The organism is Janthinobacterium psychrotolerans (assembly GCF_001677885.1).
Lineage (GTDB): Bacteria > Pseudomonadota > Gammaproteobacteria > Burkholderiales > Burkholderiaceae_D > Janthinobacterium > Janthinobacterium psychrotolerans.
The window spans coordinates 55,457-113,127 of sequence record NZ_LOCQ01000048.1 but is presented as its reverse complement, the minus strand read 5'-3'; the positions used below and the strand labels follow the sequence as shown (position 1 = coordinate 113,127).

45 protein-coding genes (2 of these 45 running past the window's edge) are annotated in these 57,671 nt (G+C 59.1%); 32 read left to right on the top strand and 13 right to left on the bottom strand.

The features are described from left to right. From astB to ASR47_RS07295, 4 genes are all read left to right on the top strand, one after another. Window positions 1–647: the 3' end of an N-succinylarginine dihydrolase gene (astB, locus tag ASR47_RS07310; RefSeq protein ID WP_065307096.1), read on the top strand. It extends 700 nt beyond the left edge of the window; 647 of the gene's 1,347 nt are visible here — the last part of the coding sequence; its start codon lies beyond the left edge, outside the window; its stop codon occupies window positions 645–647. 121 nt (window positions 648–768) lie between these two features. Further along, a complete protein-coding gene (locus tag ASR47_RS07305) occupies window positions 769–5,466 on the top strand; it encodes an NAD-glutamate dehydrogenase domain-containing protein (protein ID WP_065307095.1) in 4,698 nt (1,565 codons plus the stop codon). Next, window positions 5,466–6,479, top strand: a complete 1,014-nt coding sequence (locus ASR47_RS07300) for a succinylglutamate desuccinylase (protein WP_065307094.1) — start codon at window positions 5,466–5,468, stop codon at window positions 6,477–6,479. Before ASR47_RS07305 ends, ASR47_RS07300 begins: the two co-directional genes overlap by 1 nt. A gap of 150 nt (window positions 6,480–6,629) precedes the next feature. Then, the gene (locus ASR47_RS07295) at window positions 6,630–7,139 is read left to right on the top strand and encodes a DUF1993 domain-containing protein (protein ID WP_065307093.1); all 510 of its coding nucleotides are present in this window, start codon (window positions 6,630–6,632) and stop codon (window positions 7,137–7,139) included. Here the strand turns inward: ASR47_RS07295 and ASR47_RS07290 are convergent, their stop codons facing one another. Continuing rightward, window positions 7,140–7,697, bottom strand: coding sequence for a glycine zipper 2TM domain-containing protein (locus ASR47_RS07290; protein WP_065307092.1), 558 nt, complete (start codon window positions 7,695–7,697; stop codon window positions 7,140–7,142). Window positions 7,698–7,855: 158 nt separating this feature from the next. Between ASR47_RS07290 and ASR47_RS07285 the strand changes: the two genes are divergently transcribed. Continuing rightward, on the top strand, window positions 7,856–8,947 hold the full coding sequence (locus ASR47_RS07285) for an NADH:flavin oxidoreductase/NADH oxidase (protein ID WP_065307091.1): 1,092 nt from the start codon (window positions 7,856–7,858) through the stop codon (window positions 8,945–8,947). 19 nt (window positions 8,948–8,966) lie between these two features. Here ASR47_RS07285 and ASR47_RS07280 read toward each other — a convergent pair whose 3' ends face one another. The 3 genes from ASR47_RS07280 to ASR47_RS07270 form a co-directional block, all read right to left on the bottom strand. After that, window positions 8,967–10,283 (bottom strand): DUF3443 family protein, encoded by a 1,317-nt coding sequence (locus tag ASR47_RS07280; RefSeq protein ID WP_171898909.1) that lies wholly within the window; start codon window positions 10,281–10,283, stop codon window positions 8,967–8,969. A 223-nt stretch (window positions 10,284–10,506) separates the two neighbouring features. Next, complete coding sequence (locus tag ASR47_RS07275) at window positions 10,507–11,049, bottom strand: DUF2844 domain-containing protein (protein WP_082988790.1); 543 nt, start codon at window positions 11,047–11,049, stop codon at window positions 10,507–10,509. A 392-nt stretch (window positions 11,050–11,441) separates the two neighbouring features. Next, window positions 11,442–12,344, bottom strand: a complete 903-nt coding sequence (locus ASR47_RS07270; RefSeq protein ID WP_082988789.1) for a helix-turn-helix transcriptional regulator — start codon at window positions 12,342–12,344, stop codon at window positions 11,442–11,444. 329 nt (window positions 12,345–12,673) lie between these two features. Here ASR47_RS07270 and ASR47_RS07265 point away from each other — a divergent pair, with 329 nt between their 5' ends. The 5 genes from ASR47_RS07265 to ASR47_RS07245 all read left to right on the top strand — a co-directional run bounded on the left by ASR47_RS07265 (window position 12,674) and on the right by ASR47_RS07245 (window position 20,095). Beyond that, complete coding sequence (locus ASR47_RS07265; RefSeq protein ID WP_065307087.1) at window positions 12,674–14,266, top strand: ABC-F family ATP-binding cassette domain-containing protein; 1,593 nt, start codon at window positions 12,674–12,676, stop codon at window positions 14,264–14,266. Window positions 14,267–14,408: 142 nt separating this feature from the next. Further along, the gene (locus ASR47_RS07260) at window positions 14,409–14,870 is read left to right on the top strand and encodes a RidA family protein (protein ID WP_065307086.1); all 462 of its coding nucleotides are present in this window, start codon (window positions 14,409–14,411) and stop codon (window positions 14,868–14,870) included. A 62-nt stretch (window positions 14,871–14,932) separates the two neighbouring features. Next, a complete protein-coding gene (locus ASR47_RS07255; protein WP_065307085.1) occupies window positions 14,933–16,366 on the top strand; it encodes an amino acid permease in 1,434 nt (477 codons plus the stop codon). Between the two features lie 235 nt (window positions 16,367–16,601). After that, window positions 16,602–18,074 (top strand): amino acid permease, encoded by a 1,473-nt coding sequence (locus ASR47_RS07250; RefSeq protein ID WP_082988788.1) that lies wholly within the window; start codon window positions 16,602–16,604, stop codon window positions 18,072–18,074. Window positions 18,075–18,142: 68 nt separating this feature from the next. Continuing rightward, window positions 18,143–20,095, top strand: coding sequence for a S9 family peptidase (locus ASR47_RS07245; protein ID WP_065307083.1), 1,953 nt, complete (start codon window positions 18,143–18,145; stop codon window positions 20,093–20,095). A 130-nt stretch (window positions 20,096–20,225) separates the two neighbouring features. Here the strand turns inward: ASR47_RS07245 and ASR47_RS07240 are convergent, their stop codons facing one another. From ASR47_RS07240 to ASR47_RS07230, 3 genes are all read right to left on the bottom strand, one after another. After that, window positions 20,226–22,166: a phosphatase PAP2 family protein gene (locus ASR47_RS07240; protein ID WP_150127711.1), complete on the bottom strand. Its 1,941-nt coding sequence runs from the start codon at window positions 22,164–22,166 to the stop codon at window positions 20,226–20,228. 106 nt (window positions 22,167–22,272) lie between these two features. Beyond that, entirely contained in the window at window positions 22,273–24,429 is a 2,157-nt protein-coding gene (locus ASR47_RS07235; protein WP_065307081.1) for an FUSC family protein, read from the bottom strand. Window positions 24,430–24,520: 91 nt separating this feature from the next. Next, complete coding sequence (locus ASR47_RS07230; RefSeq protein WP_065307080.1) at window positions 24,521–26,209, bottom strand: M14 family zinc carboxypeptidase; 1,689 nt, start codon at window positions 26,207–26,209, stop codon at window positions 24,521–24,523. Between the two features lie 159 nt (window positions 26,210–26,368). Between ASR47_RS07230 and ASR47_RS07225 the strand changes: the two genes are divergently transcribed. Beyond that, window positions 26,369–26,836, top strand: coding sequence for a hypothetical protein (locus ASR47_RS07225; protein WP_065307079.1), 468 nt, complete (start codon window positions 26,369–26,371; stop codon window positions 26,834–26,836). Between the two features lie 84 nt (window positions 26,837–26,920). Here the strand turns inward: ASR47_RS07225 and ASR47_RS07220 are convergent, their stop codons facing one another. Both ASR47_RS07220 and ASR47_RS07215 read right to left on the bottom strand, forming a co-directional pair. Beyond that, entirely contained in the window at window positions 26,921–29,074 is a 2,154-nt protein-coding gene (locus ASR47_RS07220; RefSeq protein ID WP_065307078.1) for a S46 family peptidase, read from the bottom strand. 311 nt (window positions 29,075–29,385) lie between these two features. Continuing rightward, a complete protein-coding gene (locus ASR47_RS07215) occupies window positions 29,386–29,655 on the bottom strand; it encodes a GlsB/YeaQ/YmgE family stress response membrane protein (RefSeq protein ID WP_065307147.1) in 270 nt (89 codons plus the stop codon). 552 nt (window positions 29,656–30,207) lie between these two features. Here ASR47_RS07215 and ASR47_RS07210 point away from each other — a divergent pair. The 21 genes from ASR47_RS07210 to ASR47_RS07110 all read left to right on the top strand — a co-directional run bounded on the left by ASR47_RS07210 (window position 30,208) and on the right by ASR47_RS07110 (window position 55,154). Then, window positions 30,208–32,184, top strand: a complete 1,977-nt coding sequence (locus ASR47_RS07210) for a polysaccharide biosynthesis protein (RefSeq protein ID WP_065307077.1) — start codon at window positions 30,208–30,210, stop codon at window positions 32,182–32,184. Between the two features lie 268 nt (window positions 32,185–32,452). Beyond that, on the top strand, window positions 32,453–34,843 hold the full coding sequence (locus tag ASR47_RS07205) for a polysaccharide biosynthesis/export family protein (protein WP_245714284.1): 2,391 nt from the start codon (window positions 32,453–32,455) through the stop codon (window positions 34,841–34,843). A gap of 6 nt (window positions 34,844–34,849) precedes the next feature. Continuing rightward, a complete protein-coding gene (locus ASR47_RS07200) occupies window positions 34,850–36,076 on the top strand; it encodes a GumC family protein (protein ID WP_150127709.1) in 1,227 nt (408 codons plus the stop codon). A gap of 168 nt (window positions 36,077–36,244) precedes the next feature. Beyond that, window positions 36,245–37,540, top strand: coding sequence for a Vi polysaccharide biosynthesis UDP-N-acetylglucosamine C-6 dehydrogenase TviB (gene tviB / locus ASR47_RS07195; protein ID WP_065307076.1), 1,296 nt, complete (start codon window positions 36,245–36,247; stop codon window positions 37,538–37,540). A 13-nt stretch (window positions 37,541–37,553) separates the two neighbouring features. Further along, a complete protein-coding gene (locus ASR47_RS07190) occupies window positions 37,554–38,612 on the top strand; it encodes a Gfo/Idh/MocA family protein (protein WP_065307075.1) in 1,059 nt (352 codons plus the stop codon). Window positions 38,613–38,625: 13 nt separating this feature from the next. Further along, on the top strand, window positions 38,626–39,210 hold the full coding sequence (locus ASR47_RS07185; protein WP_065307074.1) for an acyltransferase: 585 nt from the start codon (window positions 38,626–38,628) through the stop codon (window positions 39,208–39,210). Then, window positions 39,210–40,307 carry a DegT/DnrJ/EryC1/StrS family aminotransferase gene (locus ASR47_RS07180; protein ID WP_065307143.1) on the top strand — a complete coding sequence of 366 codons (1,098 nt, stop codon included), beginning with the start codon at window positions 39,210–39,212 and terminating at the stop codon, window positions 40,305–40,307. The genes ASR47_RS07185 and ASR47_RS07180 overlap by 1 nt, the downstream gene beginning before the upstream one ends. Next, window positions 40,300–41,388: a non-hydrolyzing UDP-N-acetylglucosamine 2-epimerase gene (gene wecB, locus ASR47_RS07175; RefSeq protein ID WP_281218425.1), complete on the top strand. Its 1,089-nt coding sequence runs from the start codon at window positions 40,300–40,302 to the stop codon at window positions 41,386–41,388. Before ASR47_RS07180 ends, wecB (ASR47_RS07175) begins: the two co-directional genes overlap by 8 nt. A 54-nt stretch (window positions 41,389–41,442) precedes the next feature. Continuing rightward, complete coding sequence (locus ASR47_RS07170; RefSeq protein WP_065307072.1) at window positions 41,443–42,705, top strand: lipopolysaccharide biosynthesis protein; 1,263 nt, start codon at window positions 41,443–41,445, stop codon at window positions 42,703–42,705. After that, window positions 42,698–44,029 (top strand): hypothetical protein, encoded by a 1,332-nt coding sequence (locus ASR47_RS07165; protein WP_150127708.1) that lies wholly within the window; start codon window positions 42,698–42,700, stop codon window positions 44,027–44,029. Before ASR47_RS07170 ends, ASR47_RS07165 begins: the two co-directional genes overlap by 8 nt. Before the next feature lie 12 nt (window positions 44,030–44,041). After that, window positions 44,042–45,253: a glycosyltransferase family 4 protein gene (locus ASR47_RS07160; protein ID WP_065307070.1), complete on the top strand. Its 1,212-nt coding sequence runs from the start codon at window positions 44,042–44,044 to the stop codon at window positions 45,251–45,253. Between the two features lie 12 nt (window positions 45,254–45,265). Continuing rightward, entirely contained in the window at window positions 45,266–46,441 is a 1,176-nt protein-coding gene (locus ASR47_RS07155; RefSeq protein WP_217270541.1) for a glycosyltransferase, read from the top strand. Between the two features lie 106 nt (window positions 46,442–46,547). After that, on the top strand, window positions 46,548–47,693 hold the full coding sequence (locus ASR47_RS07150; protein ID WP_065307068.1) for an N-acetyl sugar amidotransferase: 1,146 nt from the start codon (window positions 46,548–46,550) through the stop codon (window positions 47,691–47,693). Beyond that, window positions 47,690–48,304: an imidazole glycerol phosphate synthase subunit HisH gene (gene hisH / locus ASR47_RS07145; RefSeq protein ID WP_065307067.1), complete on the top strand. Its 615-nt coding sequence runs from the start codon at window positions 47,690–47,692 to the stop codon at window positions 48,302–48,304. Before ASR47_RS07150 ends, hisH begins: the two co-directional genes overlap by 4 nt. 1 nt (window position 48,305) lies before the next feature. Continuing rightward, window positions 48,306–49,109, top strand: coding sequence for an AglZ/HisF2 family acetamidino modification protein (locus ASR47_RS07140; protein WP_065307066.1), 804 nt, complete (start codon window positions 48,306–48,308; stop codon window positions 49,107–49,109). Between the two features lie 8 nt (window positions 49,110–49,117). Further along, complete coding sequence (locus ASR47_RS07135; RefSeq protein WP_065307065.1) at window positions 49,118–50,152, top strand: polysaccharide biosynthesis protein; 1,035 nt, start codon at window positions 49,118–49,120, stop codon at window positions 50,150–50,152. Window positions 50,153–50,155: 3 nt separating this feature from the next. After that, the gene (wbjC, locus tag ASR47_RS07130; protein ID WP_065307064.1) at window positions 50,156–51,265 is read left to right on the top strand and encodes a UDP-2-acetamido-2,6-beta-L-arabino-hexul-4-ose reductase; all 1,110 of its coding nucleotides are present in this window, start codon (window positions 50,156–50,158) and stop codon (window positions 51,263–51,265) included. Beyond that, on the top strand, window positions 51,262–52,392 hold the full coding sequence (gene wecB, locus ASR47_RS07125; protein ID WP_065307063.1) for a non-hydrolyzing UDP-N-acetylglucosamine 2-epimerase: 1,131 nt from the start codon (window positions 51,262–51,264) through the stop codon (window positions 52,390–52,392). The genes wbjC and wecB (ASR47_RS07125) overlap by 4 nt, the downstream gene beginning before the upstream one ends. 10 nt (window positions 52,393–52,402) lie before the next feature. After that, window positions 52,403–53,653: a glycosyltransferase family 4 protein gene (locus ASR47_RS07120; protein WP_065307062.1), complete on the top strand. Its 1,251-nt coding sequence runs from the start codon at window positions 52,403–52,405 to the stop codon at window positions 53,651–53,653. After that, on the top strand, window positions 53,650–54,597 hold the full coding sequence (locus tag ASR47_RS07115) for a UDP-glucose 4-epimerase family protein (protein ID WP_065307061.1): 948 nt from the start codon (window positions 53,650–53,652) through the stop codon (window positions 54,595–54,597). Before ASR47_RS07120 ends, ASR47_RS07115 begins: the two co-directional genes overlap by 4 nt. After that, entirely contained in the window at window positions 54,594–55,154 is a 561-nt protein-coding gene (locus tag ASR47_RS07110; RefSeq protein WP_065307060.1) for a sugar transferase, read from the top strand. The genes ASR47_RS07115 and ASR47_RS07110 overlap by 4 nt, the downstream gene beginning before the upstream one ends. Window positions 55,155–55,229: 75 nt before the next feature. Here the strand turns inward: ASR47_RS07110 and ASR47_RS07105 are convergent, their stop codons facing one another. The 4 genes from ASR47_RS07105 to purB form a co-directional block, all read right to left on the bottom strand. Beyond that, window positions 55,230–55,805, bottom strand: a complete 576-nt coding sequence (locus ASR47_RS07105) for a YceI family protein (RefSeq protein ID WP_065307059.1) — start codon at window positions 55,803–55,805, stop codon at window positions 55,230–55,232. Window positions 55,806–55,938: 133 nt separating this feature from the next. Further along, complete coding sequence (locus ASR47_RS07100) at window positions 55,939–56,493, bottom strand: YceI family protein (RefSeq protein ID WP_065307058.1); 555 nt, start codon at window positions 56,491–56,493, stop codon at window positions 55,939–55,941. A gap of 39 nt (window positions 56,494–56,532) precedes the next feature. Next, window positions 56,533–57,057, bottom strand: coding sequence for a cytochrome b (locus ASR47_RS07095; protein WP_065307057.1), 525 nt, complete (start codon window positions 57,055–57,057; stop codon window positions 56,533–56,535). A 193-nt stretch (window positions 57,058–57,250) separates the two neighbouring features. Next, window positions 57,251–57,671, bottom strand: partial view of an adenylosuccinate lyase gene (gene purB, locus ASR47_RS07090; protein ID WP_065307056.1) — the 3' portion only. It continues 959 nt past the right edge of the window; only the last 421 of its 1,380 coding nucleotides appear in the window; the start codon falls outside the window, past its right edge; its stop codon occupies window positions 57,251–57,253.

The following is a 57,671-nucleotide window of genomic DNA, read 5'->3' as shown; positions in this document are numbered from 1 at the left end:
GCTGCGTCTACGTGCAGCAGAACCCCGAGGTGATCGACCAGGGCGTGTTCCACAACGATGTGATCGCGGTCGGCAATGGCAATGTGCTGTTCCATCACGAGCAGGCGTTTGCCGATGAAGAGGCCAGCCTGTCGCAGCTGCGCCGCGCGGTGGCGCACGCCGGTGCGGATCTGGTCGCGCTGCGCGTCGACACCGGCCAGGTGCCGATTGCGGACGCCGTGACCAGCTATCTGTTCAACAGCCAGCTGTTGACAAAAGAAGATGGCAAGATGGCGCTGGTGATACCCCAGGAGTGCCAGGAAAACAAGGCCGTCTCGCGCTACCTGGCAAACCTGGTGGCCAGCGACGCGCCGATCGACGAGCTGATTCATTTCGATCTGCGCCAGAGCATGCGCAATGGCGGCGGGCCGGCCTGCCTGCGTTTGCGCGTCGCCTTGACCGAAACCGAGGCGCGCGCCATGCACCAGGGTGTGCTGATGACCGAAGCGCTGTACCATAGGCTGGTGGCGTGGGTGGAAAAGCACTACCGCGACCACCTGGAGCCGTCCGACCTGGCAGACCCGCAGCTGGCGCTGGAAGTGCATGCTGCGCTTGAAGAACTGACGGTCATCCTCAACTTGCCGGGATTGTACGAGAGCCAGGCATAGCAGCAACCGCAATACCGGATAACAGAATTGGACGGGCCAACCCCATCCCTGACCAGCACGGCCGGCCAGCCATAAGCCCGCATGGCCGCGCTGCACACACACCACGACATGGAGATGCAAGATGAACCACACGCCACAAGATTTGCGCACGCAAACGCTGCAACTGGTGCAGGCCAGCGCGGCCAGCAAGAGCGTCACCGACCTGGTACAAGCCTGGCTCGATTCGCTCGACGCGGAAGACCTGGCCGATATCGCGCCCGATAGCCTCGCGCCGGTGCTGGTCGACGGCTTCACGCAAGCGGCCACCCGCGGCGGCGACGGCTGCCAGATCGCCACGCTGCGCTACGCCGATGGCCGTGGCGGCATGGCGAGCGCCTTGCTGATCCTGAACCAGGACATGCCTTACCTGGTCGACTCCATCGTGATGGCCATGCGCCGCCAGCACCTGGCCGTGCGCGGCGTGATGAATACCGTGCTGCCGGTGCGCCGCGCGGTTGACGGCAGCGTGGACGCGGTGCGCCAGCCGGGTGACCCGCTCGAATCCTTCGTGCTGGTGCTGCTGGACGAAGAACTGACCGCCGACGCGCAAGCCGCGCTGGTGGCCGCGATCGAACTGGTGGCGCGCGACGCCGCCGTGGTGCGCCGCGACAGCGCCGCCATGGGCGAGCGGCTGTCGGCGGTGGCCGCCGCCAGCCAGGGCGAAGAAGGCCCGGAAGTGGCCGCCTTTCTGGAGTGGGCGCGCAGCGGCGGTTTCGAAGTCTTCGGTTATGCCTATTACCGCGTCAAATCCGGCGTGCGCGAACTGGAACGCGACCTGCCCAGCCGCATCGGCGTGCTGCAGGATACCGCCCACCCGGTCTATGGCAGCTGCCTGGCCAATATTCCCGGCGACTTCGACACCCTGTCCAAGCGCGAATCGAGCCTGTCCATCGTCAAGGCCGACGTGGCCGGCACCTTGCACCGCGACCAGCAGCTCGATTTCATCGGCGTGCGCGACACCGACGCCCAAGGCGCCATCCTCGGCGAGCACTGCTTCGTCGGCCTGTTTACGCGCGCCGGCAACTCCACCCCGCTGGCGGCACTGCCGTTTGCGCGCGGCCGCGTGGCCAAGGTGCTGAGCCTGGCCGGCGTGCGCCAGCAAGGCTTCCGCGCCGAGAAATTCCGTGAAATCCTCGAGTCCCTGCCGCGTACCGAAGCACTGGAAGCGGACCTGGACTGGCTGGCGCAGGTGTGTGGCGCCGTCGTCTCGCTGTACAAGCAGCCGCGCACCAAGGTCTTTGCGCGCCGCGACGTGTATGCGCGCCACCTGAACGTGCTGGTGTACCTGCCCCGCGAGCGCTACAGCGCCAGCGTCGCCAGCGCCCTGGCCAAAGCGCTGAAAACCAGTTCCGGCGCCACCCATGTCAGCATGCAGACCCTGGTGGCCGACGGCCCGCTGGCGCGCGTCTACCTGATCGCCCATGCGGCGCGCTATCCGCTGGACCTGGAAACCGATATCGAGCAGCCGCTGCTGGGCGTGCTCGATGGCTGGCACAACGGCTTTGCTGCCGTGGCCGACGCCGTGCCGGACGTGGCCTTGCGCGCAAGCCTGCGTAAACTCTGCGCCACCCTGCCGCTCGATTACGTGGCCGCCACCGCGCCGGCCGTCGCCTACCGCGACCTCGACACCATCTTGCGCAATACCGATGCGGCCAATGTGGCCGTGCGCATCGAGTCCGGTCCCGTCACCACCATCCGCCTGTATTCGGCCAACCGCGTGCCGTCGCTGTCGACCATTTTGCCGGCGCTGCATAACGCCGGCGTGGCGATCGACCGCGAGCAGGCCTATTCGATCTTCTCGCCCGAAGGCACGCGCTATTTCGTCACCAGCCTGACGGTGGACGCGACCAGCGCCGCCAAGCTGGCGCAGCCGGCAGTAGCCAAGGTGGCCGAGGAATTGTTTGCCGCCCTGTTCAACGACACGGTCGAAGACGGCCGCCTGAATGGCCTGGTGATCGAAGGCGGCCTGTCGACGCGCGAAGTGCAGCTGGTGCGCGCCTACACCAGCTACTGGCGCCAGACCGGCAGCCGCTTCTCGGTACGCTATATCGCCGAGAGCCTGCGCCGCCAGCCGGGCCTGGTCAAGGCCCTGGTCGACGCCTTCTTGCAGCGCTTCGATCCGTCGCTGTCCGCCGAGCGGCACGCCGCCGCGCTGGAAACGATTGCCGGCATCAAGGCCGGCCTGGCGTCGGTCAATCACGCCGACACCGAGGAAATCCTGGCCGCGCTGGCCGACCTGATGACGGCCACCCTGCGCACCAGCTACTTCCAGAACAATCAGGCCGGCGACAAGATCATCTTCAAGTTCGACACCAGCAGCCTGGCGCTGGTGCCGGAACCGCGTCCGTACCGCGAAATCTTTGTCTTCTCGCGCCGTTTCGAAGGCGTGCACCTGCGCGGCGGCCCGGTCGCCCGTGGCGGCCTGCGCTGGTCCGACCGCATGGAAGACTACCGCACCGAAGTGCTGGGCCTGGTGAAAGCGCAGATGGTGAAGAACGCCGTCATCGTGCCGGCCGGCGCCAAGGGCGGTTTTGTCTGCAAGCAGATGCCGAAGGACGCCGTGCGTGAAACCATCGCCGCCGAAGGCGAAGCCGTGTATCGCCTGTTCATTGCCAGCCTGCTGGAAGTGACGGACAATCGCTCGCTGGGCAATATCGTGCCGCCACAGGACACCGTATGCTTTGACGAGGCCGATCCCTACCTGGTGGTGGCCGCCGACAAGGGCACGGCGACGTTCTCGGACATCGCCAACGGCATCGCCGTGCAGCGCGGTTTCTGGCTCGGCGACGCCTTCGCCTCGGGTGGCTCGAACGGCTACGACCATAAAAAACTGGGCATCACCGCCAAGGGCGCGTTCGAAGCCGTGAAGCGCCATTTCTATGAAATGGACCACGACATGAACACCACCCCGATCACCATGGTCGGCGTGGGCGACATGTCGGGCGACGTGTTCGGCAACGGCGTGCTGCTGTCGCGCCAGCTCAAACTGGTGGCCGCGTTCGACCATCGCCATATCTTCCTCGACCCGGCGCCGGATGTCGCCGTCTCGTTCGACGAGCGCGCGCGCATGTTCGCGCTGCCACGCTCGTCGTGGGAAGATTACAACAAGGAGCTGATCTCGGAAGGCGGCGGCGTCTATCCACGCAGCGCGCGCAGCATTGCGCTGTCGCCGCAGATCCGCGCCGTGCTCGATATCGCGGAAACGTCGTTGCCGCCGGAAGAACTGATGCACCGCATCTTGAAAGCCCCGGTGGACCTGTTCTACAACGGCGGCATCGGCACCTATATCAAGGCGTCAAACGAAACCCACGCCCAGGTCAAGGACCGCGCCAATGACAATATTCGCGTCAACGGCAATGCGCTGCGCGTCAAAGTGGTGGCCGAGGGCGGCAACCTTGGCGCCACGCAAGCCGGCCGCATCGAATTCGCGCTGGCCGATGGCCGCATCTTTACCGATGCGATCGATAATTCGGCCGGCGTCGATTGCTCCGACCATGAAGTGAACGTCAAGATCTGGCTCGACGTGGAAGTGAACGCCGGCAAGCTGTCCGAAGCGGACCGCAACCGCGAGCTGTATGCGATGACGGACGATGTGGAGCGCCTGGTCCTGCGCGACAACACGCAGCAGACGCATTTGCTGGTGCGCGAACTGCAGGCGCAAAGCGAGGCTGCGGTGCAGGACGGCTATGCGGCGCTGATCGCCAGCCTGGAAGAAGAGGGCGCCCTGTCACGCGACCTGGAGCAGCTGCCGACGGTGGCCGAACTGGCGCGCCGCAAGCAGGACGGCCGTGGCCTGACGACGCCGGAACTGGCGGTGGTGATCGCCAACGTGAAGAACCGCTACAAGCGCATCCTGGCGACCTTGCCGCTGACGGACGAGAGCTGGGCCGAGCCGGTATTGAAACCGTACTTCCCGTCGCTGCTGGTGGCAACGCGCTCGGCGCTCGACCATCCGCTGGCCAACGCCATCCTGGCCACCGTGCTGGCCAATGAAGTGGTCAACCGCTGCGGCCCGCTGATGCTGCGCGAGCTGGCGGCCGAATACAACGTGGATGAGTCCAGCGTGATCCTGGCCTGGGGCCAGGCCTGGGTGGCCTTGAACCTGGCGCCGGTGTTCGATGCGCTCGATGCGGACGCCTTGACGATTCCGCGCGAGGTGTCGATCAAGGTCGATGCGCAAACGCGCGCGCTGCACCGGACCATGCTGGCCGGCGTGCTGTCGGTGCCGGGCGAGCAACTGCGCGGCGCCGGCCTGGCCGAGCTGACCGTTTTGTTCGGCGCGCAGTCGAAGCGCGAGCTGCTGCAAGCCGTCGGCATCAAGTCGGAAGCGGCGCTGGTGCCGGGCTTGACGCCGGCCTTTGTGCAGGCCTGGGATGCGGTCGATGCGCTCGACGTGGTGGCGGGTTTCCTGTTCCCGGCCCTGTCGGTGCCGCGTCCTGCGGCAATGGACCTGGCGGCCTTTTTGCAAGTGGGCCTGGCCCTGCGCAGCCAGGCCGGCATCGACACGCTCGAGCGTGGCCTGAAGCTGGCCGCACAAGGCAAGTCGCAGGAACAGTTGCGCAGCTATGCGCAGCAAGCCCTGCGCCGCACGCAACAGCGCTTGCTGACGCAAGTGCTGGCGCGCGCCGAGCAGGGTGAAGGCAATGCCGTCGATGCGGTGACGAGCGCGTTGGGCCTGTCGGCCTATGTGGCGGCGACCGAACTGGAACAGGCCATGCTCGATGTGTGGACCTTGTCCGAAACGGTGAACCGCGGCGTGCCGGCGGAAGTGGCGGCCTGATGACGGCAGCACAATCTGGCGGCTTGCCGCCGGCCGTGCAGGCGCTGGCGCAGGCGGACTTCGGCGCTGTTGCGCAGTTGTTCAGGGACGCCGGCTTTGCCGTGGCGCTGCCGGCGCCCGGCATGCTGCAGGTGAAGGCGAATGCGGCAGACGTCAATCGCCCCAGCGTGGTGCTGTCGGTCGGCGTGCATGGCGACGAGACGGGGCCGATCGAAGTGCTGGCGCACCTGCTCGACGCCTTGTCGCGCGATGTGTCGGCGCAACCGCATGCGCTGGCGGTCGACCTGCTGGTGTGCGTGGGCAATGTCGATGCGATTCGCGCCGGCAAGCGCTTTATCGACGCCGATTTGAACCGCATGTTCCGTCCCGTGCGCGGTTCTCTGGCGCAAGCGGCGGAAAGCGCGCGCGCCGACGAAATGATCGCGGCGACCACGGCGTTTTTCAGTCATGCGGGGCCGGTGCGCTGGCACCTGGACCTGCATACGGCGATCCGCCCGTCCGTCTACCCGACCTTTGCCATCGTGCCGGACCTGGTGGAGGAGGGCGCCAGGGCGGCGCTGGTCGACTGGCTGGGCCAGGCGGCGATCGGCGCCATCATCATGAACCCGCAATCGGCCGGCACCTACAGCTATTACTCGGCCGAGCATTGCGGCGCGGCCGCCAGCACGGTGGAATTGGGCCGCGTGGGCGTGCTGGGGCAAAATGATCTGTCGCTGTTCGATGAGGTGTCGCAGGCTTTGAACAGCCTGCTGCGCGGCGCGCCGCCGCGACCCGTCAAGGCGCCGCCGCATGTGTTCAAGGTGGCCCAGGAAATCATCAAGCACAGCGATGATTTCCGCATGGCGTTCGACCGCGGCACGCACAATTTCACGTCCTTGCCCCAGCATGCCGTGATCGCCAGCGATGGCGAGACGGTCTACACGGTGCAACATGCGCAAGAGCTGGTGGTGTTCCCGAATCCCGATGTGCGCGTGGGCTTGCGCGCCGGGCTGATGGTGGTGCGGGTGGCCTGATTTTCAGCGATGCACAAGGCAAGGCAATGGCGCCAGCGCAGGGTTTCCTGACGGGCGCCATTTTTTTGGCCGCTCATCGTGGCGCAGCGTACGCACGGCTTGTGCCGCCCTCGGCTACACTGGCTTATCGCCACTACTCAGGAGTGAACAATGTCCGTATCCATGTACCAGGCCACCATCCCCGTCTTCGTGCGCGGCTTGCGCGTCGTTGCAAACCTGCTGGAAAAAGCGCAGGCCCATGTCGAGCAGGGCGGCATCGTGCCGGAAATTTTACTGGGCGCACAGCTGGCGCCCGATATGCTGAACCTGACAGCGCAGGTGCAGCGCGTCAGCGATACGGCGAAAATGTCGGTCGAGCGCCTGAGCACCATACCGGCGCCGCGTTTCGAAGACAATGAGGCATCGTTCGAGCAGCTGCAGCAGCGCATTGCCGACACCATCGCCTATGTCGATGGCGTCAACGCCGGCCAGATGGCGGGCAGCGCCCAGCGCGAAGTGGTGCTGAACTGGACCGACGAGGGCAAGCGCTTCAACGGCGACGACTATTTGCTTGGCTTTGCCCTGCCGAACTTCTATTTCCATGTCGCCATGGTTCACGCCATCTTGCGCAACAACGGCGTGTCCATCGGCAAACTCGACTATCTCGGACCGTATGATTAATTAGCGTTGTGGCTGCTCTACCTGGTTCTGCACTGCATTGCCCAGGAAGCCGCCGCCGATCACGCCGGCCACCGTTGCCAGCGCCTTGCCGCGGCCGCCACCGACCTGGTTGCCGATCAGTCCACCGATCACGGCGCCGGTGCCGATGCCCACATAGTTCGGTTGTGCCGGTGCCGGTGCCGGCTGCTGCTGGCGTACCGGTTCGCGGTAGACGGTGTCGCGGTAAGCGTAGTCGTCATCGCGGCTGGCCGGGCGCGCTTGCGCCACGCGGTGCACCACGCGTTTGTGCACCACCGGTGCTGGCGCTGGTGCCGCTTGCGCCACTACCGGTGCGGCCACTGGCGCTGCAACCGGTGCGGCCACTGGTGCCAGCGCTTGCGGTGCTGCCAGGTTGGTGGCCGCCAGTTCCGCCGGCACGGCCGGCGCATTGTTGGCGCGGGAGTTCGGCAAGATACCGGCAATCGATGCCGCGCCGACCAGGCACAGTACCGTGGCGGAAATGGCGGCGCCGGCCATCAAAGGGTGGATGCGTGCGGTGGTGTTGGTAGCGTTGTTCATGCTGGTCTCCTGAAAAACATGTCTGGGTTGACGATGTAGCCAGATTACCGCTGAGCCACGCGCCAAGCTAGACGTTGCGCTGTATCAAACGTAAGCAGGTGTAATCCGGAAATTTTTCAGCCACAGTAAAATCAGTGTTCCTTCAGTCGGAGTCATCCATGAGCCAGTTATTCACGCCGTATCAGCTGGGGCCATTGTCCCTGGTCAACCGCATCGCCATCGCCCCCATGTGCCAGTATTCGGCCGAGAACGGCAATGCCACCGACTGGCACATGATCCACCTCGGCCATCTGGCGCTGTCGGGCGCCGGCGTCCTGATGACGGAAGCGACGGCGGTCTCGCCGGAAGGGCGCATTTCGGCCGAGGACCTGGGCCTGTGGTCAAGCGACAACCAGCAAGCGCTGGCCAAGGTGGTGCGGGCGATCCGCCAGCATTCGGCCATGCCGCTGATCGTGCAGCTGGGGCACGCCGGGCGCAAGGCGTCGAGCCGCGCGCCGTGGCAGGGCGGCAGCTGCGTGCACCTGTCGGACGGCGGCTGGCAGACGGTGGCGCCGTCGCCGATTGCCCATGCACCTGGCGAAACGGTGCCGATCGCGCTTGATGAAGCCGGTTTATTGCAGGTAAAAGCCGCGTTTGTCGCCGCCGCCAGGCGAGCCCATGCGCTCGGCATCGACGGCATCGAAGTCCATGGCGCGCATGGCTACCTGCTGCATCAGTTCCTGTCGCCGCTGGCCAACCAGCGCACGGACGCCTATGGCGGCAGCCTGGGAAACCGCATGCGTTTTCCGCTGGAAGTCCATGAAGCTGTGCGCGCGGCGGTGCCGGCCAGCATGGCGGTCGGCATGCGCATTTCCGCCACCGACTGGGTCGAGGGCGGCTGGGAGATCGAACAAAGCGTGCAGCTGGCCCACGAACTGAAGCGCCGCGGCGCCGACTTTATCCACGTGTCGAGCGGTGGCGTGTCGCCGCAGCAGCAAATTCCCCTCAGTCCCGGCTACCAGGTGGGCTTTGCCGAGCGCATCAAGGCGGAAACCGGCATGCCGACCATCAGCGTGGGGCTGATCACCGAGGCGCAACAGGCCGAAACCATTATCGCCAGCGGCCAGTCCGACATGGTGGCGCTGGCGCGCGCCATGCTGTTCGATCCGCGCTGGCCCTGGCATGCGGCGGCCCAGCTTGGCGCCCAGGTGCAGGCCCCGCCGCAGTACTGGCGCTCGCAGCCGCGCGAACTCAAGAACCTGTTTGGCTGATACCAAACTGCCTGGAAGATCAGGGGGTATGAGTCACGGCTGGACCAGGCACGTTCAGCCCTATGGCGGAGCGGCCATCGATCAGCGTGCCAACCGAGCGGCCAAAGAAGAAGCTCGCGCCAAGGAACAGGGTGTTCGGAGCAGTAGCGGGACCGGCCAGGCCTTCGATTGCGTGAGCCTGTGGAGTCGCGTTAAAAGCGGCAAGGGCATCAACGATCAGAAGGGGGATGGTTGACGCGGTTCCTCGTACGCCCGTGTTCGTCGCAGTGATTGACAGGTCCGATCCGGGGCAGAAGAAGCTGGCGATGCCGCCCTGGCAACTGCTGAGATTGACCGTGCCTGTCGATGGGGAAAAGATGATGGTGGAGCCACTGTCGATGAAGCTGTTGACCAGTTGCCGGCCATTGAATTCCGAGGCAAAGTAGCCCAGCGCAGTCGACGCCAGCACCGCGCTGCCGGCCGGCAAAGCGTTATTGGCACGGGTGCCCAGGCCAAAGATCAGCATGCCATCGGCGCGGTTGGCAGCGTGGTTCGGCAACTTGGGCAAGACGATGATGTTGCCGTTATTGTCGGCGCCAAAGCCAATCACGGGATTGCTGACCTGATCGGCCAATGCAACCGGGATCTGACGGCAGGGCGATTGCGCGCAGGAGTAATAGACCGGAGGGGCAAACACGGTGCAGGCGGAGCCGCAGTCTTGGGCAAACTGGCCAATACCCAGGATACCCTTTGCACCCATTTCGGCTGCAGTTTTGACGATAATGCCCTGAACCTGGCAACTCGCAGGCACATCAGCGACCTGGGGCGCGGGATCGCTGATGATCTGGATGCGTGTGTTGACCGCCAGCTTGCCCGCCTGACTGACCCCGCCCATGCCGATATTGGCTTTGCGCACGCTGCCCCAGGTGGTTCCTGATACGAAACTCAGGCATTCTGCCAACGGCTCGCCGCCGGATGTGGCGGCTGGCAAAGCCGCCAGCAGTTGCGCGGGCATTTGGTCTGCAAATACGCGCAATCCGGTCGAGCCGGTATCGACCAGGACGTGGTCGATGACGGCGCAGTTGACGGGATTGTCTGGAGCACAGACTTTGACGTCAGCGAAAATCATGTTCGGAATGGGCCTCTTGGCAAAAGGACCGGCATCGACGTAAATCGGCGCGACATTATCATCGCCGATGACGGCTGCCACCGGGTTCAGCGGTGAGCCTCCAGGCTGGTTGACAGGCGGTGCCACGATAATCGGCGGCTCAATTGGCACAAGGATTGGGGGCGTGGTGACCACGGGCGGCGTGAGCACCACTGGTGGCTCCACTGCGACAGGTGGGGCGACGACCACGGGCGGCTCCACAACTACAGGTGGCGTTACCGGTGGACTCACTGTGACAGGAGGCGTAGGCTGAGAATCGGAGTTGCTGCCACCTCCGCAAGCCACCAGGGCGAGGGTGGTCGACAGCGCAAGTGCGGCAGGCAGAATTGACGCGCGGAAGCGGTGCGAGAAAGAGGGCGGTTTCATGAAATCCTTGATGATGTGAAGTGGGAGAAGCGTCGCCGGCGTGTGCTCAGCGCAGCTTGGCCAGGTCAAAGCCGGTGGGCAGGCGCGAGCTCAGGAAGGAATAGCCGGAATAGGCACGCAAGTGTCCGCTTGATACGATGGTCCAGTCCCCCGACGCGGCATTGAGCAGGCGCGGAGAGCGAATGTGCGACGCTTGCTGGCGCTGTTGTGCGCGATCAAGCAATGGTTTGTAGACGCCCAGCAGGGCCGCCAGGTCAGGCATGGTAGGAGCTGCCCACGACACGGCGAATACGAAGCCACCCGCATCGGAGAACTCGGTGGCGATGCCGCCATCGGGCAGGATGATTTGATGGGCGGAATAAGACGAGCCCGTCGAGTCCGCAGCGTTGGAAAGGGTGGAGAAGGAGCGCGCATGCATGCTCCTGGCGTCCTCCACCGGACCTTGGGCAGTCGGGATAGTGCCGCCCAGCCCGGCTTGGGCGCCGCTGGAAAACAGGCATGCCCAAGCTGCGATGGCCATGATTGGAAGCCGCGATTGCGAGCGGATATTTGTGAGCCGCAGTGGGCCGTTGGCTGAGTGATCTGACATGCATGCACCTTTTCATTTGCTACTGATTTGAATTTTTTATTGGCCGAATGCGGCCATGTATCGTTGCAAATAAAGATATCCATAACAGTGGGGATAGTGCTGGAGAACTGAATTGACAACGGGACAAAAAATACAGCAGCCGTTCAGAAAAAGATTGAATCTATGCGACAATCTCCGATTGATGTGAAATAAAAGAATCGCCTGCCAATTGCTGGAAACACCTGAATGCCATCTCATGTCCTGATGAGCAGAAATGTGCGGCAATGCCAGCAAGCGACGAAATGATGGAAATTTTGAGGCAATGAAATGAAGCCACGCCTTGCTTTGGACGCCCTGAGTTAAACGGCGGATCGGGCTATCTATTTCATTGCAACCATCCGGCGCCGGACGGGCTATGGGACATGCGGAAGACGTATTAATTTGCGGATCAGGCTGGGTGGCATTCCAGATGCATGCTGGAAGGCCCGCGTCATGTGGGCAAGGTCCGAGAATCCCTCGGCAAAGGCAATCGTGGTGAGACTGTCAGGGGATGCCAGACGATGAGATGCGCGTACCAGCCTTGATGCTTGCCGGAGAGATTCGGCAGTAATGCCCGACTCGCGCAGCCTGCGCTCGAGCGTGCGTTGATGGCAGCCGAGGCTACGCGCGACATCTGCAATGGGAAGGTAACCCTCTTGCTCAAACAGAATTGCAACCTCTGCCGCAGTTGATGACTCAACGCCGAGTAGCCTGGCCATGGACGTGAGACTGCGTTTCTGCGGCCCGTGCGGTAGCAAGGCATTTTTCCTGGTGGTGGACAGCATCGTCTCGACAATGGCAAGCGTACCTTGGCGGCAAGGATCCGGGTCATCGAGCTCGGTGCGCCCTGCATGGGCGGCAGCTTCGTTTTCCAGTTGTACAGCGCTTTGATTGCCAGAACGACGCGCATATCCATGCGTCCCCAGCCTTGTTTGTACGCCAAGCCTGGCTGACTGGTTGTAAGCATTAAAGGCAGTCAACACATCAGTTTCTTGCTGAAACGATGACAGGAGCAGATACCCGGGGTTCATGTCGGTCGCAAGAAAGTCGTTGACCATGCGCTCAATGACTCCCGCACCGGTTTTTGCCAGCATTCTGGCCTTGCCAGCGGCATGATAACGCTGATAAGGCAGGTGGCCACCAATGATGTGCGAAATTGCAGAAGAAAAGCGGTTCATCGGAGTCCAGCCGGATTTTCCCTCCAGTGCATTGACAACAACGTGATATGCAAGAGAATGTGGCATGCGATAATTCTCAGTGTCGTAATTGATATTCATGGATCGCGCTTCCTGATAATCAATCCGTGCAAGACAGGAATTTTTTGGAAAATGAAACCCAATAGTTGAATTATAAATTTTGATGGCATTACATGCAAAACTATTCTTGAAATGTGTCTCGATGCAGTGACCGTATTGCAATGTATTAAACCGTGGAAGGCATCATCATTGCCAGATGTCCGATTTCTCATCTTCTGCTACACTCGCGCTTCTCCATCTTATTTCTTCAGGACGGTTCGACATGCGCCATTGATACTGCCGTGCTTGTGCACGGCCCAGCCCATCCCGCCACCGCGCGGGTTCGCCAGCCTTGTACAAGGAGTATCCGCATGCCTGCATTACTGCAACTCGATCGTCTGTCTTATGTGCTGCCCGATGGCACGCCGCTGTTTCACCAATTGCTGTTTCCCTTTACGCCGCACCGTATCGGCCTGGTCGGCGCCAATGGCGCGGGCAAAAGCGTGCTGGCGCGGCTGCTGGCCGGCGAGGTCAAGCCTCACAGTGGCGCCGTGCGCTGCGATGGCGGCGTGCGCCATGTGCCACAGGAACTCTCGCCCGTACACTTTCCTACCGTGGCGGCGCTGGCCGGTGTCGATGGCGTGCTGGCCGCGCTCGACCGCATCGCTGCCGGCTCCATCGATGAGGCCGACTATGCGCTGGTGGGCGAGCGCTGGGATGCCGGCGCGCGCCTGCAACAATCGCTGGACGAGATCGGCCTGGGCCAGCTGTTGCCCGATACGCCTACCGCCAGCCTGAGCGGTGGCGAGCGCCAGCGCATCGCCCTGGCCTGCGCCTGGCAGTCGCAGGCCGGCTGGCTGATTCTTGACGAGCCCAGCAATCACCTGGACGTCACACAGCGCGCCCGGCTGGAGCGGCAGATCGCGTGCTGGCCGCGCGGCCTGCTGCTGATCAGCCATGACCGCAGCCTGCTGGGCCATGTTGACGAGATCGTTGAACTGTCTGCCCAGGGCTTGCGCAGCTATGGCGGCAACTACGCGTTATACGCCGAGCAACGACGCCTGGAGCAAACGGGATTGCAGGCGGCGTTGCAGGCCGAAAAAGCCGGTGAAAAACGCGCCCGGCGCGAGGCGCAGGCACTGGCCGAGCGCCAGCAGCGCCATCTGGCGCGCGGCGAGCGCGACGGGCGCCATGCGAATCAAAGCAAGCTGCTGCTCGATGCGCGCAAGGAAAGCAGCCAGGACAGCCAGGGCAAGCTGCGCCTGCGCGCGCAGGCGGCCCAGGCCGAGCGCCAGCAGCGGGTGAGGGAAGCGGGCGAGCGCTGCGCGCCAGATGCCGAACGGCTGCTGCTGGCGCCGGACAGCAGCGTGCCCAATGGCAAGCTGATGCTGGAATTGCGTGGACTGGTCTTGCCGCATGGCCAGGCGCAGCCGCTTGACCTGGTCCTGTCCGGTCCGCGCCGGCTGGCGGTGACGGGCGACAATGGCAGCGGCAAGTCGACCTTGCTGCGCGTGATCGCCGGCCGGCTGGCGCCCGCCAGCGGCGAGGTGTTGCGCCATGGCCGCCTGGCCTGGCTGGACCAGCACGCGGGCCCGCTCGATGGCGAGCTGAGCGCGGTGCAGCGCTTGCAGGCGCGCAATCCCGGCATGGCTGAAGGCGAGCTGCGCACGCGGCTGGCGCTGCTGGGCATCGCCGGTGCGCGCGCCACCATGGCCAGCGGCCTGCTGAGCGGTGGCGAGCGCATGAAGGTGGCGCTGGCCGCCGAACTGTATGCCGCAACGCCGCCGCAGTTGCTGCTGCTCGATGAACCCGACAATCACCTGGACCTGGCCAGCTTGCAGGCGCTGGAGCGCATGCTGGCGCAATACCGGGGCGCCTTGCTGGTGGTGTCGCACGACCAGGCTTTCCTGCAACAGCTGGGGCTGGACGAGCCAGGCCTGTGTTTGCATGCCCGCTCGGTATAATCCACTGAATAACCCCACCTATTTGTGAACTTAAACTGGGCATTCCCCCCTATGATGGGGTTTAATCTGGAATTGTTGTCACAGTTATATTTTCTGTGCGCCGCTCTGCTCATCGTTCACTTTGTTTTATTGGAGAAATAGCATGTCGTTTTACGAAAAACTGAAATCCCTCAATATCGAATTGCCGACTGTGGCAGCGCCCGCCGCCGCCTATGTGATGCATGCGCGCACCGGCAACACCGTGTTCCTGTCCGGCCACCTGGCCAAGAAGGACGGCAAGGTCTGGGTCGGCCAGCTGGGCAAGGACACCACCACGGAAGAGGGCAAACAGGCCGCGCGCGGCATCGCCATCGAGCTGATGGCCACCCTGCAGGACGCCTGCGGCGGCGACCTGAACAAGGTCAAGCGCATCGTCAAAGTGATGAGCCTGGTCAACTCCACGCCGGACTTCACCGAGCAGCACCTGGTCACCAATGGCGCCTCGGAACTGTTTGTGGAAGTGTTTGGCGACAGCGGCAAGCATGCGCGTTCCGCGTTTGGCGTGGCGCAAATTCCGCTGGGCGCCTGCGTGGAGATCGAACTGATCGCCGAACTGGCTGAGTAAAAGTATGACACGCGCCGGTACGCAAGCCGGCCGGCGCATGATAAAAAAGACGGAGACAAGCAATGAAAACGAGTGATCAAGGCTTGCACCGTGGCCTCGGTGAGCGACAGATACGCCTGATGGCGCTGGGCGCCGCGATCGGCGTGGGGCTGTTCCTGGGCTCGGGCAATGCGATCAGGATGGCCGGTCCCGGCATCATGTTGTCGTACATTTTAGGTGGCGCGGTGATCTTCCTGATCATGCGCGCGCTCGGTGAAATGGCGGTGCACAATCCCGTCGCCGGCTCCTTCAGCCGCTATGCCCAGGATTACCTGGGCCCGTTGCAAGGCTACCTGACGGGCTGGAATTACTGGTTCCTGTGGCTGGTCACCTGCGTGGCGGAAATCACCGCCGTCGCCATCTATATGGGCATCTGGTTTCCCGACGTGCCGCGCTGGATCTGGGCGCTGGCCGCCCTGGCGTCCATGGGCGCCGTCAACCTGCTGGCCGTCAAGGCCTATGGCGAATTCGAATTCTGGTTTGCCCTGATCAAGGTCGTCACCATCATCCTGATGATCGTCGGCGGCGCCGGCATGATCATCTTTGGCCTGGGCAACGATGGCGTGGCGATCGGCATTTCCAATCTGTGGACGCATGGCGGCTTCTTCCCCAACGGCGCGCAAGGCGTGCTGATGTCGCTGCAGATGGTGATGTTTGCCTACCTGGGCGTGGAAATGATCGGCCTGACGGCAGGCGAAGCGGCGAACCCGAAAAAATCGATCCCCGACGCCATCAATTCCGTGTTCTGGCGCATCCTGATCTTTTATGTCGGCGCGCTGTTCGTGATCCTGTCGATCTACCCGTGGAACGAAATTGGCACCACCGGCAGCCCGTTCGTGATGACCTTCGAGCGCCTGGGCATCAAGACGGCCGCCGGCATCATCAACTTCGTGGTGCTGACGGCGGCCCTGTCGTCGTGTAACGGCGGCATCTTCAGCACCGGCCGCATGCTGTACAACCTGGCGCTGCAGGGCCAGGCGCCCAAGGCGTTTGCAGAAACCACGGCCAGCGGCGTGCCGCGCCGCGCCATCATGGTGTCGGTGTGCGCGCTGCTGATCGGCGTGCTGCTGAACTATCTGGTGCCGGAAAAAGTGTTTATCTGGGTTACCTCGATTTCCACGTTCGGCGCCGTCTGGACCTGGGGCATCATCCTGGTAACGCAGATGAAGTTCCGCCAGACCTTGACCCCATCGGAAGTCAGGCAACTGGCGTTCCGCATGCCGTTCGCGCCGTACGGCTCGTGGATTTCGCTGGCCTTCCTGGCGCTCGTGATCGGCCTGATGGCGTATTTCCCCGATACCCGCATCGCGCTGGTGATCGGCCCGGCCTGGCTGCTGCTGCTGAGCGTGCTGTACTACGTGCTGGGGCTGGCGCCGAAAGACGGCGGCGAAGAAGTGCCGCAAGGCTATGAGGCGGGCTGGCCGCCGTTTGACGCCAATCTGCCGCGCAAGAAATAACCCAGCGCATCTTGCAATATCCTGGCGCGCCCCTGCGATTGCAGCGGCGCGCTTTTTGCTGGTGCCGGCGTTGTTTCCTTGCATCAAAGATCTGTTCGGCTGGGCCGGTGAAAGCCCTATAATCGCTTAGTTTTGAAAATGGACTGTATCGTTTCCGGGTTTCGGCCAGGTAAAACCCATGCACCATTTTCATGCGTTTTCAGTTGTCATGACCCGCCTCCTAAAAGGATTGCTAGTGAGCCTAACCCTGGTCCAGAAACTTTGCCGCACCAAACCGATCGATACCACGAGCGGCCTTGGTGAAGGCCTCAGCAGCAGCGGCTTGAGCCGTTCCATCGGCCTGTTTTCCCTGACCATGATCGGCGTCGGCGCCACCATCGGCACGGGCATTTTCTTTACCATGGTCGAAGCCGTACCCAAGGCCGGCCCGTCCGTCATCCTGTCTTTCCTGATCGCCGCCGTCACGGCGGGCCTGACTGCCCTGTGCTACGCGGAGCTGTCGTTCCGCATTCCCGCCTCGGGTTCATCGTATTCGTTTGCCTACGCCACCGTCGGCGAATTCCTGGCCTTTATCATGGCCGCCTGTTTGCTGCTCGAATATGGGCTGGCCGGCAGCGCGGTGGCGATCGGCTGGTCGTCCTACCTGAACAACTTCCTGGAAAACGCGTTTGGCTGGCATATCCCGGAAATGCTGCGCACGCCGATGATCGTCTCCGGGCCGCACGGCATGGAGTTTCACGCCGGCCATATCAACCTGCCGCCCATCTTTTTGATCTGCATGTGCTGCTTCATGCTGCTGCGCGGCGCCAAGGAATCGGCCCTGATGAACGCCATCATGGTGCTGATCAAGCTGGCGATCCTGGTGTTCTTTATCGTGGTGGCGTTTTCCGGCTTTAACGCCGACAATTTTTTCCCCTTCTTTAATACCGATAACAGCAAAGGATTTGCCGGCATGACGGGCGTCACGGCCGCCGCCGGCACGGTGTTCTTCTCGTTTATCGGTCTCGATACGGTGGCCACCGCCGGCGACGAAGTGAAAAATCCTACCCGCAACGTGCCGCGCGGCATCCTCGGCGCGCTGTTGATCGTCACCGTGTTTTATCTGCTGGTGGCCGTGGCCGCGCTCGGCGCCCAGCAGGCGAAACTGTTCGAAGGCCAGGAAGCTGGCCTGGCGGTCATTTTGCAAAACGTCACCGGCCACGCCTGGCCGGCGCTGGTGCTGTCGGCCGGCGCCGTCATTTCCGTCTTCAGCGTGACCCTGGTCACGATCTACGGCCAGACGCGCATCCTGTTCGCCATCAGCCGCGACGGCCTGATCCCGAAATCGTTCCAGAAGATCCATCCGCGCACCCTGGTGCCGGTCAGCAATACCCTGATCGTCTGCCTGGTGGTGGCGCTGGTCGCCGGTTCCATCGACGCCACCTACTTGTGGGACATGGTCAGCATCGGCACCCTGACCGCCTTCATGGTGGTGTCGATCGCCGTGCCGGTACTGCGCCACAAGCAGGGCGCCAGCCGCATCGAAGGCTTCAGCGTGCCGTTCGGCCCGTATGTGATACCAGGCCTGAGCGTGTGCGCTTGCCTGTACATCATGCGCGACTTGCCGCACACCACCTTTGTCGTCTTCAGCGTCTGGATGGCGGTCACCATCGCCATCTATTTCCTGTACAGCATACGTCACTCGCACCTGGGCAAGAAGGGCGTTTGAACGCTGTCTGACAATCTGAACCGCCGCGCTTGCCGGCGGTTTTTTTATTTCAAACTGGAAGTTACCTGATGAAAATAACTGAAATCGCCAGCGCCGGCGTGCTGGCCACCGCCCTGTTTGCCGCTGCTGCCCACGCCGCCGCACCGCAGTCCTTGCGCGACTACCGCGCCGTGGCCTTGTCCGGCAACGGCCAGCGCATTGTCGCCATCGAGTCCAGCGACACCGGTGGCCAGCTACAACGGCCGCATGCGGCCATCGTGGTGCGCGACGCCGGCAGCGGCGTCATGGTGCAACAGTTCGACCCCTGCGCCGCGTGTTCCTACGACAAGCCCAGCTGGTCTCCCGACGGCAAACAGCTGGCCTTTATTGCCTATGACGCCAAGGCGGGCAAGGCCAGCCTGTTCCTGGCCACCATGGGCCAGGCCGCATCGAAGGAGTTGCTGAACTTCAAGGGCGTGGCCAGCACGGCGCGCTGGTCGCCCGACGGCAAGCAGCTCGCCTTGCTGGCCACGGTCGGCGCGCGCAAGCTGGCCGGCGCCGTGGAAGCGGGCGCGCGCCAGGTGGGCGAAGTGGGCAGCGAGGATGACGCCCAGCGCATCGGCGTGGTGGCGGCCGCGGGCGGCGAGCTGCGCCTGGTCTCGCCGGCCGACACCTATCTGTACGAATACAACTGGACCCCGGACGGCCGTGGCTTTGTCGCCACCAGCGCGCAGGGCAATGGCGACAGCAACTGGTGGGTGGCGAAATTGAGCCATGTCGACGCGGCCAGCGGCGCGCTGCGCGAGATCGCCGCGCCGGCCATGCAGCTGAACCTGCCATCGGTGTCGCCGGACGGCAGGACGGTGGTCTTCATTGGCGGCCTGATGAGCGATTTCGGCTCCATCGGCGGCGACATCTATACCGTGCCTTTGGCCGGCGGCACGCCGCGCAACCTCACGCCTGGCTATCGCGGCACCTTCAATGGCGTCGTCTGGCGCGGCAATGGCCTGCTGGCCACCGCCCTGATCGATTCGCAACTGGCGCTGGTGAAACTCGATCCGCAAACCGGGCCGGCCGCGCCGCAGTTGCTCGGTGAGATCAGCAGCGGTGGCTCGGACGGCCGCCTGTCGTTCAGCGCCGATGGCACGCAAGCGGCCGCCGCGCAGGAAGACTTTACGCATGCGTCGCAGCTGGTGGCCGGACCTTTGAACAGCTTGAAGAAAATCACGCGCGACAACGACGCCCTGGCGCCGCAGCTGAGTGTGCGGAACGTCGGCTGGAGCAATGAAGGCTACCAGGTGCAGGGCTGGCTGCTGGGGCCGTTGAAGGTCGAGGCAGGCAAGAAGCATCCGATGATCGTCGTCGTGCATGGCGGCCCCGGCGCGGCCGCCTCGCCGCGCTATGTCGGGCCGGGCGAGCTGGCCAGCGCGCAGGTGCGCGAGCTGACGGAAAAGGGCTATTTTGTCTTCCTGCCCAATCCGCGCGGCAGCTTCGGCCAGGGCCAGGCTTTTACACGCGCCAATATGCGCGACTTTGGCGGCGGCGACTGGCGCGACATTTTGGCCGGCGTCGATGCGGTGGAAAAAGTCGCGCCGATTGATGGCCAGCGCCTGGGCCTGACCGGCCACTCGTATGGCGGCTTCATGACCATGTGGGGCGTAACGCACAGCACGCGCTTCAAGGCGGCCGTGGCTGGCGCCGGCGTGTCGAACTGGATCAGTTATTACGGCCAGAACGGCATCAACCAGTGGATGATCCCCTTCTTCGGCGCCTCGGCCTATGACGATCCCGAGGTCTACCGCAAGGCTTCGCCGATCTCGACCATCAAGGCGGCCACCACCCCGACCCTGGTCTATGTCGGCGAGCGCGACGTGGAAACGCCGGCTGCCCAGTCGCTGGAATTCTGGAACGGCCTGCGCGCCATGGGCGTGCCATCGAGCCTGTTCATCTATGACGGCGAGGGCCATTCCTTGCGCAAGCCCGAGCACCAGCGCGACCTGCGCCAGCGCACCCTGGCATGGTTTGAGCGCTACCTCAAGTAGGTCGGATTAGGCGGGGCCGCCGAGGCCGCAGGCCGTAATCCGACAACATGGTTGGCGTCTGTGGTAGGTGTCGGATTACGCGAGGTGAAGCCTCGCTAATCCGACCTGCGCCCTATACAAGCTCCGGTTTTTACACGTCCAGCTTCAGCTGCAAGCCGGTTGCCGTGTAGGTCGGCGTCACTTTAAAACCGTCGACGGTGATGCTGTCGAACTTGCCCTTCAGGCTGGCCGCACCGATGACATTCAGGGTGTCGCCGGCGGCCGGCTTGTAGCCGTTCTGGAACGTCACTTTCAGGGCGCCGCCAGCCACCGTCATCGGGCCGGCCACGGTCAAACGACCCGCCTGGCCGCTGCCCAGTTTCAGTTCCAGGTTGCCGGTCGCCAGCTGCGTGTACTTGGCGGCCAGCGCCAGGCTGGTGGTCGCGTTGCTGACCAGGGTGCCGCCGCTGACATACACGTCGCCCTTGCCGAAGGCCGTGGCCGACAGCGCTTCCAGGCGGCCGGCTTCGACTTGCGTGCCGCCGCTCCAGCTGTTGTTGCCGCCCAGTTTCAGGGTGCCCGTGCCTTGCTTGTTCAGCTTGCCTGCGCCGCTGATGTCGTTGCGCCAGCGGTCGACCGCATTGAAGCCGCCCTTGGCCGCATCCATCGCCACCACCACGTTGCCGGTAAACACGCCATAGCCATCAGCGGCGGCAAACAGGTTCAAGCGGCCCCAGCCTTCGGCATCGTCCATCACCGGATAGCCCGATGGCATGGCCGTGGTTTTCAGCACCACGCGGCGCTGCGCGTCGGACAGATAGGGCAGGCGCGTTTCGAGCAAGACTTCCGCACCTTTCGGCACCACGGCCGGCGAGGTGGCCGGGCCGGTCTGCGCAAAACCGAAGGTCATGCGGCGGATATACGCGGCCTTGTTGGCGGCGTAGTCGCCAAAGCGGTCATTGGCCGCCGTGCCCGAGTGGGCGTAGTCATAAAAGGTGTCGGCGGTGGTGCCGGTCCTGGCCATCAGGGTGGTGTGCGCCTGCGTCACGGCGGCGGCCTTGGTGGCGGCCGTGGTGGCGTCGAGCAGGTTGGCGGCGACGATTGCCTGCGCCTGCACCCGGCCGCTGATCACGTCGAGTGGCGAATGCATGCCGGCGATAATGCGGTTTTCACCGAGTTCCAGGCCGCGCGCCACCATTTCCTGGTAACGCTCTGGCAGCACGTAGGCCATGCCCACGGCGCCGCGCACGGCTTCGGCCGAGTGGCCGCTGGTAAAGCCGCCATCGGTGGCCGGGGTGGCGCTCCTGGCCGGCATCAGCGCCGGCACCAGCACCACATTGCTGCTCCAGCGGTAAGGACGCGCGTATTTGTAGAAGCGCTTGGCCGGTTCCGTCGAGCCGTTGTTGCCCATGGCATTGACCAGCGCCACCACGTTGCCGAACTCGGCATTGCTGCTGCCGGCCACGCCGGTATTGGTGCCGCTGTCGTTGTACAGCACGGTGGTCGCATCCGGCGCGATGGCCGTGATGCTGGTGGTCTGGCGCGCGGCGCTGCGCCAGGCGTCGGTCAGCGGACCCATGCCGTCGGTAATGCTGTAGCCCTTGCCGCGGCGGTCGTCGAGATAGGCGGCCAGTTCCTGCGCCGGTGTGCGGCTGGTGGTGGCTTTGACCACGTAGTCGATATTGGCGTTGTGCACGGCGGCGTTGACGATGGTGCCGCCTGGCGTGCCGTCATTGGGCACACCGGTCCATTTTGACGCGGTAACGGCGGGGAAGTTGCCCACGGCCGGCGCGGTGACGCCGGCGTCGACGATTTCGGTCAGCGGTTTCCAGATATCGAGCATGCCGATCAGCACGCGCACGCCGGCGTTGGTGGCGGCCGTGGCGTAGCGCGCGTCGCCGCGCTGGTTGCTGGCCACATTGTCGACAAACGGCAAGGCCGTGGCCGATGGCGGCGCCGTATCGACCGCGCCCTGGTCGGCCGGTGCGGCCGGGATCACCAGCGCGGTGTCGTCATGGTGATCGGAACCGCCGCAGGCGGCGAGGGCGAGGGCGGCGCTGATGGCCAGCGCCAGGGGCAGGCGGCGGGTCATGGGAAATGCATGCATGGGTGGGAACCTTGAAAGAGGGCTGGGGGGCTGAAAAACCCCCGCAGCATAGCCGCGCTGTATGACACCTTCATGACAGCGCGGCGCCCGCTTACCCTTGCTTCGGCTCCACGATATGCACGATCGCCGCGCTATGCACCACGATCTTGTCGGCATCGGCCTGCAGCAGGCGGATGCGCCGCTGTACCAGTGGCCAGCCCGACCAGCCGATATCCGCCACGGATGGCGCTGGCAATGCGGGCTGCGGCGCGCTGATGGCCACCTTGTTGTCGAGCTGGTCCAGCGCGCGCGACAGTGTCTTGCATACCTGCGTGTGGCTGTGCGTGAGCAGGGCGTTGACGGGCGCCACCGGCAACTCGCTGGCGTGGCGGCCCAGGATGGAGCGCAGCGCCGCCACATGGGCCACCAGCAGATAGTTCTGCACGATAAACAGATTGATGTCTTCCACCGCGCGCTGCTTGCTGGCCGGCTCGTCGAGCATGCGCACCAGTGCCGAACTGAGCGCGGCCAGGCTGTCCATCAGGCGCTTGCGTTCGATGCGGTAAGCGAAATCATCGTTGCACTTGCCTTGCAGCAGTTCGAAGCTGGCCTGCATATAGGACAGGTTGACATTGAGCACCTGGCGTATCAGCCGTGGCAGGCTCTGGTATTCCCAGTTGGCCAGCACAAAGCTGAACACGGTGGCCACCGCCGCGCCGATCAGGGTGTCGATCAGGCGCTCGCTGACCAGGTTCGGGTTGCTGGGCGCCACCAGGTGCATCTGAAGCAAGATCATCAGGCTCACGGCAATCGCCGTATAGCGGTAGCGCAGGTAAATGAAGGTGGGCGTGGCGACAATCGACAGGAACAATATCGCCATCAGCGCGATATTGCTGTGGATATAGCGGATCACGATGGCGGTCGCCACGCAGCCGATAATGGTGCCGATAATGCGGTCGGCGCGGCGCTGGCGCGTCATGCTGAAGGTGGGCCGCAGGATGATGACGATGGTCAAGACGATCCAGTAGCTGTGCGCCGCATACGGCAGCCAGTGGCCGATCATCAACCCCACCGAAATGGCCATCGACACGCGCAGCGCAAAGCGGAAGATCGGGGACTCCAGGCGCAGGTTTGACACCAGCGTGGTCAGTTCGTATTTCTGCTGCGACAGGAAAGGCGCCATGTCGGCGCCATTCCAGAACGGCACGTCGGCATAGACTGTCTGGCTGGCCAGGTGCAGATCACCGATCATTTTCAAAATCGCGCGGATCTTGTTGCGCTGCGCGCGCAAGGTGGCCAGCGCTTCCTGGGCGCTATCGCCCCTGGCCTGCAGGCGGGCGATTTCCGCTTCGATCTCGCTCCATTCCTTGTCGTAATGGATGTGCGCATACGAGGCGCGCTTGCGCGTGACGGCGTAGGCCACCGACTCGATATCGCGCGCCGCCTTGCAGGCCAGGTCGTGCAGCGAAGTGAGCACTTCCGAGTCGGCCAGGTGCTGGCGCAGCAAGGCGTAATCGGTATGGGTCGACAGGATCAGCTCGTACAGGTCCAGCATGCAGACGTGGACCTGCACCACGATGGCGTCCTTGCTGTTCTTGTGGCTGCGCAGGATCAGGTCGCGCGAGGCCTGCTGGCGGTCGGCCAGGATGCTTTGATGGCGCACCAGCTTGTTGAACTGTTCCGTCAGGTTATAGCGCGCATCATAAAAGTCGGCCTTGATGTCAATGTAAGCGGCCAGCTCGAACAGCGCTTCGGCCAGCACCTGCTGCTTGATGCGGTGGCGCAGCACCCAGGCGATCGCCATCGCATACGTCAGGTAAGCGAGGCCGCCGAGCATGAACAGGCCCGCATGGTGGAACGACTGCTGCCACGTCATCTGGTGTTCCATCGACATGGTCATGATGAACAGGGCGGCCAGCTGCAAGGGCATCGACTTTTTGCCGTAGACCACCATCATGCTGGCCAGGAAACTGACCAGCACCAGCACCGCCATCAACAGCCAGTGCACGGGGCCGCACAGGCTGATCAACAGGGTAACAAAGCTGCACAGCAGCACCGAGGCCAGCATTTCATTGAATTTGTGGCGCAGCGGGCTGGGCATGTCCATCAGGGTGGTGCACAGTGCGCCGATGCACACCGTCATGGCGGTGGCGCTGTCGCTGATCTCGAGTGTCAGCAGGGTCAGGCCGACCAGGCCGATGGCCACGCGCAAGCCCAGGTAAAAATAATGGCTGTAAATAAAGGTGCGCAGGTTCAGTGCGTAGTGCATGGTTGTACCTTGTGGGTAGAGCACATAAAGAGGCGCTGTACCGGGGTCTTCCGGTACAGCGCCAGGATAGGACGATTTCTTGTTGCCTGGTTTACATCAGGGCCAGCACCGGATAACGGCGCCATTCCGGCTCGGCAAAACGCTGGCAGTTTTCAAAGATAAAGTCCAGTACGGCTTCCTGATTGCTCAGCAACGCCGGGTTGGCTGCTTTCCATTCGGCAAACCTGGCCGCCAGCAGCGGTTCGTCGCGCAGCAATTCGGAGGCCATGTCTTCGAACACATAGTCGGAAAACGCTTCCTTTTTTTCCAGCACGCTGTTGAAAAAGCCCCAGCGGAAAAAGCTGTCGTGCGCCTGCGGTTCCAGGGTTTCGACCGCGTAGCGGGCGTTGTCCTGGTCCAGGCTCACCAGATAGTCGCCCGCTTGCAGGGTGAACTGCGCCGTGCGCGCTTCGAGCGCCACCGTGTCGTGGAACATATGGCCTTCGTAGGCGCCGGCGCGCGTGCCGACGTGTTGGATATGATAGTAGCGCGCCGTTACCGTCTGTTCGCTGGTGATGCGCGTCAGTTGCACTCCATTCCAGCGCAGGCGCTCGATCACTTCGCGCCACGCTTGCGGCACCACATAGGCTTTTGGCGCAGGCACCACCACATCGGCATCGAAACGGTTGTAATAGGCGATATCCTTTTCCCATGGCTGGGTGCGGTCATACGACAGGCGCTGGTAGTCGCCGATCACGCTGGGCGTGTATTTGGCGGCATAGCCCTTGAAGCGGAAGGTCGACGGCTGCGCTTCATTCATGCGCCAGGCGACGGGCCACTCACGCTGCGTGCGGCCGGCGGCCTTGGCTTGCGCGCGCAGCTGTTTGATCTGCTCGCCGTGCTCGACCGTAAAGGCGATGGTGATATCGAGCAGGGCGCGCATCGACGCATAGCGGTCGGCAAACGGTTTCAACATATGTGTTTCGGGCATGAAGCCGATCACATGGTGCAGGGCCGCAAAGCCGGTCGAAAAGCGCGGCACTTCCAGAAATTCCGCAATGCCGTGATCGGGGCTGTCCTTGACGGGATTGACATACGGGCACGTCGGCCAGCCGGCTTCTTCCATGCGCGCAAAGATATGCGGCAGCATGGTGTGCTGCAGGAAGGGACCGAGGCCATTGCCCAGCTTGTCCGTCTGCGTGTGGATCAGGGTCATGGTGTACGGATAGTCGGCGCCGTTCGACGTATGCGTGTCGACCATCACGTCCGGGTCCCAGCTGGCCAGCAGGCGGTTGAACACTTGGGCGTTCAGGCTGTCGCACTTGATGAAGTCGCGGTTCAGGTCCAGGTGGCGGCTGTTGCCGCGAAAGCCGAACTGCTCCGGGCCATCCTGGTTCACACGCGAGGTGTTCGCCCGGTTCAGGCTGCCATCGACGTTGTAGATTGGAATGAACAGCAGCACGGTCGTGCCCAGGGCCGCCAGGCGGGCCGGGTCCGTGCACAGGTCGCGCACCATAGCCATGCAGGCATCGATGCCTTCCGGTTCGCCCGGGTGGATGCCGTTATTGTTGAAAAACACGGTGCGGCCCGCCTGCTTGATCTGCTCGCGGTCGAATATGCCGTCGGCGCTGACCACCCCAGCGTGGATGGGCACGCCCGAATCGGACAGGCCGATCTGGGTGAACCGCAGCAGCTGCGGGTAGCGCGCGGCAAGTTCTTCGTAGAAAGTGATGCATTCCAGCCAGGTCGTGGTCTGGTTATGGTTGCCGAGTTCGTAGGTCGTGCGCAAGTCTTGTGGCATGGCGGTCTGAGTCTGGAGAGCGGAAACGGAGAGAAAAAGTGCGCTGGATAAGCGCGCTCGCAAGGAGGCAATTGTAGCACCGGCGCCCCGGGCTTGATGCAGGGCAGGGGGCGCCATCAAATGCCGTGTTATCAATCAGCCTCACTCCCGGGAGGCGCCATGCGCATGATCTTGATTATCCTGCTGTGCTGCTGCGCCGGCACCGCCGCCGCCCATGACGGGTCGGTCACGATTGCCGGCGACGGCGCCTTGATACGCTATCGCGGCATGCTGCTGGCGCTCGATGGGGCGGTAGCCGACCCGGCCGAACAAGCCGTCGATCTGCGCCTGAGGTCGGGCAGCTTGCCGCTGTGGCAGTCGATCAAGCGGCGCAAGGGCAAGGTGCGGGTGCGCGTCACGGCGCTGCCGGGTCCGGGTGAATTGCCCGCGCTGCTGCTGGACTTTGGCAAGAATGGCTACCGCATCGTGATCCTGTCCACCGGCATGGCCGAGCAGGATTATCCGCTGCTGGCGCAGCGCTATCCGGGCGCCGACCTGGCCTTGCTGCTGGAACATGGCCAGCGCGTGATTGTGCGTGGCGGGCAGCCGCAAACTTCGCCGTTCCAGTTTTCCAATATCAAACGCTAGACGAAAAAAAGCCACTTCCGAAGAAGTGGCTCAGGCTACAACCGCCCGTTGCCGGGCTTATTAGTTGTTGTTATCTGTTGGCAATTACTCCGCGCCCATTTCCTTCAGCAGATTGTCGGCGTGATCGATATGCTTCATATTCCACAGCATATAGCGCAGGTCGACCTGGATCGAACGGGTATTGGCCTTGTTGTAGTCCCAATCGGAGATGATCGAGTCCAGGGTGCCATCGAAGGCCAGGCCGATGAATTCACCTTTCGCGTTCAGCGCGGCCGAACCCGAGTTGCCGCCGGTGATGTCCAGCGTGGCCAGGTAGTCGACCGGCACGGTTTTCAGTTTCGGATCAACGAATTTGCCGAAGTCCTTGGCCTTGATCGCTGCCAGCTGCTTGGCAGGGGCATTGAATTCGCCTTCGCCGGTGGCTTTGGCGACCACGCCATTGACGGTGGTAAACGCGGTCCAGGTGGTGCCGTCGGCGCCATGGTCACGGCCGGCAACTTTGCCGAACGTCACGCGCAGGGTGCTGTTGGCGTCAGGATAGACGGCTTGGCCCTTGCTCTTCATGTAGGCGATTTTCGCCTTCATGTAGTTGGCGTACGATTGCTGGATCTTGCCCGACAGTTCTTCGTCTTCCGCTTCGTTTTTCAGCGAATCCGGATACATGGCGACCGCTGCCTGGATAAAGGTGTCCTTGCTGGCCTGGAATTCGGCTGGCGTGCGTTTCAGCCATGCCTTGCGTTCTTCCTTGTCGGCCAGCTTGCTGCCGGCATACAGTTTGTCCAGGGCGCCAGCCAGGTCGGCTTGCGACATGCCGTCCTTGATGCCGATGGCGGCGTCAAAGCTGGCGCGGCGCTGGGCTGCTGGCTGGGCGGCGTACTTGGCCAGGCTGTTCAGTACCAGCGCCTTGTCGACTTTTTCGTCGTAGGTGCGCTCGACCGAGGTAATGCCCGCTTCCAGGCGCGGCAAGTCGCGCGTCTGGTAGCCCGATTTGCGCTCGGTGTCAGCTTTGGTGCTTTCATTGGCCAGGCGGTACAGGCTGCGTGCCGTGTTCAGCAGGCGTGGCTGCGCGTAACCGAGGAAGAAATCGCGCTTGGTGTCGGCGTCGCGCTCGGCGATCAGCTTTTCCACCTGTTCGATGTCACCGGCGAACTCTGCCTTGCGGGCGGCGTTGGCGTTGACCCAGGTTTTCAGCGCCTCATGTTCGGCCGTCTTGCGTGCCAGGAAGTCGCTGCCCGCGTAGGAGTCCAGCATGCCCTGGCGGTTCTTGTAATAGTTGTTCACGCCAGCGACCTGGCCCGCGTATTTCAGCGCGACATCCTTGTTGTCGCGGGTTTCGCGCGCGATGATGGCCAGCGTTTCGCCCGATGCTTTCACGAACGCAGGGTAGTTCCAGTCAAACGTGAATGCCACTTCCGACGGCAGGCGGTGACGGTTGGTGCGGCCAGGGTAGCCCAGCGCCATCACGAAATCGCCTTCTTTCAGGCCATCCTTGGCCAGTTTGAGCACATGTTTCGGCTGGTAGGGCACGTTGTCCTTGCTGAAGTCGGCAGCTTTGCCGTCTTTGCTGACATAGGCGCGGTAGAAACCGTAGTCGCCCGTGTGGCGTGGCCACATCCAGTTGTCGGTGTCGCCGCCGAACTTGCCCACGCCGGCCGGTGGCGCATGCACCAGGCGCACGTCGCGGATTTCCAGTTGCTTGATCAGGTAGAACTCCAGGCCGCCGTAGTAGGCCGACACGGTGCAGCGGAAGCCCGCTTCTTTTTCGCATTCGGCGACCAGTTTCTTCTGGTTTTTCTCGATCGCGTCGATGCGTGCCTTGCCTTGCAGCCTGGCCACATCGGCGGTGATGATCTTGTCGCTGACATTGGTCACGGCCGAGGTGACGAAGATGCGGCTGCCCGGGGCGGCCGGCAGTTCTTCGGCAAACGTCTTGGCCAGGAAACCGTTGGCCAGCAGATCGCGCTCCTTGGTGGAATTGACCGCCACGCTGTTGTAGACGCAATGGTGGTTGGTGGCAACCAGGCCTTGCGGCGAGACGAACGAGGCCGAGCAGCCGCCCAGGCTGACGATGGCGCCCATCGGGAACTCGGTCAGCTTGGTCAGGGTGGCCGGGTCCAGTTTCAGTCCGGCCGCTTTCAATTCCTTGGCTACTTGTGGCAGCTGTTGTGGCATCCACATGCCTTCGTCGGCGTGTGCAAAATTGCTCAGGATAGCGAGCGCAATCAGGGATTTTTTCATTCGAGTTCTGGTCTTTTACATGAAGGAAAGTCGGATGTTAGCGTCTGTACCCGCTGTTTTTTTCAGCGGACGACATGGAGTATCCGTTTCACAGTGTGACTAGTCAATGACATTTTCCGCAGCGCATGGCTGAAAGAGTTGATTTCAGCAGCAAGCGCAGGCACCCGCGCACAGGTGCTGTGGTCTTGTTGTGGTATGGCGCTGACAGTGCTTGCGCAAGCAATGAAAATGGCCGGCCGCTTGCGCGGCCGGCCATGGCGAGGCGGTGCTGGCTGGCTGTCGATCTGCCAGAGAGCTGCCGTGTTGGGTGCTTAGCGCATCTTGCCGCGTCGCAGCAGATTGACGATGCCCAGCAAAATGACGGCGCCCAGGAACGACACCAGCAGGGAAGCAAGGCTGAAATTGTCGCTGTTGATGGTGCTGGTGCCGAACAGCGGCGACAACAGCCAGCCACCGAGGAAGGCGCCGACGATGCCCACCACGATATTGAGGAAAATGCCCTGTTGCGCATTGGTTTTCATGACCATGCTGGCCAGCCAGCCGATGATGCCGCCTATAACAATCCAGATAATGAAATTCATGTGATTCTCCGCGCGGTGGATGAAGGAGGTGCCGGTGCGTACGGCTAGCACCGGGATGGCAATTTGATATTGATGCCGCACGATTGAAAAGTCCAGCGGATTAATTGGCAATGTTCGGTTGCCATAACTAAACGCACGGACCCATTTAAACTTGCTCTTGGGTAATTAATGCGGCGTCAAATCGTTGGCGATGCAGTGCATTGTCTGGCGCGCTGCTTGCATATATAAAAACCATTACACATTGTTAATTCCAGCATGGCGCCGGCACCCCTGCTCATACCATGGCGGCGGCTGAAGAATACCGGATCGTGGGGGAGTGGCGCAGCGAGGGTTGCGGGGCTCAACGGCCAAGGCATACTTGCCCTGGCATCATTCATTTCATGCAATTTCCGCAGCGAAATAGATGTACATTATAGTTTTCAATTGTTGCATATACGCTAAAAACTCACAAGCTCAAAATGATTTCAGGTACCATTCCACAATTATAAAAATTCCTCCGGGAATCCTGCACTTCGGGCGGGCAATTGTGCCCCCCTTTTGAGTCATCACACCATGAAAAACATTTTCCTGAGCCTTCCTCGCAACCAGAAGCGGCTGATCGCTGCGACTGCGGATGTGCTTTGTCTTCCAGTTATCTTCTATTTTTCGGCGCTCCTCCAGGCCCAGGGGCACAGCCTGCAGTTGCCTGCGCAGTATTTGTGGATCGCACTTGCGGCAGCCATGATCTCCTTGCCGGTGTTCGTGCATTTCGGTCTGTACCGCGCCGTGATTCGTTATATTGACCAGAAGATCATCTTCACTGCATTGCGTGCCGTTACCATCTCGGCACTGATTCTGACCGTACTGGGCCTGGCCCTGCCAGGCGGCCTGTTTTCCGTAAAGACCTTTGTTATCTATTGGCTTTTTGCCATTCTTTATGTCTTGTCAAGCCGCTTCCTGGCGCGTGGCTTCCTGAGCCAGAATAGCCACCTTAATAAAGCACGCGTGGCCATTTATGGTGCGGGACAAGCCGGAAGCTTGCTGGCAAACGCTATCATGCCAGGCAACGAATATTTGCCGATTGCTTTTATCGATGATGACCCCCAGCGTGTCAATACCATCATCCGTGGCATCAAGGTATACCCGTCGAGCGAGCTTGACCGTCTGGTCAAAAAGTACAATATCACGACCGTCTTGCTGGCGATGCCGCAACTGAGCCGCAGGGAGCAGCGCGTGATCCTGGACCGGCTTGCCATGCTCACCGTACGCATCAAGGTGACCCCGCCGATCAGCAATCTCGTCAAGGGAAATGCCCGGGTAGAAGACGTGCGTCAAATTGAAATCGAAGATCTGCTGAGCCGTGACGTGGTTGCGCCGAACACGGAGTTGCTGTCAATTTGCATTACCGGCAAGTCGGTGATGGTCAGCGGCGCTGGCGGTTCCATCGGTTCAGAGCTTTGCCGCCAGATCATTGCGCTCGAGCCCACCAAATTGATTTTATTGGATATTTCCGAGTTCGCGCTTTACACGATCGAACAGGAACTGCGCGAAATCCGTGCCACCGGCGAGCTGAGCGTGGAGCTGGTGGCTTTCGTCGGTTCGGCACTGGAAACGGAAAAATGCACGCGTATCATGAGCTCGTTCGCGGTCGATACGGTATATCACGCCGCCGCCTACAAGCATGTGCCGCTGGTGGAGCACAATCCGATCGAAGGTATCCGCAACAATGCCTATGGCACCCTCAGCATGGCCAGGGCCGCGGTCGCGGCGAAAGTGAACTGCTTTGTCCTGATTTCCACCGACAAGGCGGTGCGCCCGACCAACGTGATGGGCGCGACCAAGCGCCTGGCCGAACTGGTGCTGCAGGCGTTCGCGCGCAAGGAAACCGGCACGTGCTTCTCGATGGTGCGTTTCGGTAATGTGCTCGGTTCGTCGGGTTCGGTCGTGCCACTTTTCCGCAAGCAGATCGCCGGCGGCGGCCCGATTACATTGACCCATCCTGACATTACCCGCTACTTCATGACCATCCCGGAAGCGGCGCAACTGGTGATCCAGGCGGGCGCCATGGGCAAGGGCGGCGACGTCTTCGTGCTCGACATGGGTGAGCCGGTACGTATCGCCGACCTCGCCGTGCGGATGGTGCACTTGAGTGGCCAGGAAGTCAAAACCCCGGACACGCCAGCTGGCACGATCGAGCTCAATTATGTCGGCTTGCGCCCTGGCGAGAAGTTATATGAGGAACTGCTCATCGGCAGCAATGTCAGCGGCACCGATCACCCGCTGATCATGCGCGCCCAGGAAGCCGAATTCGAGTGGCCGGTGCTCCAGCAAATGCTGCAGCAACTGGAGGACGCTTGCGTACGATTCGATCACAATGCGATCCGCTTGCATCTGCAAAAGATCGTGCAGGAATATGCGCCATCGTCTGATATTTCCGACAATATTTGGTTGCAGGCTGGACAAGACGCTGCCGCCAATCGCGCCTTGCTCGATGCAGCTGGCGTGACGCCTGGCGTACGCGATCACTTGATGATGCCGGCCATCCGTTAAGCTTGGCAATATCCCGACCAGCATGTTTCAGCACTGACAATGGCGAGATCAATTCGAACTGAACCGGCGCGCATTGCCTGGACGATGTGCGACTCAAGCTGTCCCATGGAGACGCGCAAGGGGAGCGCCAATGTTGTGCCTGGATTTACAACGCCTTCGACATAAAGTATTGATTTTTTTAAAATAATTTTTCATGCTTTCATGATTTAAGTTAAAATATGATGCGGAATTATCGCCATCAAGCCCCCTCCCACAACTGAATTCATCAATGACCAAAATCACTCGTCGCCTCTTAGCCGTAGTTCTGGCCGTTACTTCTATCTATGCTTCTGCCCAGAATGTTGCCACCAAGGAAGAAACGTTTGGTCAGACAATGACATCTACTGGTACTGGTACTGGTACTGGTACCAGTACTGGTACTGGCGCTTCCACACCTGAGACGTCACGGCGTGTCAGCATTGCCAATAGCAACGTCAATGCAGGCGCTGCAGACGGTAGCGAAGAGGCTAATCCTGTAAATCGTACAAATCGTGCCGCTGGCCGCGCAGCGCCGAACCTGCGTTCACAATCATCGTCAGCCGCTCGCGTCTCTGAAGCTGACACCAGTGAGTTTCAAAAATTCATCGCCGACAGCACCGGCAAGATTCTGCCAGTGTATGGTGCTCAGTTTTTCAGTAACACCCCTGACACGTTTACACCGATATCCGGCGCACCGGTGCCTGCCGACTATCCCTTGGGCGTCGGTGATGAGCTGATGATACGCGGTACTGGAAGCATCGATATCGACTACCGCGCCAAGATTGACCGCAATGGCCAGATATCGATTCCGACGATCGGTCCGGTATCCCTGGCCGGTGTCAAGGCGGGAGATGCGGAGTCAGTCATCCGCAATGCGGTCGCCACGATGTACAAAGGTGTAACAATTAGTGTTAATTTTGGCAAGCTTCGCGCCATCACTGTTTACGTTGTGGGTCAGGCAAACCGGCCAGGTACGTATACGGTGTCCAGCCTGTCGACCTTGGTCACCACGCTGTTCGCCAGCGGCGGACCGAACGTCAACGGCAGCATGCGTCACTTGCAAGTCAAACGTGGCGGCAAGACCGTTGCTGATCTCGATCTGTATGCCTTCATCGCCAAGGGTGACAAGTCGGCCGATATCAAGCTGCAAGACGGAGACTCGATTTACATTCCGGCTGCCACTGGCCATGTCGCACTGGTCGGTAAAGTCAATACCCCTGCTATTTATGAGCTGCGCAGTGCTACCGACACGATCGAGTCGATTCTCGATATCGCCGGTGGGATGCCTATTGTGGCCGATCCGCGGCGCGCATATCTCGAGCGTATTGATGCGAGCAAGAATCAGCCGCGTAGCGTGGAGCAGTTTGCCTTGAACGAAGCGGGGTTGAAGCGCACGCTGAAAAATGGCGATGTGCTCAATGTTACTTCGATTACCCCCGATTTTTCAAATGCGGTGATTCTGCGCGGTAATGTGGATCAAGCCATTCGCGCACCGTTCCTGCCAGGAATGCATGTCAGTGATCTGATTCCTAATCGCGAATATTTGATTACCCGCAATTCAATTAAACGCCAAAATGGCGCGGTGAGTACTGGCGAGAACGACAAGGCGACCAATGAAGCGGCTGGCAATATCGCATCGCGTATCGGTGGGTTGATTGACGAAATCAACTGGGACTACGCTGTCGTGGAGCGTATCAATCGCTCCGATCTGACGGTGAGCCTGATTCCATTTAACCTTGGAAAAGTGTTTTCCGATCCGTCGAGCCCTGATAACGTACAACTGCAGCCCGGCGATACGGTCACTATTTTTTCCCAGCAGGACGTCGCAGTACCAATGGACAAGCGCCGCATATTTGTGCGGGTTGAAGGTGAGGTAAAAGTGCCGGGTGTGTACCAGATGACTGCAGGTGAAACGCTGCAATCTTTATTGGCACGGGCTGGCGGCACGACGCAGGATGCTTATTTTTTCGGCACGGCATTCTATCGCGAGCAGGTTCGCATGGAGCAAGAGATCAACTTGGAAAAAGCCGCTACCAAACTGGAGAATCAGTTGCGCCTTGAACAATCGAAAGGCGCGGCAAATGCCCGGGCGCTTAGCCCCACCGATGCGCAGGCTGCGGAAGCGCAACGTCTGGCGGATATGCAACTTGCTAAAGAAAATATTGTTCGCTTTAGGCAGATGAAACCAACTGGCCGTATAGCGTTTGGACTCGACCCGGCGGAGCGATCGTTTGCGCGCTTGCCTCAACTCAAGCTGGAAAATGGCGATCGCCTCGTGATTGCGGCAAAACCGGAGTTTGTCCATATATTTGGCTCTGTCAACGCCGAGGCGTCACCAATGTGGCGCTCGAATACCCGGGTGGCGGACTATTTGAACATGGCTGGACTGACAGTCGACGCAGATGTGGAAAACGTTTTTATCATGCGCACCGATGGAAGCGTGGTAGCACGCAACACGAGTGCTTGGGCATTTGGTGGTATTGGTGGCGTAATAGTCATGCCTGGTGATTCCATCGTTGTGCCGGAGAAATTCGATAAGGAAACATCTTGGACCAAGTTCACCAAGGGTACGCGCGAATGGGCACAAATCTTTGCTAATTTCGGCTTGGGCGCAGCTGCTGTCAAAACCCTGAGAAATTAAAACATAATGGAAAACTACAACGAGCAGCCAAACGGCATGAAAAAAGACCAGATATCAGTGCCTGGATCAAGTGTATCGTACGGCGACGCAGGTACTAACTTGATCGATCTCATGATCATTTTGGCCAAGCGCAAAAAGTTAATCATTGGATTGCCATTGGCAGTGGCGATTATTGCAGTGGCGATTAGTTTGACACTACCTAACCGTTATCAGGCGACAGTCAAGGTACTTCCTCCACAGCAATCGCAATCAGGGGCGTCCGCGCTGCTGTCGCAACTTGGTGGTGCCGCGAGTCTTGCGGTTGGTGCGGCTGGCATAAAAAACTCTACCGATTTGTACATAGGTATTCTGAAGAGCCGAACAGTCGCTGACAAGCTGATCACTAGGTTTGATTTGAAAAAAAAATATGACACTGAGTCCCAAGATGTCACGCGGGAGCGTCTGCAGGCGGTGACGGTGATCGCCGCTGGCAAGGATGGAATGATCACCGTTAACGTCGAGGACGAAGGCCAGAAATTTGTTGCTGAATTGGCTAACGGCTATATTGATGAATTACAGGGGCTGACCAGAACTCTTGCCATTACGGAAGCATCACAACGACGCGTTTTCTTCGAGCGTCAGCTTGAAACGGCCAAAGATAACCTTGCAAAGGTTGAAATGGAGCTTAAGGGAGCAATGGACAGTCGCGGCGTGATCAGTGTCGATAGTGAGAGTCGGGCGATTCTGGAAACTGCCGCGCGCCTCAAGGCACAGGTTTCAGCCAAAGAAATTCAACTTGGTTCAATGCGTGCATTCGTTACAGCGCAGAATCCGGAATTCCGGCGTGCCACCGAAGAGCTGGGCAGTTTGCGAAGCGAACTGGCAAAGCTGGAAGGTGGTCGCACCGGCACCTCACCATCAAGTGAAATAAACCAGGCAGGACTGGATAATATTCAGCTGATGCGCGACCTTAAGTACTACCAAATGCTGTACGAACTGCTGGCAAAGCAATATGAAGCTGCGCGCCTCGAAGAGGCCAAAGAGCCTTCGCTTATCCAAGTACTTGACCCAGCGCTTGAGCCGGAGCGCAAGTCCAAACCAAAACGGGCTCTGATCGTGCTGGTCGCTACGATAATGGCTGGTTTTGCAGCAGTAGCTTGGGCGTTCTTTTTGGAGTCTAAACAACGCGCTATGGCGATGCCAGGAGGAGCAGCCCGCTGGGATGAGTTGAAATCATATCTTCGGTTCAAGTGAGCTTGCCTTGTAATCCATTTTTATGAGATCGGACAGATACGCATGCCGAGCTTCCGATGCACGCAACGAGTTGACCATGTTGCTAGCGTTCAAATGAACGTGGGTGACGCCCATTGCGTTGAGTGTCTTTAAATTGTGCGTAACTAAATATGTAACGTAGAGAAAAATATGAACTTGAACGAAATTAAAGTAGCAATTGTTGGTTTGGGCTATGTTGGACTTCCACTTGCTGTCGAATTCGGACGCAGGCGTTCGGTCGTAGGATTTGATATTAATCAGAAGCGTATCGCAGAACTGCAGATTGGTAAGGATTTTACGCTCGAGACTACGGCTGATGAATTGCGAGCCGCAGAATATTTGAGTTTTACCATCGAGGTTGAGGATTTGCGTTCATGTAATTGTTTTATAGTTACGGTTCCAACCCCGGTCGATAAATATAAACGACCGGATCTGACACCTTTACTCAAGGCTAGCGAGACCGTAGGTAAGGTTCTGAAAAAGGGAGATATCGTCATTTATGAGTCTACTGTCTACCCTGGTGCTACCGAAGAAGACTGCGTTCCTGTACTGGAGAAGTTTTCCGGCCTTAAGTTCAACCAGGATTTTTTCTGTGGCTATAGCCCGGAGCGCATTAATCCGGGTGACAAGATTAATACTCTTACCAAGATTAAGAAAATCACCAGCGGATCGACCCCGGAGATCGCCAAACTGGTTGACGATCTGTACGCAAGCATTATCACTGCCGGGACTTTTCCTGCTGCTAGCATCAAAGTTGCCGAAGCGGCAAAGGTCATCGAAAACACGCAGCGCGACTTGAACATCGCCCTCGTAAATGAGTTGTCAGTGATTTTCGCTCGCCTCAACATCGACACTCAGGATGTACTTGACGCTGCTGGCAGTAAATGGAATTTCCTGCCGTTCCGGCCTGGCATGGTGGGTGGCCACTGCATCGGGGTCGACCCGTATTACCTTACTCATAAGGCCGAAGCAGTGGGCTACCATCCACAGGTTATTCTGGCTGGCCGTCGCATCAATGACAACATGGCACGTTACGCAGCACGTAATGTCATTAGGTTAATGTTGCAGAAGGGTATTGATGTTGCACGTAGTAAAATTGGCATCATGGGCGTGACGTTCAAGGAGAACTGCCCGGATATACGCAATAGTAAGATTGCGGATCTTGTAAAAGAGTTGCAGGCATGGGGCGTCGAGACCGTGGTCAGCGATCCGTGGGCGAATGCCGAGGAAGTCGAGCACGAGTATGGTATCCAGCTGGGTAAGATCGACAGCGATAATCAAGTCGATGCAATAGTGGTCGCGGTTGGCCACGACCAATTCCGTTCACTTGATGCTGCAGCGCTGAAGAGCATGTGCCGCGGTACCGCACCGGTGCTCGCTGATCTCAAATCTCTCTTTGATCGTAATGCGATGAATGCCGCTGGATTTACTATTTTCCGATTATAAACACTGGACACTTATGCAGAACTATCAAACCATCACAGACCGAAAAATCCGCATCGCACTAGTTGGCTGTGGCCGTATTGCGAATAATCATTTGGATGCGATGGAAAAACACGCCGCTGATTTTGAAATAGTCGATGTGTGCGACATCGATGCGCAAGCGTTGGAGCGTGCCGTCGCGCGCACCGGCGCTAGTGGACATATCCACCTCTCCGACATGCTGACGAAAACGACTGCCGATGTTGTCGTGCTGACGACCCCGAGCGGTTTGCATGCCAACCAGGCAATCGAAGTGGCGAGAACCGGGCGTCATGTCGTGACCGAAAAGCCAATGGCTACTCGCTGGCAGGACGGCTTGCGCATGGTGCGGGCCTGCGACGAGGCTAACGTGCGGTTGTTCGTGGTAAAGCAAAACCGTCGTAACGCCACGCTCCAGTTGCTTAAGCGTGCTGCCGAACAAGGTCGTTTCGGCCGAATCTACAATGTGGCCATTAACGTTTTCTGGACCCGTCCGCAAGAATACTACGATAGCGCTAAATGGCGCGGCACTTGGGAGTTCGATGGCGGCGCTTTCATGAACCAGGCAAGTCATTACATTGATCTGTTTGATTGGATAGTTGGCCCTGTGGAAAGCGTCATGGCCTACACCGCTACGCTCGGTCGCGACATCGAAGTCGAGGACAGTGGCGTAGCTGCGTTGCGCTGGCGTAGTGGCGCGATGGGTACGCTCAATGTCACTATGCTCACCTATCCGAAAAACATGGAAGGCTCGATTACGATCCTGGGTGAGAAAGGCACCGTACGCATCGGCGGCGTGGCCGTGAACGAGATCCAGAAGTGGGAGTTTTCCGAGCCACATGAAGATGATAAATGCGTCAAAGATGTCAGCTATGAGACGACATCGGTGTACGGTTTTGGCCATCCGCTGTACTACCAGAATGTGATCCAGACGCTGCGCGGTACTGCCAGCGCGGAGACCGATGGCCGTGAAGGTCTCAAATCTCTGGAACTGCTGATCGCGATGTACATGTCGTCGCGTGACGGCAAGCGCATTGCGCTGCCGCTCGAATATTAATATGGGGAAAGCAATGAGCTCCAATATTCATGCGACCGCCATCGTCGATGACGGTGCACAGATCGGTGAAGGTACGCGGGTCTGGCACTGGGTGCACATCAGTGGCGGAGCGCGTATCGGCAAGGCGTGTTCGTTCGGGCAGAACGTCTATGTCGGTAATGACGTCCAGATTGGCGACAACGTCAAGGTACAAAACAACGTCAGTGTCTACGATGCGGTGACGCTGGAGGACGACGTGTTCTGTGGTCCGAGCATGGTGTTTACCAACGTGTATAACCCCCGTTCGGCCGTGACGCGCAAGAACGAATACCGCAGGACAGTAGTGCGCAAGGGCGCCACGCTGGGCGCCAACTGCACCATCGTGTGCGGAGTCACGGTCGGCGCTTACGCCTTCGTGGCCGCTGGCGCGGTTGTCAATCGCGACGTGAAAGCGTATGCCCTGATGGCTGGCGTGCCGGCACGCCAGATCGGATGGATGAGCGAGCAAGGGAACCGCCTGGAGCTGCCGCTAACTGGCAACGCCACCTGCATCTGCGCCGACACGGCGGCAAGTTACCATCTCAATGACGGCGAAGTTACTAAGGAAGAACAAGCATGATTCCCTTTATCGATCTAAAACAGCAGTATCAGGCGCTCAAGCCGCAAATCCAGGAGCGCATCAGTCGTGTGCTTGAACATGGTCAATACATCATGGGCCCGGAAGTGCGCGAAATGGAAGCGCGCCTCGAACAATTCACTGAAGCCAAGCACTGTATTTCGGTCTCGAGCGGCACCGAAGCGTTGCTGATTAGCCTGATGGCGTTAGGGATCAAGCCGGGAGACGAGGTCATCACGACCCCATTCACGTTCGTTGCCAGCGCGGAAGTCATCGTGCTGTTGGGCGCTGTGCCGGTGTACGTCGATATCGAGGCGGATACATGCAACATCGCGGTGAGCAAGATCGAAGCGGCGATTACATCGCGCACCAAGGCCATCATGCCGGTCAGTCTTTATGGCCAACCGGGCGACATGGACGAAATCAACGCGATTGCCGCGCGCCACGGTAATATCGCCGTCATCGAGGACGCGGCACAGAGTTTCGGTGCCATCTATAAGGGCCGTAAGAGCTGTAACTTGTCTACCATTGGCTGCACCAGCTTCTTCCCTAGCAAGCCGCTCGGCTGTTACGGCGACGGCGGTGCAATCTTTACGAACGACGATGCGATCGCTCAAGCCTGCCGGGAAATTCGCATCCACGGTCAGAGTAAGCGTTACGTGCATACCCGTGTGGGTGTGGGTGGCCGCATGGACACAATACAGTGCGCGATTGTGCTGGCCAAGCTTGATCGATTCGAACAAGAAATCACGTCGCGGCTGGAATTGGGGGCGCGCTACAACGAACTGTTGAGCGGAGTGGTGAAAACGGTCGCCCAACGTGCCGATCGCACGAGCATGTATGCGCAGTACACCGTTTTGGTGCATGATCGCGACGCGGTCCAAGTCAAGCTCACAGAGGCTGGCATCCCGACCGCTGTACATTACCCGATCCCGCTGCACCAGCAGCCAGCTTATGTAGGGTATTGCCGCGTCGAGGGCGACCTGAGCGTATCGGAAGCCATGGCCACCCAGGTGATGAGTCTGCCGATTTCGCCGGATCTTGATTCCGCCACGCAGCAGATGATCGTTGATGCATTGGTGGAGGCTACCCGTGCTTAAAATAGTTACCGTGGTCGGTGCCCGACCCCAGTTCATTAAGGCCGCAGCTGTTTCGCGTGCAATCCGTTTACACTTCCCGGATCGTGTGAATGAGGTATTGATCCATACTGGTCAGCATTTTGACGAAAACATGTCGCAGGTATTTTTCGACGAGCTCGGAATGCCTGCCCCAAACTATCATTTGGCCGTTTCTGGTGGCCTGCATGGGGCCATGACCGGGCGCATGATGGAAGCAATCGAACAAATTTTGATTCAGGAGGCGCCGGACTGGGTACTCGTGTACGGCGACACGAATTCGACGCTGGCTGGCGCGCTGGCCTCGGCCAAATTGCACATCCCGATTGCCCACGTGGAAGCAGGTTTGCGCTCTTTCAATATGCGTATGCCCGAGGAAGTCAACCGAATTTTGACTGATCGCGTCTCGTCGCTGTTGCTGTGCCCGACCAATGAGGCTGTGGGCAATCTCAAGACAGAAGGTGTGGCCAAGGGCGTGCACTTGGTCGGTGACGTTATGTACGACGTGGCCAAATACGTCGGTGAAATTGCCGAGACCCAGTCGAACGTGTTGGACGAGCTTGGCCTAAAACCAAAAGAATTCGTTCTGGCCACCTGCCACCGTGCGGAAAACACGGACGACGCTGCACGCCTGACTGCAATCGTCGGTGCACTTGCGGAAATCGCACGTGACGTGCCCGTGGTATTCCCGCTTCACCCGCGCACCCGCGCCAAACTCGATAGCTACGGCCAGCTTGCGCTGCTCGATAACCTCATCGTGACGGCGCCGGTGTCGTATATGGCGATGGTCGCTCTCGAGAAAAACGCGACGGTAATCGTGACAGACTCGGGCGGTGTGCAAAAGGAAGCGTTCTTCTATCGTGTGCCATGCGTGACTACTCGTGATGAGACGGAATGGATCGAGACGGTCGAATCCGGCTGGAACACGCTGGTGGGTGCCGACTGCGGTGCAATCGTGCGCGCGGTGAAGTGCACATCGCCACGTGAGCGCAAGGATATTTCACCATATGGTAGTGGTGACTCGGCCAAACAGGTTATCGAACTCATCCTCGGATATGATAAATAAGGGCAAACGGCCCTGTTTCTTCGCGGCAAGCAGGAACGGACAGACGTTAAACAGATGTTGAAGAAATCGAAGTTCACGCGAAATATCGTACAGATCGCGACGGGATCGGCATTGAGCCAATTGATACTGATTGGCTCAATACCTGTTTTGACTCGACTGTACGACCCATCTGAGTTCGGGGCGCTCGCCCTTTTCAGCTCTGCCTATGCGCTTATTGTCGGCCTGTTCACTCTCAAATACGACTACGCTATCATCCTCCCGGAGGACGACAACGTGGCGCGGGAATTGACAACGCTATGCCTTTACCTGTCCATTGCGATGTGTTTTGCTGGAGTTGCGGGACTTGCTGCTGCCAAATACAGTTTCGCTCAAGAGCTGGCATGGTATTTCTTTCTTGTTCCGGTCGCATCGGTGGTGGGAACCGCCTATACTTGCGCGCAACAATGGGCGGCACGAGCCCGTGACTATCATCGATCGTCGCAAAGCCAGGTCGTAAACGCAGTGGCCAATGTCGGTGTGGTGCTGACGCTTGCAGCTAGTGGCTGGAGCTTCACTGGTCGGTTAGTGGTTGGCTATACGGTCGGGCTTAGCGTGGCGACCCTTTTTTTGGCCGGGTACGGTTGGCGCCATGGACCGTTTGCGTCAATGTCGGCGCTGGGTGCGCGTGCGCGCGAATTCAAGCGTTTTCCTCTGTTTGTATTCCCGTCGTTTCTGCTCGCAACTGGCAGTATCAATACTGCCCCCTTCGTCCTGCGTGCCTTGTTTCGGATCGAAGATGTCGGTTTCTACGCTGTGGCGAACCGTTTTTTGCTCGCGCCCAGTTCGCTGATTGGGGGGGCGATATCCGAAGCTTTCCGTGCCGAGTTCGTGTCAATGCAGAAAGCTGGCGGGGATACGGCTCGTCTGTTCCAGAATACGCTGCGTTCTCTCCTGCTAGTGGCCACGCCGGTGTTCGGCGCTTTAATGGTTTTTGCGCCGACATTGTTCGAGTTTTTGCTTGGCCCCTCGTTTGGACCCAGCGGGCTTGTGGTCAGGTACATCAGCCTGGGCGTTTTTGCTCAGTTTGTCGCCCAGCCGTTCCACTATGTATTCGTGGCTACTGGGCGGGTACGCACAGGCTTGGTGGTGCAAGGGGCTTGCGCATTTGTTCCCCTGCTCGGGCTGATCGCTGGTGGTCTAAAAGGGGTGGGAATACTCCACGCCCTGTTATTTGGGGCAATTCTTTCGGCAGCCACCTCCGCAGTATTGATCTGGATGGCGTACCGCTGCTGCGAGAACCCGACCAGTGTGTCCGACGAGGTGAATAACCATGCTTAAATTGATCTTGGTTGGATTGGCGTACTGTGGCCTTTTCCATTATGCATACGTTACCACAATCACCCCGATTTTTGCGTACGCGCATTACGTGTACAACGATCCGGCCATAGATGGGTTGTTCGTTGCCTACGTGTGTGCAGTATTTCCCTTGGCATTATTCAAGGAAAGTCCCCTTCCGTCCAACTTTGGGGCTGCGCTCCTGTACGTGCTCTGTTACGCACCAGCACAGCTCATGCTCCTGTTCATGTGGGAGCGGGAAGCGCTTGAATTGGTTGTTCTACAAACGGTACTGGCAGCTAGTATGGGAGCGCTGTTCGTCATGGCGCGCAGCGGTGGTGGCCAACAGATCGAAGCGAGTGTCGAGCCTGCAAAGTTGTCGATGACCATCAATGTTCTCACGGGCGTGTCAATGCTGGCGTTATTCGCTACCTTTTCTGGCCAAATGGAACTGGTGTCATTCAATGATGTGTACGACTTGCGTTCCACGGCAGCTTCCACTCAACGCGCATTCGGCGTCGACTACCTACTTAGCTGGATGTCGTATTCATTCTTACCCTACTATTTCGCCAAGGGTTTCCTGTCGCGTAACTGGCGCGATTTGGCGATAGGTGTTGTGGGGAGCATGCTGCTGTATATCGCGATGGGCTCCAAAGCCGGCCTCCTTCTCGGACCGATAATTTTCCTCGTTGGAGTGATTTATGGCTCCGGGGGCAATGCTCTTAAGCGATTGCTAATTGGGGTCGGGGTCGGTGTAGCTGTGACGGTTCTGGTGATCCCAGGTGAAGGGATCTGGATTTGGGCGAGATCCATTCTGCTGATTCGAATTCTAGGCACGGGGGGGTGGACCATGTCGACTTATTACGAGTACTTCACATCGCACCAGTTCACTTACTACACGCACATTGGCCCGATCAATGCGATATTTGGCGGCTATCCTTACGGCGAGTATTCTCTGGGTCAAATGATTGGCCTGGAGTATAGCGGCTCATACGAGGCGAACTTTAATGCGAACTTCTGGGCCAGCGACGGATTTGCAGCCTTAGGTTTGGCAGGAATTCCGTTCGCAACGGCGGCACTAGGTTTGGTCTTTTATCTGATTAACGTCCTTACGCGACATTGTGCCCCGCGCCTAGTCGTCATGTGGCTTACCGGTTTCTGGTTGGCATTGCTCAACCTACCGCTATCTGTCGCGATACTGTCAGGTGGTGGTCTCGTCACCGTATTGCTGATCCAAGCGAGTATCTCGCGGCGAGTACCTGATCCTGATTTTGCCCAAGCCGACGCGTTAAAAATTAGCTCATTCGATACATCCTTTAAAAAGTAAAAAATAAGAATTATGAAGATTGTTCACGTTGAAGATTTCATTCACCCTGACGCTGGATACCAGGTCAACCTGCTCTCACGCCTACAACAGATCGACGGCCAGGAAGTATCAATCGTCACAGGTGAATTGGATAAAATGCCGGACTGGTTGACAGGATTTTTCGGTATTGATCGTATTGAGGAGCGCGACGCACGTTTCAAGAAGGAAACTGGAGTACCGATTCACCGCGTGCCCCTGCATGGATTCTACAGCGGCCGGGCGATTATGCATTTTTGGCGACTGTTCCGTACTGTCGCTAAGGAAAAGCCGGATGTGGTGTTTGTACATGGTGAAGATACACTCACCGGAATGCTGTTCATCATCTTGTCGCGCTGGCTGCCATACCCAATTATTCTCGATTGCCATATGTTGGAGATGGCATCGTTGAATCGTTTCCGCAAGTACTTCCGCTGGCTTTACAAGCGTATCATCACGCCAATTATTTTATCGCGTAATATCCCGTTGATCCGCGTGGTCGATAGCGATTTTGTAGAGAAGTGCCTTGGTATACCATTGTCGCATACTGATTTGTTGTCGTTCGGGACCGACACTTTGCATTTTAGTCCGAACCCTGAAAACAGACGCGCTAAGCGCGCTGAGCTTGGGCTGTCGCAGGACGCGTTCGTCGTACTCTATGCCGGCAAACTGGATGAACAGAAAGGAGGCGCATTCCTTTCGAGTGCATTGTGTGAAAAGTTAACAGCGCCAAATGAGCGCGAACTGCAATTCTTGATTGTGGGCAATAGCGTAGGTACGTATGGCGAACAAGTCGAGAAAAATTTTGCCGCCTCCGATAACGTAATTAAACGGTTGCCGACCCAACGTTATTTCGACCTTGCAGGGTTTTACCAAGCGGCGGATTTGGTCGTTTTCCCGAAACAATGCAGTATGAGTTTCTTCGAAGCGCAGTCATGTGGCTGCCCAATCCTGTTCGAGGCCAATGAAATCAACACCCAACGTGCGCAGTTTGGCAACGCTATCACATTCACAGGTGGCGACATTTCTGATTTTCGCCAAAAACTCATGGGGTTAGTCGCCTTGGAACAGGAAGCCCTCGATGCGTACGGGATTAATGCGCGCAAGTTTATCATTGATAACTATGACTTTGTTCCTATCGCACGGCAATTTACGGCTGTGCTAGAGCGGGCGCTAGTGGCAAGCACCGCAAAGTCGCAACGGACCTGAAAGATGTCGGAAATGAATAAAGATTCAGGCGCTATGCGGCCGCTTGTCGTTGGGATTGACGCATCGCGCAACCGTTCCGGTGGTGCGCGCGCGCATATAATTGGTATTATTGAAAATTTATGCCCGGAGCAGCACGATATCAAGGGAGTCCATGTCTGGGCCTACCGTACTCTGCTCGATGCTTTGCCTGACCTGCCGTGGCTGCACAAGCATTGCCCTCCCGCGCTGGAGCGTGGTCTGCTTTCCCAACTTTGGTGGCAGATGCAGGATTTGGCTGAGGAGGCCAGGCAGGCCGGCTGTGACATCCTTTTCGCGACCGACGCCAGCACGCTTTGCAACTTCCAGCCGTTGGTCGTGTTGAGTCAGGACATGCTGTCATACGAAAAAGGTGTGATGTCCTACTTCGGCTACGGTACAGCGCGCCTGCGACTATTGCTGATCTTGTTTCTGCAAAACGCCGCGTTTCGTCGGGCGCGCGGTGTCATTTTTTTGACCAAGTACGCTGGCAAGGTTATTCAATCGAGCTGCGGTGCGCTGAAGCGCGTGACCTATGTCGCGCATGGGGTGGGAGAGAATTTCCGTGCCATTGGCTTGACGCGCCCGTGGCCAGTGAATCCAGTTGAGCCATTAGTCTGCACCTATGTGTCGAACACCGAGATGTACAAGCACCAATGGCAAGTCGTTGAGGCGATGGCGTTACTGCGTGTGCGGGGCCACAATGTCAATCTGGTGCTGGTCGGCGGAGGCCAGGGACAGGCTCAGGCGCTGCTTGATGCGGCAATACGGAAGTATGATCCGCAACAGGAGTTCGTGACTCAGGTTGCATTCGTTTCTCAAGCAGAGCTGACCGACTACCTTGCACAATCGAATATTTTCATATTCGCATCTAGTTGCGAGAATCAACCAGTGACGCTGCTCGAGGGAATGGCGGCCGGCTTGCCAATTGCTTGTTCGGATCGAGGCCCAATGTTGGAGGTCCTCGAAGATGCCGGGACTTTCTTCGATCCAGAAAAACCGGAAACGATAGCGGATGCGGTCGAGGACCTTATCCTTAATGAAGAGAAACGCAAGTTATTAGCTGCTCGTGCGCAGCAGATCGCGGCTCGCTATTCATGGTCGCGCTGCGCCAGCAAAACGTTTAATTTTATATCCAGTACTTATTGGAATGGGAAAGTTTACGCCGAGTAGTGACTGCAAATCTGCGACCATTGCATAATGGACACTAGCGCCTCAAATATTACCTTCCTAGATGACACCTTTCAAGCTGAAAAATTAACTTAAGACAAAATAAAACATGAACCTGGATCCTAATTACCAGATGTGCCGCCGTTGTATCATGGATACATCCGACGCAGGCATACAATTTGATAGCAGCGGCACATGCAACTACTGCAATAATTTTGACACGAACATTGTTCCAAACTGGCATACCGACGAAAAGGGCGCGAGCGAACTGGCCGTGCTCGCCGATAAGATCCGTGCCGATGGCAAGGGCAAGGACTTCGATTGCATCATCGGCCTTAGTGGTGGGCTGGACAGTTCCTATGCTGTTTACGTGGCGAAAGAGAAAATGGGCCTGCGCCCGCTGCTGTATCACGTCGATGCTGGCTGGAATACCGACCAGGCAGTCGGCAACATCGAAAAACTCGTCGATGGCCTTGGCCTGGACTTGTACACGGAAGTGGTGAACTGGCAGGAAATGAAGGACTTGCAGGTGGCTTTCCTGAAGTCGCAGATTCCCGATCAGGATTTGCCGCAGGATGCCTCGTTCTTCTCGTCGCTGTACAAATTCGCGCGCAAGAACAAGATCAAGTATGTGGTTACCGGATCGAACTATTCGACCGAATGCTGCCGTGAGCCGGAAGCGTGGGGTGGTTATCTGGGTATCGACAAGACCTTGTTTGGCGACATCCACGGCAAATTCGGCAAGCGTCCGCTGAAGACGTTCCCCTTGCTCGACATCCTTGTCTACAAAGGCTATTACCAGCATGTGCTGGGCATGCAGGTGGCCAAGCCGCTGAACATGGTGCCATTCCTGAAAAAAGACGCCGAGGATGAACTCGAACGCCGCTTTGGCTGGAAGCGTTTTCAGCACAAGCACCACGAGTCGCGTTTTACCCGCTTCTACGAGGATTACTGGCTGCCGCGCAAGTTCGGCTTCCAGAAACGTCGAGCGCACTTCTCCAGCTTGATCATGACGGGACAAATGACGCGCGAAGCCGCGCTGGACCGTATATCACGCCCTGAGATGGATGAACATTTTCTCAAGCAGGAATTCGAATACGTGGCCAGCAAGCTCGATCTTTCCGTAGAGGAACTGCAGGCCATTTTTGACGGGGAAAACAAGACGTATCGTGACTACCGCAACAAGCGCTGGCTGATTGGCGCGGGCGCCAGTGCGATGCGCCTGCTGGGTACGGAAAAGAGGTTTTTCCGATGATCCATATCGTTGATTATGGCCTGGGCAATGTCCAGGCATTCGCCAATATGTACAAGCGCCTCGGTTTCGAGGCGACGCGCGCCAAGACAGCGGCCGAACTGACCGGCGCTACCAAGATCATCCTGCCGGGTGTCGGTGCGTTCGACAAGGCAATGGAATTGCTCGATGCGTCGGGCATGCGGCCGGTACTCGAAGACCTGGTCGTCGAGAAGAAGGTACCGGTGCTGGGAATCTGCGTCGGCATGCAGATACTGGCAAGCGCCAGCGACGAGGGAACGTCGGCGGGCCTGGGCTGGATTCCAGGCCGGGTGCGTTCGTTCGGCTCGTCAGAGGAATCGTCCAAACTGCCGCTTCCCCACATGGGGTGGAATGATGTTGCGCCAGCGCCGGGTTCTGCGTTGTTTGCCGGCCTGGAGTCGGACGCGCGCTTTTACTTTCTCCACTCATTTTTCTTCGACAGCAGCGACCCGGCCCATGTGTCGGCCCGCGCCACCTACGGCCTTAACTTTGGCTGCGCCGTCAGTTCGGGCAATGTCCATGGCGTCCAGTTTCACCCAGAGAAAAGCCACCATTATGGTGCCTTGCTGTTGAAAAATTTCGCGGAGTTATAAGATGCTCAGACCAAGGATTATCCCTTGCCTGTTGGTGCACGAAAAAGGTCTGGTCAAGACAGTGTCGTTCAAGTCGCCAAAATATGTGGGTGACCCGATCAATGCGGTCAAGATTTTCAATGAAAAGGAATCGGACGAGCTTATCGTGCTGGACATCGATGCCTCGGTCAATGGCGTCGAACCTGACTACAAACTGATTTCCGACCTGGCAGCGGAGTGCCGCATGCCCTTGTGCTACGGCGGCGGAATTCGCACTGCGGCACAGGCAAAACACATCATCAGCCTGGGTGTGGAGAAAATCGCGATCAGCTCGGCGGCAGTGGAAAATCCGGAGCTCGTTTCCCAGATTTCCGACGAAGTGGGCCGCCAGAGCGTGGTAGTGGTCATCGACGTCAAGAAGCGCATGCTGAGCAAAGAGTACGACGTTTATATCCACAACGGTCGCAAGAACACCAAACGTAATCCGATCGAACTGGCCAAGCAGATGGAATTGCTGGGGGCGGGCGAAATCGTGCTCAATTCGATCGACCAGGATGGTCAGATGAAGGGCTACGACGTGGCACTGGCACAGAAATTACGCGAAGCGGTGCGTATTCCGATCACCATCCTCGGTGGCGCCGGTTCGTTGCAGGACATCGAAAAGCTGGTTGGCGCCTGTGGCGTGGTTGGCGCCTCGGCTGGCAGCCTGTTTGTCTTCAAGGGTGTGTATAAAGCCGTCCTGATCAATTATCCGAGTGTGCTCCAGCGCGACGAACTGGTGGCGCGTGCGCTAGGTTTGAACTTGGCAACAGTTAACGAAAAATAAGGAATTGTATGTTTGAAGGCAAAGTACTGCTCATTACCGGTGGCACGGGTTCGTTTGGAAACGCCGTTCTGCGTCGTTTTCTGGATACCGAGATCAAAGAGATCCGCATTTTCAGCCGCGATGAAAAAAAGCAGGATGACATGCGCAAGAAGTACAACAATCCGAAGCTGAAGTTTTATATCGGTGATGTGCGTGATTTTTCCAGTGTCCTGAATGCCACCCGCGGCGTTGATTTCATTTTCCATGCGGCGGCGCTGAAGCAGGTGCCGTCGTGCGAGTTCCACCCGATGGAAGCGGTCAAGACCAATATCATCGGTACCGACAATCTGCTGGAGGCGGCGATTCAGAACAGCGTACGCCGCGTGGTCTGCCTGAGTACCGACAAGGCCGCCTACCCGATCAATGCCATGGGCATTTCGAAGGCGATGATGGAAAAAGTCATGGTCGCCAAGTCGCGTGGCCTCGATGATGCCAAAACCGTCATTTGCGGCACGCGCTATGGCAACGTGATGGCCTCGCGCGGTTCGGTGATTCCCCTGTTCGTGGATCAGGTACTGGCTGGCAAGTCGATCACCATCACCGACCCTGCCATGACGCGCTTCATGATGACGCTCGAAGATGCGGTCGACCTTGTGCTGTATGCATTCGAACATGGCACCAATGGCGATATGTTTGTTCAGAAAGCGCCGGCCGCCACGGTTGAAACGCTGGTCGCCGCGCTGTTGTCGATCATGGAAAAACCGGCGCACAAGGTGGACGTGATCGGCACGCGCCATGGCGAAAAATTGTATGAGACCTTGCTCAGCCGTGAAGAAATGGCCGCGGCCGAAGACCTGGGCGGCTACTACCGTATTCCGCCAGATCTGCGTGACCTGAACTACGGTAAATTCGTTGAAGAGGGCGAGGCGAAGATCTCGACTTACGACGACTACAATTCGCACAATACCGACCGTCTCGATACCGATGGCATGAAGCAACTGTTGATGAAGCTCGATTTCGTCCAGGCAATCGCGCGCGGTGAATCACCGGTCGAGGAAGGCTGAGCGATGAAGGTACTTGTCACCGGCGCCAACGGCTTTATCGGCAAGAATCTGTTGATCCACCTTCGCGAGCGTGGCGCCGATAGCCTCACGTTCGTGCGCGGCGATTCGCTCGCTGAGCTGGACGCGAAAGTTGCGCAAGCCGAATTCATTTTTCATCTGGCTGGCGTGAATCGTCCGAAGACGGAGTCGGAATTCGAGGAAGGCAACACCAACCTGACGCAGGCGCTGTGCGATGCGGTAAAACGCAGCGGCCGCCAGGTGCCGATCATTTATGCGTCGTCGGTGCAAGCCGAGTTGCCAAACGCCTATGGCGCGAGCAAGCGGGCGGCAGAAGATGCCTTGCATGCCCTGGCATCCGAGATGGGCCTGCCGGTGTATATCTACCGCTTGCCGAACGTGTTTGGCAAGTGGTGCCGGCCGAACTACAACTCGGCGGTGGCGACCTTCTGCCACAATATCTCCCATGGCTTGCCCATCCAGATCAATAATCCGGCATCCGAGCTGCGGCTGGTCTATGTCGATGACGTGGTTGCCGACTTCCTGAAAGTCATGGATGCGGTGCCAGCGGCCGGCACGCCAGTGGAAGTGCAGCCGGTCTACGCGACCACCGTCGGCGAGATGGCCGACCTCCTGCAGGCCTTCAAGGACAGCCGTACGACCCACGTCACCGAGCGTGTGGGCACCGGCTTTACGCGCGCCCTTTACTCGACCTACATCACGTATTTTGAGCCGGAGACGTTTTCCTATCCGCTCGTCAAGCACGAAGATCCGCGCGGCATGTTTGTTGAAATGCTCAAGACGCGCGATTCAGGACAGTTTTCCTTCTTCACGGCGCACCCCGGCATCACGCGTGGCGGCCATTATCATCACACGAAGACTGAAAAGTTCCTGGTGATCAAAGGCAAGGCGCGTTTTTGTTTCCTGCACATCGAGAGTGGCCGCACGCATGAGTTGTGCACCAGTGCCGATGCGCCGGAAGTGGTGGAAACGATCCCCGGCTGGTCGCACGATATCACCAACATTGGTGATGAAGAAATGATTGTGATGTTGTGGGCGAATGAAATTTTTGACCGTCAACATCCCGATACCGTCGCATACAAGGTAACAGCATGAAAAAATTAAAAGTCATTACCGTGGTCGGAACCCGGCCTGAAATCATCCGCTTGTCGCGCGTAATGGCCAAGCTCGACGAGTACTGCGAGCAGATCATTGTCCACACGGGGCAGAACTACGACTACGAACTCAATGAAATTTTCTTCCAGGATCTGGAAGTACGCAAGCCTGATCATTTCCTCAATGCCGCTGGCGGCAACGCTGCCGAGACGATCGGCAAGATCATCATTGCCGTCGATGCGGTGCTGGAGCAGGAACAACCCGACGCCATCCTGATCCTCGGCGATACCAACAGCTGCCTGTCGGCGATTCCTGCGAAGCGCCGCAAGATTCCCATCTTCCACATGGAAGCGGGCAATCGCTGTTTCGACCAGCGTGTACCAGAGGAAACGAATCGCAAGATCGTCGACCATACGGCGGACATCAACCTGACCTACAGCGATATCGCCCGGGAATACCTGTTGCGTGAAGGATTGTTGCCAGATCGTATCATCAAGACAGGCAGCCCGATGTATGAAGTCTTGCACCATTACAAGGCGCGGATCGACGCATCGGATGCGGTCGAACGTCTGGGCCTGACCGAGGGCGAGTATTTTGTCGTCAGTGCCCACCGCGAAGAAAATATCGATTCGCCGGCGAATTTTGCCAAGCTGGTCGACGCATTGAACCAGGTCGCCGAGACCTACAACTTGCCGGTGATCGTTTCGACCCATCCGCGCACGCAGAAAAAGGTCGATGCGCTGGGCGCCAAGTTCCACCCACTGGTGCGTTTGCTCAAGCCGCTTGGTTTCAGGGATTACGTGAAACTGCAGGCGAGCGCGCGCGCAGTGCTGTCCGACAGCGGCACCATCAACGAAGAGTCGTCGATCCTGAACTTCCCGGCCCTGAACCTGCGTGAAGCGCATGAGCGGCCTGAAGGCATGGAAGAGGCGGCCGTGATGATGACCGGCCTGGAAGTCGATCGCATCCTGCAAGGTCTGGCCATCCTGGCGGACCAGCCGCGTGGCGAGCAGCGCAGCCTGCGCCTGGTGGCCGACTACAGCATGCCCAATGTATCGGACAAGGTTGTCAGGATCGTCCACAGCTATACCGACTACGTCAATCGCGTAGTTTGGAAGAAACAATAAAGGTATTGACGTGCGTTTACTTGTTGTTACGCAGTATTTTTGGCCGGAAAATTTCCGTATCAATGACCTGGTTGCCGAGCTGGTCGGGCGTGGCCACCAGGTCACGGTCCTGACCGGCCATCCGAATTATCCTGCAGGCGAGTTTTTCAGTGACTTTTTGGCTGCACCGGAAAATTTTAACCAGTATGCGGGTGCGGAAGTGGTGCGTGTACGCCACACGGCGCGTGGCAAAGGTGGCGTGCGGCTGATGCTCAATTATTTGACATTCGCGCTCAATGCGAGCTGTAGCGGGCTATGGAAATTACGGGGACGCGATTTCGACGCCATCTTTTGCTACGAGCCTTCGCCGATTACCGTCGGTCTTCCTGCCGCGGCATTGCGGGCGGTGAAGAAAGCGCCGTTGGCATTCTGGGTGCTTGACCTGTGGCCGGAGACACTGCATGCCATCGGCGTGATCAAGTCGCCAGCGGTGCTGCGCGCGGTAGGCAAGCTCGTTTCGTTCGTCTACAAACGCTGTGACGTGATCCTCGCGCAGTCGCGGGCATTCGTGCCCAATATCGTGAAATATGCCGGTCCGTCGGCGCGGGTGGAATATTTTCCCAGCTGGGCGGAGTCGGTGTTCGACATGACGGAGGTCGTGCCCGCGGCCGAGATGAAACGCGATTCATCGGTATTTACCGTCATGTTTGCCGGTAACGTCGGTGATGCACAGGACTTTCCGGCAATACTCGCTGCGGCCGAAAGGCTCAAGCACAATCGCGCCATTCGCTGGGTAATCGTCGGCGATGGCCGGCTCAGCGGCTGGCTGGCCGAGCAGGTTGTTGCGCGCGGCCTGTCTGACTGCTTCATTTTGCTTGGCCGCTATCCGGTCGAGCGCATGGCCAGCTTTTTCAAGCATGCCGACGCGCTGCTGGTTTCGCTCAAGGATCAACCCATTTTCTCGATGACGATTCCGGGCAAGCTGCAATCGTACCTGGCGGCGGGTATTCCATTGCTGGCGATGCTCAATGGTGAAGGCGCCGATGTGGTGCGGCAGGCGAATGCGGGTCTGACCTGCAATGCGGGCGATGCCGAAGGCCTGGCCAATGCGGTGCTGGCGATGGCCGAGATGACGCCGGCCGAGCGTGCCAGCATGGGCAATAATGGTTTGCAAACCAGCGCGTCACAATTCAATCGTGCCGGTTTGATCACGCAACTGGAAGAATGGCTTATCAATATGCAGTTGAATCAAGTTAAATCCCCGCGGAGGCTGCCGCAATGATGCTTGTTACCGGAAGTAATGGTTTTGTGGGCAAGGCGCTGTGCAGCACCTTGCGCGCAGGCGGCGCCAGCGTGTGCGCGGCAGTCAGAAAGGGCGCCAGCGATGGCCAGGTCAATGTGGGCGATCTCAATGGCGGTACCGACTGGCGCGCCGCGTTGGCAGGCTGCGAGGTGGTGTTTCACCTGGCCGCGCGCGTGCATGTCATGGCCGATAAGGACGAGGATCCGCTGCGCGCCTACCGCGAGGTCAATCTCGACGGTACGCTGAACCTGGCAAGACAGGCCATCGCCGCTGGCGTGCGCCGCTTCGTGTTTGTCAGCAGCGTGAAGGTCAACGGCGAGGGCACCACGACGCAGCCGTTCAGGGCCTCCGATGTGCCGCAGCCCTGCGACCCTTATGGGGTATCGAAAATGGAGGCGGAACAGGCCTTGCAGCAATTGGGCCGCGATACCGGACTGGAGGTGGTGATCGTTCGGCCGCCACTGGTCTATGGCCCTGGCGTGAAGGCCAATTTCCTGAACCTGATCAAGCTGGTGCAAAAGGGCGTGCCGCTGCCATTTGGCAGCATCCGCAACTTCCGCAGCATGGTGGCACTCGATAACCTGGTCGATCTGCTGATCGTGTGCGGCAAGCATCCAGCGGCGCCTGGCCACGTGTTCATGGTGTCCGATGGGGATGACATGGGCGTGAAGGAATTGGTCACGAAAATCGCCAGAGCGATGCACAAACGCGTGTTGCTGGTGCCGGTGCCGGTGGCCCTGATGGCTGGCGCCGCCAAATTGCTGGGCAAACAGGGTGTGGTTGACCGCCTGGCCGGTTCACTGCAGGTCGATATTGCCAGTACACAAGCGACGTTGGGCTGGCGACCGGTGGTGACACCGCAAGCGGCGATCGACAAGACGGTCGAGCAGTTTTTTTTGAAGAATGGTCAAAGCAAACAATGAAGAGAGTATTTGATTTACTGATGAGCCTGATTGCAGCCGTGATCTTTTTCATCCCGCTGTGCCTGCTTGCCATCGTGGTCAAGGCGACTTCGAAGGGGCCGGTGCTGTACTGGTCCGATCGCGTCGGCCGTGGCAACCGGATTTTTTCCATGCCCAAGCTGCGCACCATGCGCGTCGATACGCCGGTGGTGGCGACGCACTTGCTGGCCGATCCGAAAACCTTTTTGACGCCGGTGGGCGGCTTTCTGCGCAAATCCAGCCTCGATGAAATCCCGCAATTGTGGTGCATCATCTGCGGTGACATGAGCGTGGTGGGGCCGCGCCCTGCGCTGTTCAATCAGCAAAACCTGATCGATCTGCGCACGGCGCAAAATGTCCATCTGATCCGCCCTGGCCTGACCGGTTGGGCGCAGATCAATGGCCGCGACGAGCTGCCAATTCCGGAAAAGGTCAAACTCGATGCGGAATATTTGCGTCTGCAGTCGTTTACGTTTGATATCAAGGTCATCATGCTGACGGCACTTAAAGTAGTACGGCGCGACGGCATCGTGCACTGATACTGTCTCGGCTTGCAGTATGAAAAAAGGGAAGCGCCACGGCGCTTCCCTTTTTTTCGTCCTGGCCGTGATTGATCAGTCTGCCTTGATGGCCTCGACCTGGATCGCCAGTTTGACTTCCGGCGAGAACGCCGGCAGGCCGAACGTCAGGCCGAAGTCGTCGCGCTTGAATTGGGCCGTGGCGTCGGCGCCGCACACTTCACGCTTGTAGCGTGGATGCATGATGCACTTGAACTTGTCGACCTTCAGGGTGACCGGCTTGGTTACGCCCAGCAGGGTCAGTTCGCCGTCGACTTGCGTCAGCTGGTCGCCGGTGAACTTGAGCTTGTTGCTCTTGTAGGTGATCTGCGGGAATTTTTCCACGTTGAACATGTCCGCTTTTTTGGCGTGGGTGTTCATCGCATCCAGGCCGAAGTCGATCGAATCGGCTTCGATCACCAGGTCCAGCGTGCCGGACTTGGCGGCGCGGTCCAGGGTGACGGTGCCCTTGGTCTTGTTGAACTTGCCGCGCCAGACGGACATGCCCATGTGATCGGCTTCAAAGCTGGGGAAGGTGTGGGTCGGGTCGAGATTGTAGGTATCGGCGGCGGCCATGGCCGAGCCAGCGCCGGCTACAGCCAGCATGGCGATCATCAGATGCGAAAGTTTCATCAATATCCTAGGGGTTGGGGTTGATCTGAGTGAATAACGCCTGAAAAACGTTCAGGACAAGGCGCCTTGCCGAAGGCAGTGCGAATAGCACGACTAGGCAAGAGCAACGCAGTCCTGGACGTTTTCTCAGGTGTTACTGGGCTGCGACGTGGAATTTGATGGTGACCTCATCCGCCACCATGCTGGTGTCTTTCCACTCGCCTTCGCCGATATTGTAGGTCAGGCGCTTGATCGGCAGGGCGCCGTCAAACGTGTACTTGCCGCCTTCCGATTTTACCGTCAGCGGGAAGGTCACGTCGGTGGCCTTGCCCTTGATGTTGAGCTTGCCGGTGACCGTCAGCTTGCCGGCGCCGGCCGCCTTGATGCCGCTTGAGACAAACGTTGCTTTCGGATACTGGGCGGCGTTGAACCATTCTTTCTTCGCCACTTCCTTGTTGTATTCCGGGTCGCCAATGTCGATGCTGGCGGTGTCGATTTCCACCGTGGCTTTCGAGGCGTCCGGGGTGGCCGGGTTGTAGTCGATGGCGATATTGAATTTTTTGAATTTCGCTTCGACCGGCACATTCATCTGCTTGAAGACAGCCGACACGCTCGACTTGGCAGGGTCGGTTTTGAGCAGGGTGGCGGCGGTGGCGGCCACGGACAGGCCCAGCAGGGAGGCAAGAACAATGCGTTGGGTGGTTTTCATTTTATTTTTCCTGGTGGTTCAGTAAAGGGAGTTGCGCGATCACGGCAGCATGCGTTTGAGGACGCCATCCTTGTCGATAAACTGGTGCTTGAGCGCCGCCAGTACATGGGCGGCAACGGCCGCGGCCATTGTCATGTTCAGAACATAGTGAATGTCTTTTAAGAGCGGCTTAAGCTCGGGATTCGGGGCCATGATGACGGGCAGCTGGAACAGGCCCAGGTAGACCACCGGCACGCCGGCGGCCAGCGTATAGAAATAGCCGGAAACGGGCACCGCAAAGATCAGGATATACAGCAGCACGTGCATGGCGTCGGCCGCCTTTTTTTGCCAGGCAACCATGCTGGCCGGATGCGGTGGCGGCACATTGGCTTTGCGCCATAGCAGGCGGATGGCGGCAATCGCCAGCACCGTCACGCCCAGCCATTTATGCCAGGAAAAGTATTTGAGCTTGGTGGGGGTCAGGCCCGGGATATCGACCATGACCAGGCCCATGATGAAGGCGCTGATAATAAGCAGGGCGGTCAGCCAGTGCAGGATGATGGCGGTAGTGGTGTAGCGGTGCATCGATGGCTTTCTTGAAAGTAGTACGTGTTAGGACTAATGCGGCCTAATATACCAAAGAAAAACAAAGTGCGCTGGGGCGCTGCTGATTCTACAAGAAAGACAGCCGTAAAAACCGCGGGGCGGGCGGCATTTGTTTGCCGGCCGCCCCGCGGGAGGTAGAACGCAGCTGCAGGCAGGTGCGGATGTTCGGTGCTTAGATGGCCTTGGCCAGCTGCGCCGCGATACCGATATAGTTGGCCGGCGTCATGGTCAGCAGCACGTCTTTGGCATCCTGCGGAATCGCCAGGCCGTTGACGAAGGTTTGCAGCGCCTCTTTCGAAATGCCTTTGCCGCGCGTCAGTTCCTTCAGCTGCTCGTACGGGTTTTCGATGCCGTAGCGGCGCATCACGGTTTGCACCGGCTCGGCCAGCACTTCCCAGGTCGCGTCCAGGTCTTGCGCCAGGCGCGCGTGGTTCACTTCCAGCTTGTTCAGGCCGCGCAGGCAGCTGTCGTAGGCCAGCAGGGTGTAGCCGAGGCCGACGCCGATATTGCGCAGCACGGTCGAGTCGGTCAGGTCGCGCTGCATGCGCGAGACCGGCAGTTTTTCCGACAGGTGTTTCAGCACGGCGTTGGCC

Coding starts and splice junctions, on each gene's coding strand:
- ASR47_RS07260 (WP_065307086.1), top strand. CDS start 14,409: ATGTCGTTTTACGAAAAACTGAAATCCCTCAATATCGAATTGCCGACT.
- ASR47_RS07220 (WP_065307078.1), bottom strand. CDS start 29,074: ATGAAAAAATCCCTGATTGCGCTCGCTATCCTGAGCAATTTTGCACAC.
- ASR47_RS07115 (WP_065307061.1), top strand. CDS start 53,650: ATGATGCTTGTTACCGGAAGTAATGGTTTTGTGGGCAAGGCGCTGTGC.
- ASR47_RS07235 (WP_065307081.1), bottom strand. CDS start 24,429: ATGCACTACGCACTGAACCTGCGCACCTTTATTTACAGCCATTATTTT.
- ASR47_RS07205 (WP_245714284.1), top strand. CDS start 32,453: ATGACCAAAATCACTCGTCGCCTCTTAGCCGTAGTTCTGGCCGTTACT.
- tviB (WP_065307076.1), top strand. CDS start 36,245: ATGAACTTGAACGAAATTAAAGTAGCAATTGTTGGTTTGGGCTATGTT.
- ASR47_RS07135 (WP_065307065.1), top strand. CDS start 49,118: ATGTTTGAAGGCAAAGTACTGCTCATTACCGGTGGCACGGGTTCGTTT.
- ASR47_RS07165 (WP_150127708.1), top strand. CDS start 42,698: ATGCTTAAATTGATCTTGGTTGGATTGGCGTACTGTGGCCTTTTCCAT.
- ASR47_RS07265 (WP_065307087.1), top strand. CDS start 12,674: ATGCCTGCATTACTGCAACTCGATCGTCTGTCTTATGTGCTGCCCGAT.
- ASR47_RS07270 (WP_082988789.1), bottom strand. CDS start 12,344: ATGAATATCAATTACGACACTGAGAATTATCGCATGCCACATTCTCTT.
- ASR47_RS07110 (WP_065307060.1), top strand. CDS start 54,594: ATGAAGAGAGTATTTGATTTACTGATGAGCCTGATTGCAGCCGTGATC.
- ASR47_RS07200 (WP_150127709.1), top strand. CDS start 34,850: ATGGAAAACTACAACGAGCAGCCAAACGGCATGAAAAAAGACCAGATA.
- ASR47_RS07095 (WP_065307057.1), bottom strand. CDS start 57,057: ATGCACCGCTACACCACTACCGCCATCATCCTGCACTGGCTGACCGCC.
- ASR47_RS07295 (WP_065307093.1), top strand. CDS start 6,630: ATGTCCGTATCCATGTACCAGGCCACCATCCCCGTCTTCGTGCGCGGC.
- ASR47_RS07245 (WP_065307083.1), top strand. CDS start 18,143: ATGAAAATAACTGAAATCGCCAGCGCCGGCGTGCTGGCCACCGCCCTG.
- ASR47_RS07285 (WP_065307091.1), top strand. CDS start 7,856: ATGAGCCAGTTATTCACGCCGTATCAGCTGGGGCCATTGTCCCTGGTC.
- ASR47_RS07300 (WP_065307094.1), top strand. CDS start 5,466: ATGACGGCAGCACAATCTGGCGGCTTGCCGCCGGCCGTGCAGGCGCTG.
- ASR47_RS07225 (WP_065307079.1), top strand. CDS start 26,369: ATGCGCATGATCTTGATTATCCTGCTGTGCTGCTGCGCCGGCACCGCC.
- ASR47_RS07275 (WP_082988790.1), bottom strand. CDS start 11,049: ATGTCAGATCACTCAGCCAACGGCCCACTGCGGCTCACAAATATCCGC.
- ASR47_RS07305 (WP_065307095.1), top strand. CDS start 769: ATGAACCACACGCCACAAGATTTGCGCACGCAAACGCTGCAACTGGTG.
- ASR47_RS07240 (WP_150127711.1), bottom strand. CDS start 22,166: ATGACCCGCCGCCTGCCCCTGGCGCTGGCCATCAGCGCCGCCCTCGCC.
- ASR47_RS07155 (WP_217270541.1), top strand. CDS start 45,266: ATGAATAAAGATTCAGGCGCTATGCGGCCGCTTGTCGTTGGGATTGAC.
- ASR47_RS07230 (WP_065307080.1), bottom strand. CDS start 26,209: ATGCCACAAGACTTGCGCACGACCTACGAACTCGGCAACCATAACCAG.
- ASR47_RS07255 (WP_065307085.1), top strand. CDS start 14,933: ATGAAAACGAGTGATCAAGGCTTGCACCGTGGCCTCGGTGAGCGACAG.
- ASR47_RS07150 (WP_065307068.1), top strand. CDS start 46,548: ATGAACCTGGATCCTAATTACCAGATGTGCCGCCGTTGTATCATGGAT.
- ASR47_RS07185 (WP_065307074.1), top strand. CDS start 38,626: ATGAGCTCCAATATTCATGCGACCGCCATCGTCGATGACGGTGCACAG.
- ASR47_RS07190 (WP_065307075.1), top strand. CDS start 37,554: ATGCAGAACTATCAAACCATCACAGACCGAAAAATCCGCATCGCACTA.
- hisH (WP_065307067.1), top strand. CDS start 47,690: ATGATCCATATCGTTGATTATGGCCTGGGCAATGTCCAGGCATTCGCC.
- ASR47_RS07170 (WP_065307072.1), top strand. CDS start 41,443: ATGTTGAAGAAATCGAAGTTCACGCGAAATATCGTACAGATCGCGACG.
- ASR47_RS07215 (WP_065307147.1), bottom strand. CDS start 29,655: ATGAATTTCATTATCTGGATTGTTATAGGCGGCATCATCGGCTGGCTG.
- ASR47_RS07210 (WP_065307077.1), top strand. CDS start 30,208: ATGAAAAACATTTTCCTGAGCCTTCCTCGCAACCAGAAGCGGCTGATC.
- ASR47_RS07290 (WP_065307092.1), bottom strand. CDS start 7,697: ATGAACAACGCTACCAACACCACCGCACGCATCCACCCTTTGATGGCC.
- wbjC (WP_065307064.1), top strand. CDS start 50,156: ATGAAGGTACTTGTCACCGGCGCCAACGGCTTTATCGGCAAGAATCTG.
- ASR47_RS07140 (WP_065307066.1), top strand. CDS start 48,306: ATGCTCAGACCAAGGATTATCCCTTGCCTGTTGGTGCACGAAAAAGGT.
- wecB (WP_065307063.1), top strand. CDS start 51,262: ATGAAAAAATTAAAAGTCATTACCGTGGTCGGAACCCGGCCTGAAATC.
- ASR47_RS07100 (WP_065307058.1), bottom strand. CDS start 56,493: ATGAAAACCACCCAACGCATTGTTCTTGCCTCCCTGCTGGGCCTGTCC.
- ASR47_RS07105 (WP_065307059.1), bottom strand. CDS start 55,805: ATGAAACTTTCGCATCTGATGATCGCCATGCTGGCTGTAGCCGGCGCT.
- ASR47_RS07160 (WP_065307070.1), top strand. CDS start 44,042: ATGAAGATTGTTCACGTTGAAGATTTCATTCACCCTGACGCTGGATAC.